At 68.4% G+C, this 57,671-nt stretch carries 45 protein-coding genes (2 of these 45 only partly in view); 10 read left to right on the forward strand and 35 right to left on the reverse strand.

Going from position 1 to position 57,671, the window contains the following annotated elements; all coding sequences use genetic code 11:
• The 6 genes from uvrA to IT361_04235 form a co-directional block, all read right to left on the reverse strand.
• Positions 1 to 2,682: the 5' portion of an excinuclease ABC subunit UvrA gene (gene uvrA / locus IT361_04210; GenBank protein ID MCC6316875.1), read on the reverse strand. The gene continues 267 nt to the left of window position 1, outside the view; 2,682 of the gene's 2,949 nt are visible here — the first part of the coding sequence; its start codon is at positions 2,680 to 2,682; the stop codon falls past the left edge of the window.
• 126 nt (positions 2,683 to 2,808) lie between these two features.
• Entirely contained in the window at positions 2,809 to 3,750 is a 942-nt protein-coding gene (locus IT361_04215; GenBank protein MCC6316876.1) for a hypothetical protein, read from the reverse strand.
• A 12-nt stretch (positions 3,751 to 3,762) separates the two neighbouring features.
• Positions 3,763 to 5,103: a M28 family metallopeptidase gene (locus IT361_04220; protein ID MCC6316877.1), complete on the reverse strand. Its 1,341-nt coding sequence runs from the start codon at positions 5,101 to 5,103 to the stop codon at positions 3,763 to 3,765.
• Positions 5,104 to 5,236: 133 nt separating this feature from the next.
• On the reverse strand, positions 5,237 to 6,430 hold the full coding sequence (locus tag IT361_04225) for a metal-dependent hydrolase (GenBank protein MCC6316878.1): 1,194 nt from the start codon (positions 6,428 to 6,430) through the stop codon (positions 5,237 to 5,239).
• A gap of 141 nt (positions 6,431 to 6,571) precedes the next feature.
• Positions 6,572 to 8,986, reverse strand: a complete 2,415-nt coding sequence (locus IT361_04230) for an ABC transporter permease (GenBank protein MCC6316879.1) — start codon at positions 8,984 to 8,986, stop codon at positions 6,572 to 6,574.
• Between the two features lie 134 nt (positions 8,987 to 9,120).
• Positions 9,121 to 9,432, reverse strand: a complete 312-nt coding sequence (locus IT361_04235; protein MCC6316880.1) for a hypothetical protein — start codon at positions 9,430 to 9,432, stop codon at positions 9,121 to 9,123.
• Positions 9,433 to 9,705: 273 nt separating this feature from the next.
• On the opposite strand from IT361_04235, the gene IT361_04240 reads away from it, so the two are divergent.
• Positions 9,706 to 10,503 carry a carbon-nitrogen hydrolase family protein gene (locus tag IT361_04240; GenBank protein MCC6316881.1) on the forward strand — a complete coding sequence of 266 codons (798 nt, stop codon included), beginning with the start codon at positions 9,706 to 9,708 and terminating at the stop codon, positions 10,501 to 10,503.
• 139 nt (positions 10,504 to 10,642) lie between these two features.
• Entirely contained in the window at positions 10,643 to 10,885 is a 243-nt protein-coding gene (locus IT361_04245) for a hypothetical protein (GenBank protein MCC6316882.1), read from the forward strand.
• A 252-nt stretch (positions 10,886 to 11,137) separates the two neighbouring features.
• Here IT361_04245 and IT361_04250 read toward each other — a convergent pair whose 3' ends face one another.
• The 9 genes from IT361_04250 to IT361_04290 form a co-directional block, all read right to left on the reverse strand.
• A complete protein-coding gene (locus tag IT361_04250; protein MCC6316883.1) occupies positions 11,138 to 12,142 on the reverse strand; it encodes a HAMP domain-containing histidine kinase in 1,005 nt (334 codons plus the stop codon).
• A complete protein-coding gene (locus IT361_04255) occupies positions 12,139 to 13,311 on the reverse strand; it encodes a universal stress protein (protein MCC6316884.1) in 1,173 nt (390 codons plus the stop codon). Before IT361_04255 ends, IT361_04250 begins: the two co-directional genes overlap by 4 nt.
• A 5-nt stretch (positions 13,312 to 13,316) precedes the next feature.
• Positions 13,317 to 14,303 carry a porin gene (locus tag IT361_04260; GenBank protein MCC6316885.1) on the reverse strand — a complete coding sequence of 329 codons (987 nt, stop codon included), beginning with the start codon at positions 14,301 to 14,303 and terminating at the stop codon, positions 13,317 to 13,319.
• A 65-nt stretch (positions 14,304 to 14,368) separates the two neighbouring features.
• Complete coding sequence (kdpC, locus tag IT361_04265) at positions 14,369 to 14,962, reverse strand: potassium-transporting ATPase subunit KdpC (GenBank protein MCC6316886.1); 594 nt, start codon at positions 14,960 to 14,962, stop codon at positions 14,369 to 14,371.
• The gene (gene kdpB, locus IT361_04270; GenBank protein ID MCC6316887.1) at positions 14,962 to 17,040 is read right to left on the reverse strand and encodes a potassium-transporting ATPase subunit KdpB; all 2,079 of its coding nucleotides are present in this window, start codon (positions 17,038 to 17,040) and stop codon (positions 14,962 to 14,964) included. Before kdpB ends, kdpC begins: the two co-directional genes overlap by 1 nt.
• A gap of 2 nt (positions 17,041 to 17,042) precedes the next feature.
• Positions 17,043 to 18,785: a potassium-transporting ATPase subunit KdpA gene (kdpA, locus tag IT361_04275; protein MCC6316888.1), complete on the reverse strand. Its 1,743-nt coding sequence runs from the start codon at positions 18,783 to 18,785 to the stop codon at positions 17,043 to 17,045.
• On the reverse strand, positions 18,785 to 18,874 hold the full coding sequence (kdpF, locus tag IT361_04280; GenBank protein ID MCC6316889.1) for a K(+)-transporting ATPase subunit F: 90 nt from the start codon (positions 18,872 to 18,874) through the stop codon (positions 18,785 to 18,787). The genes kdpA and kdpF overlap by 1 nt, the downstream gene beginning before the upstream one ends.
• A 283-nt stretch (positions 18,875 to 19,157) precedes the next feature.
• Entirely contained in the window at positions 19,158 to 20,663 is a 1,506-nt protein-coding gene (locus IT361_04285; protein ID MCC6316890.1) for a DUF4118 domain-containing protein, read from the reverse strand.
• 13 nt (positions 20,664 to 20,676) lie between these two features.
• Positions 20,677 to 21,372, reverse strand: coding sequence for a response regulator transcription factor (locus IT361_04290; protein MCC6316891.1), 696 nt, complete (start codon positions 21,370 to 21,372; stop codon positions 20,677 to 20,679).
• A 564-nt stretch (positions 21,373 to 21,936) separates the two neighbouring features.
• Here IT361_04290 and IT361_04295 point away from each other — a divergent pair.
• On the forward strand, positions 21,937 to 23,055 hold the full coding sequence (locus IT361_04295; protein ID MCC6316892.1) for a glycosyltransferase: 1,119 nt from the start codon (positions 21,937 to 21,939) through the stop codon (positions 23,053 to 23,055).
• A gap of 182 nt (positions 23,056 to 23,237) precedes the next feature.
• On the forward strand, positions 23,238 to 23,774 hold the full coding sequence (locus IT361_04300; protein MCC6316893.1) for a pyridoxamine 5'-phosphate oxidase family protein: 537 nt from the start codon (positions 23,238 to 23,240) through the stop codon (positions 23,772 to 23,774).
• A 64-nt stretch (positions 23,775 to 23,838) separates the two neighbouring features.
• On the opposite strand, the gene IT361_04305 is transcribed toward IT361_04300, so the two are convergent.
• Positions 23,839 to 25,230 carry a tryptophanase gene (locus IT361_04305; protein ID MCC6316894.1) on the reverse strand — a complete coding sequence of 464 codons (1,392 nt, stop codon included), beginning with the start codon at positions 25,228 to 25,230 and terminating at the stop codon, positions 23,839 to 23,841.
• Complete coding sequence (locus IT361_04310) at positions 25,227 to 26,669, reverse strand: tyrosine phenol-lyase (GenBank protein MCC6316895.1); 1,443 nt, start codon at positions 26,667 to 26,669, stop codon at positions 25,227 to 25,229. Before IT361_04310 ends, IT361_04305 begins: the two co-directional genes overlap by 4 nt.
• Positions 26,670 to 26,869: 200 nt before the next feature.
• On the opposite strand from IT361_04310, the gene IT361_04315 reads away from it, so the two are divergent.
• From IT361_04315 to IT361_04330, 4 genes are all read left to right on the forward strand, one after another.
• The gene (locus tag IT361_04315) at positions 26,870 to 28,249 is read left to right on the forward strand and encodes a nitronate monooxygenase (GenBank protein MCC6316896.1); all 1,380 of its coding nucleotides are present in this window, start codon (positions 26,870 to 26,872) and stop codon (positions 28,247 to 28,249) included.
• A 216-nt stretch (positions 28,250 to 28,465) separates the two neighbouring features.
• Positions 28,466 to 29,335 (forward strand): hypothetical protein, encoded by an 870-nt coding sequence (locus IT361_04320; protein ID MCC6316897.1) that lies wholly within the window; start codon positions 28,466 to 28,468, stop codon positions 29,333 to 29,335.
• A 120-nt stretch (positions 29,336 to 29,455) separates the two neighbouring features.
• Positions 29,456 to 30,415, forward strand: coding sequence for a hypothetical protein (locus IT361_04325; protein ID MCC6316898.1), 960 nt, complete (start codon positions 29,456 to 29,458; stop codon positions 30,413 to 30,415).
• Positions 30,416 to 30,471: 56 nt separating this feature from the next.
• The gene (locus IT361_04330) at positions 30,472 to 30,852 is read left to right on the forward strand and encodes a nuclear transport factor 2 family protein (protein MCC6316899.1); all 381 of its coding nucleotides are present in this window, start codon (positions 30,472 to 30,474) and stop codon (positions 30,850 to 30,852) included.
• Between the two features lie 35 nt (positions 30,853 to 30,887).
• Here the strand turns inward: IT361_04330 and IT361_04335 are convergent, their stop codons facing one another.
• The 8 genes from IT361_04335 to IT361_04370 all read right to left on the reverse strand — a co-directional run bounded on the left by IT361_04335 (position 30,888) and on the right by IT361_04370 (position 37,320).
• Positions 30,888 to 32,018, reverse strand: coding sequence for a hypothetical protein (locus tag IT361_04335; GenBank protein ID MCC6316900.1), 1,131 nt, complete (start codon positions 32,016 to 32,018; stop codon positions 30,888 to 30,890).
• A 13-nt stretch (positions 32,019 to 32,031) separates the two neighbouring features.
• Complete coding sequence (locus IT361_04340; GenBank protein ID MCC6316901.1) at positions 32,032 to 32,799, reverse strand: hypothetical protein; 768 nt, start codon at positions 32,797 to 32,799, stop codon at positions 32,032 to 32,034.
• Between the two features lie 290 nt (positions 32,800 to 33,089).
• Positions 33,090 to 33,617: a hypothetical protein gene (locus tag IT361_04345; GenBank protein ID MCC6316902.1), complete on the reverse strand. Its 528-nt coding sequence runs from the start codon at positions 33,615 to 33,617 to the stop codon at positions 33,090 to 33,092.
• 339 nt (positions 33,618 to 33,956) lie between these two features.
• Positions 33,957 to 34,265: a TraR/DksA C4-type zinc finger protein gene (locus IT361_04350; GenBank protein ID MCC6316903.1), complete on the reverse strand. Its 309-nt coding sequence runs from the start codon at positions 34,263 to 34,265 to the stop codon at positions 33,957 to 33,959.
• The gene (locus IT361_04355) at positions 34,258 to 35,556 is read right to left on the reverse strand and encodes a Glu/Leu/Phe/Val dehydrogenase (GenBank protein MCC6316904.1); all 1,299 of its coding nucleotides are present in this window, start codon (positions 35,554 to 35,556) and stop codon (positions 34,258 to 34,260) included. The genes IT361_04350 and IT361_04355 overlap by 8 nt, the downstream gene beginning before the upstream one ends.
• Positions 35,553 to 35,903: a hypothetical protein gene (locus IT361_04360; protein MCC6316905.1), complete on the reverse strand. Its 351-nt coding sequence runs from the start codon at positions 35,901 to 35,903 to the stop codon at positions 35,553 to 35,555. Before IT361_04360 ends, IT361_04355 begins: the two co-directional genes overlap by 4 nt.
• Positions 35,904 to 36,415: 512 nt before the next feature.
• A complete protein-coding gene (locus IT361_04365) occupies positions 36,416 to 36,907 on the reverse strand; it encodes a hypothetical protein (GenBank protein MCC6316906.1) in 492 nt (163 codons plus the stop codon).
• Positions 36,904 to 37,320, reverse strand: coding sequence for a hypothetical protein (locus tag IT361_04370; GenBank protein MCC6316907.1), 417 nt, complete (start codon positions 37,318 to 37,320; stop codon positions 36,904 to 36,906). Before IT361_04370 ends, IT361_04365 begins: the two co-directional genes overlap by 4 nt.
• A 297-nt stretch (positions 37,321 to 37,617) precedes the next feature.
• On the opposite strand from IT361_04370, the gene IT361_04375 reads away from it, so the two are divergent.
• Positions 37,618 to 40,107, forward strand: coding sequence for a response regulator (locus tag IT361_04375; protein ID MCC6316908.1), 2,490 nt, complete (start codon positions 37,618 to 37,620; stop codon positions 40,105 to 40,107).
• A gap of 119 nt (positions 40,108 to 40,226) precedes the next feature.
• Here IT361_04375 and IT361_04380 read toward each other — a convergent pair whose 3' ends face one another.
• From IT361_04380 to IT361_04425, 10 genes are all read right to left on the reverse strand, one after another.
• On the reverse strand, positions 40,227 to 42,620 hold the full coding sequence (locus IT361_04380) for a CHAT domain-containing protein (GenBank protein ID MCC6316909.1): 2,394 nt from the start codon (positions 42,618 to 42,620) through the stop codon (positions 40,227 to 40,229).
• 49 nt (positions 42,621 to 42,669) lie between these two features.
• Positions 42,670 to 45,495: a hypothetical protein gene (locus IT361_04385; protein ID MCC6316910.1), complete on the reverse strand. Its 2,826-nt coding sequence runs from the start codon at positions 45,493 to 45,495 to the stop codon at positions 42,670 to 42,672.
• Positions 45,492 to 45,740, reverse strand: a complete 249-nt coding sequence (locus IT361_04390; protein MCC6316911.1) for a hypothetical protein — start codon at positions 45,738 to 45,740, stop codon at positions 45,492 to 45,494. The genes IT361_04385 and IT361_04390 overlap by 4 nt, the downstream gene beginning before the upstream one ends.
• Positions 45,740 to 46,666: a hypothetical protein gene (locus tag IT361_04395; protein ID MCC6316912.1), complete on the reverse strand. Its 927-nt coding sequence runs from the start codon at positions 46,664 to 46,666 to the stop codon at positions 45,740 to 45,742. The genes IT361_04390 and IT361_04395 overlap by 1 nt, the downstream gene beginning before the upstream one ends.
• On the reverse strand, positions 46,663 to 47,493 hold the full coding sequence (locus IT361_04400) for a hypothetical protein (protein MCC6316913.1): 831 nt from the start codon (positions 47,491 to 47,493) through the stop codon (positions 46,663 to 46,665). The genes IT361_04395 and IT361_04400 overlap by 4 nt, the downstream gene beginning before the upstream one ends.
• On the reverse strand, positions 47,494 to 48,417 hold the full coding sequence (locus tag IT361_04405) for a hypothetical protein (GenBank protein MCC6316914.1): 924 nt from the start codon (positions 48,415 to 48,417) through the stop codon (positions 47,494 to 47,496). It abuts the gene before it with no gap.
• Positions 48,418 to 48,449: 32 nt separating this feature from the next.
• Positions 48,450 to 50,753 carry a hypothetical protein gene (locus IT361_04410; GenBank protein MCC6316915.1) on the reverse strand — a complete coding sequence of 768 codons (2,304 nt, stop codon included), beginning with the start codon at positions 50,751 to 50,753 and terminating at the stop codon, positions 48,450 to 48,452.
• Complete coding sequence (locus tag IT361_04415) at positions 50,753 to 54,028, reverse strand: hypothetical protein (GenBank protein ID MCC6316916.1); 3,276 nt, start codon at positions 54,026 to 54,028, stop codon at positions 50,753 to 50,755. The genes IT361_04410 and IT361_04415 overlap by 1 nt, the downstream gene beginning before the upstream one ends.
• Before the next feature lie 112 nt (positions 54,029 to 54,140).
• Positions 54,141 to 55,781, reverse strand: coding sequence for a hypothetical protein (locus tag IT361_04420; protein ID MCC6316917.1), 1,641 nt, complete (start codon positions 55,779 to 55,781; stop codon positions 54,141 to 54,143).
• Positions 55,781 to 56,905 carry a cytochrome c gene (locus IT361_04425; protein MCC6316918.1) on the reverse strand — a complete coding sequence of 375 codons (1,125 nt, stop codon included), beginning with the start codon at positions 56,903 to 56,905 and terminating at the stop codon, positions 55,781 to 55,783. The genes IT361_04420 and IT361_04425 overlap by 1 nt, the downstream gene beginning before the upstream one ends.
• Before the next feature lie 191 nt (positions 56,906 to 57,096).
• On the opposite strand from IT361_04425, the gene IT361_04430 reads away from it, so the two are divergent.
• Positions 57,097 to 57,671 carry the 5' portion of a metallophosphoesterase gene (locus tag IT361_04430; GenBank protein ID MCC6316919.1) on the forward strand. It continues 376 nt past the right edge of the window, so 575 of the gene's 951 nt are visible here — the first part of the coding sequence; the start codon lies at positions 57,097 to 57,099; the stop codon falls past the right edge of the window.

Below are 57,671 nucleotides of genomic sequence, written 5' to 3' on the forward strand. Positions count from 1 at the left end.
GAGATGCAAACCGGTCGTAGGCTCGTCGAGGATGTACACGGTGTGCTTCGCACGCTGCAACTTGCTCAGCTCGGTCGCGATCTTCACCCGCTGGGCCTCGCCCCCGGACAACGTGGTCGACGACTGCCCAAGCGTGATGTAGCCAAGTCCGAGCGTGTGCAGCACCTCGACCTTCTTCGCGATCGCGGGGTCGGCAGCAAAGAACGTCACCGCCTCCTCGACGGACATGTCGAGGATGTCGGCGATCGTCTTGCCGCGCACGGAGACGTCGAGCGTCTCGGGGTTGAATCGCGCGCCCTTGCAGGCCCCGCAGGTGACCTCGACGTCGGGCATGAAGTAGAGTTGCGTGGTGATCACGCCTTCGCCCTGGCACTCCTCGCATCGCCCGCCCTTCACATTGAACGAGAACCGGCCGGCCCTGTACTCACGTTCCACGGCAAGCGGCGCCGTCGTGAAGAGGTCGCGGATGGTGTCGTAGAAACCGATGTAGGTCGCGGGATTGGAGCGGCTGTTCCGACCGATGGGCGACTGGTCGATATTCACGACCTTGTGCACGTGCTCCATGCCGTCGATGCGGTCGTGGGCGCCGGGCAGGGTGCGCGTGTCCTCGAGGCGTTTCCAGAGCGCCTTGTAGAGCACGTCGTTGATGAGCGTGCTCTTCCCCGAACCCGACGCACCGGTGATCGCCACGATGACGCCGAGCGGGATCGTCACGTCCACGGACTTGAGGTTGTTCTCGCGAGCGCCGCGGATGACGAGCGAGTGCCCGTTGCCGGTGCGACGGCGAGCGGGCAGCGCGATCGCGCGTCGGCCGGAGAGGAACTGTCCGGTGGGTGATGTCTTGCAGGCGATCAGGTCGTCGATCGTTCCCTGTGCGACGACGGTGCCACCATGCACCCCGGGCCCCGGGCCCATCTCCACGACGTGGTCCGCGGCGCGCACGGTGTCCTCGTCATGCTCCACCACGATGACGGTGTTGCCCACGTCGCGCAGGCTCTCGAGCGTCGCGATCATCTTCGCGTTGTCCCTGGGGTGCAGGCCGATGCTGGGCTCGTCGAGCACATAGAGCATTCCCATGAGCCCCGATCCGATCTGCGTGGAGAGCCGGATGCGCTGCGACTCGCCACCCGAAAGCGTGCCGGCGCGTCGATCCAGGTTCAGGTAGTCGAGGCCGATGCCGAGGAGCAGGTCGAGCCGCGCCCGCACTTCGTGAAGCACCTGGCGACCGGCCGCGGCGCCGCGCCCCACCGGGCGGAGCGTCCCGAGGAACCGGTGCAGTTCGTCGAAGTTGAGCAGCCCCACCTCGCGGGTGGTCTTTCCCCCAACCGTGAACAGCAGGCGCGTTGCCCGCAAGCGGGCGCCCTGGCAGTCGGGACAGGTGTGCTCGACCATCACCTTGTCCAGCCAGGCCTCCATGCGCGAGTCCGCCTCGCCACGCTGGCGATAGCGACGGTAGTGTCGCTCGATCCGCCGCGCGATGCCGCCAAAGCCGACCTCGTGGCGATCCCAGTCCTCGCGCTTCACGGCGGCCTCGGGCGGCGCTTCGGTCCGGAAGCGCTTCTCCGCGCCGTACAGCACAGCGTTCCGCGCCGAGTCGCTCAACTCCACCCACGGCGTGTCGAGCGAGAAGCCGAGCTGCCGGGACAGCGTGTACATGATGCGGCCGTCCCAGGTCTCGGGGTTGTAGCGGAAGGCCTCCCTCACGAAGCAGCCCGCGCGAATGCTGCGCTGGGGATCGGGGATCAGCAGTTCGGGATGCGTGAGCTTGTCGATGCCGAGTCCACCGCAGGTGCGGCATGCCGACTCGGGGTTGTTGAACTGGAAGTAGTCGGGCTGGATGTCGACATAGACAAACCGGTGGGTGCGACTCACGTGAGCAGCGAGCACCCTGGCGACCTCCGCCTTTTTCGATCCGGTGATCGCGGTGAGCTGCACGAGCCCATCGCCCACCAGGAGCGCGGCGGCGATGGCCGCCTTGATCGCCTTTTCGCTCGATCGCCGCACGATGAACCGGTCGACCACCGCATCCATCTCGCGCACCACGCTGTCGTCGACCGTGAACTGGTTCGCGAGGTCGTGCGTCGTGCCGTCGATGACGATGCGGCGGATCCCCTTCTTGCGCACTTCCTGGAACACGACATCGAGGTCCTCGCCGTACACCCTGGAGACCGGCGCTCGCAGTTCGAGTTCGGTGCCGGCCGGGAGCGACAGGATGGCCTCGAGGACCTGACTGGCCGAGCGCGATGGCACGGCCTCACCCGTGCGCGGGCAGTGTGGATCGCCGATGGTCGCGAAGAGCAGGTTGAGGTAGCTCGCGATGTCGGTCATCGTGCCGACGGTCGACCGCGGGTTGGCGGCGATCGTTTTCTGCTCGATCGAGATCACCGGAGAAAGCCCGAAGACGTAGTCGACGTCCGGTTTGGTCACCTGTGAAACGAAACGCCGCGCGTAGCTGGACAACGACTCCATGTATCGCCGCTGGCCCTCGGCGTAGATCGTGTCGAAGGCCAGGCTCGATTTACCGGAGCCCGAGAGGCCCGTGAACACGACGAGGCTGTCGCGCGGAATCTCGACGGAGATGTTGCGGAGGTTGTGGACCCTCGCGCCCTGCACCGCGACCGTCGTGCGCGGCGCGGTGGTAGCGGCTGAGCGAGCGGGTCGCGCGTTGTTCGTGCGTCGAATCGACACGGCGGGCGGGTCACGGGAACGATACGAATTCTGCCGCGTCGAGCCGGCTCTGCCAGTGGGGTAAGGCGAGTCCCGCGACCGCTCACCCGGCGCGCCGGGGGGCGAAGGAGAGGCGGCGCCCTATCGATCCCCGGGAGGGGGCGACAGCGCGTAGAACGCCAGCTCCTGCACGTCCGCCGTGCTCTTCTTCGTCAGGCGCGCGGCGATCGAGGCCTTGCCGATGATGCCCTGATCCGCGAGGTACTCGCAGGTTCCGCTCACCTGCCCGATGCCCGTGGTGCGCGCGAAGTGTGCATCGAGCTCGGTCGCCGAACGCGCCTCGCCTGCACCGATGAGGTAGGCGATGACCGGCGTCGCAAAGCCCGGGATCCTGGCGGCGACATACGCATCCATCGCTTCCAGCGTCGCCTGCACGTTTGCGCGCGTCTTGGGTTCGTTCAGCAGCCTGGTGTACGCGAGGTCGAAGAACACCGGGTTGAGCGTGAGGGCCTGCGGGAGGACCTCGCGATCGGCGAGAAGGCCGTGGCCGATCACCTCGATGCGGGCGAGCGGTTCGGCCGCGTGGAGCATCCAGAGCGCGGTGTAGTCCAGGTCGGCGCGCGTGATGAACCACTTGTGCGCCTTGTACAGGCAGGAGAGGGCGCCGGTCGCGGCGCCCAGCAGGAGGACCTGCGCGTCGCGATCACCGAGTTCCCCGAGGCGCGCGACGATGGCGGTGATCGACTCGTCGTGCGAATACAGCAATCGCCCCTTGGCGAGCAGCGAGTGCATGAACGAGTTGCGAATCGCGCCTTCGGCGAGTCGGCGGAACGTCGCGCGCGGATAGAGGATCGCGTGCACGTTGATGCCGTCCGCATCGATGGCCATCCCCGTGCTCTCGACCCTGGGGTCGTCGATGGTGATGAGCACGAGGTCGATGTCGCTGCGCGCCCACACGGTGTCGTGCGCCAGACTGCCGCACAGGATCGCCGCGAGGACGGCGCGGTCCGCCCTGATGCGGTCGACCAGGGCGTCGAGTGCCCGGGTGAAGCGCTCTCGCTCGTCAGGAGCCCTGGGCGTCATGCACTCAGGGGGTTACCGGACCACCTTGACCTCGGTCATCCGCCGCGTCGGCGATACGTACGCGCTCACGAGGCTCTCCGAGCCATCGGCCCCGATCGCCGCGACGCCAAAGACCCAGTCGTCGATAGACAGGCCGGGGAAGGTGAAGCGCGTCACGTTCCCGACACCCTGCGATCGCTCCCATGAATTGCTCCACGTGTCGCGCCAGTAGACGCGATACGCGATCGCGCCCGGCGAAGCCTGCCACTGGAGCGTGGCGTCGTAGCCACTCGGGTTGCGCGACACGAGCGCCTGACCGCGATCGCCGGTGACGGCGGGCGCCGGCGGTGCGAGGGCCAGCGAGGCCGCGGCGGCCGCGTTGACTCGCGCGTTCTGCGCCAGGTATGCGAAGTCGACGCCCCCGAGGGTGTCGTTCGCCGTGTGCTGTCGCGAGTAGTTCTCGTTGGCTTCGCGGAATACGACGGCAGGAAAGTTGAACGCCGTGAATGACGAGTGATCGCTCCCTCGCCCAAAGCGGTCCTCTCTCGCCATGAGGCGGACGTGATGCGCGGGCACGTAGAGAGCGGCAACACGCTGGACGTAGCGGGCCAGCGCGCGGTTCATCGAATCCTCGGGACCCAGGGAGTAGACGCGCACGCTCTCGCCGTCCACCAGGCCACCACCCCCGTGGATGTTGCCCACGATGTCGTTGTTGAAGTTTGCCTCGACGACGATGCGATCGGCCGCGAGCTGCTGGGCGTGCACGCTCGAGCCGATCAGTCCCTGCTCCTCCCCAGCCCACGTCATGAACACCAGCGTGGCGTCGAACGTGATGCCGCTCTCGGCGAACACGCGGGCCAGCTCCATGGTCAGCACGGTTCCGCTGCCGTCGTCGTTGGCGCCGGGCGCATCGACGTCGTGGTTGAAGTCGCGGTTGGCCTGCGGGTTGGCCCCGGCCGCGTTGAGTGCGAGCTGACCGCCGCCGCCGAGGTTCACCGTGTCGTAGTGCCCCGTGATGTAGATCCGCCGCGGCGAGCGCCCAGGGAGCACGGCCATGACGTTGCGCAGCTCAACGTCCCGCGTGATGCGCCCTTGCTGTGCAATGCGATGCGTGTCGAAGGAGACCTGCAACCTCGGACTCGATCGCCGGAGTTCGTCGTGGATCCATTGCCGGGCGGCGCCGATCCCCCGCGTCGCCGAGGTGGCGTCGGAAAGCGTCGATCGCGTGTGGAAGGAGACGAGCTTTGCCGTGAGATCATGAAGGCGCTGTTCGGACACCGACGCCACGAGCCTGGCGATCCGGGAGTCCACGTCGGCAGCCGGCGATTGCGCCGACAGCGGGAGCGCCAGGGCGAGAAGCAGGAGGACACGCATGCAGAGTGGGGTTGGCTGAACCCTGAAGGTACTGCGAGCTACTCACTCACGGAGCGGGAGCGTGCATTGCGGTGCGACACACGCCGGCGTCGTCGGTCGAACGCCCCGGAAAGCCCGGGCCGACTGAGTGGCGCTAGGCACCCATGCGTCCGATCCAGCCCGGTCGCCACCCGGGGCATGCGCCCGGCCGGAGCGGCGTCACGATCGATGCGAATCCCCCGGCGCCGAACCGGAGGTCGTAGAACTCCACCCGGTCGTTGCCCAAACGGCGCCACGCAGGGACGCGCATGAATTCGAGGGCCGCGTCGATGGCGCAGTTGGACTCGGCGAACGTCCGCAGCTCCTCGGTCGTCGCCGACCACGCAGTTCCCCATCGAATCCCGGCGGTGTCGGCGCGGCGTGATGGCACACCATCGACCAGCCCACGCACGGCGGGCCCGCATCGCCCGACGGGCACGAGGCCGGGAACGGCGGCGACGACAGCACTCGTCGCCTCGTAGGTGCTCGCGGCATCGGTGACGACGATCGCCGAAAGACAGAAGGGGTTTCCCGGGCCCGGCGTGATTACGACGTCGCGCAGGCCCACCGCAACGGCACCTTCGACCGACCGCCTGGCGAGGCCCGAGGTGGCGAACGACAGGGCTTCGAACGCCATCCATGCCGTGAGCCCCATCGCGACCCGCCGACCTGGAGGCGCCCACCACACCAGCGCCGCCCACGCGGCCATCGCCACCGTCAGGGTGATGGCGAGTGCCGGCCCCACCAGCTCAACGCGCCACACGGCCGCCAGGATCGCCCCGGCGACGAGGAGGCACAGAGTTCGTGCCCCCACACTTCGGGCCACGAAGAACAACGGCGGGATCGCGGCAACAAAGAGCCAGGGCTCGATGATGAACACCGCGTCCCCGTAGAACCAGCGATTGTCGATCGGCCACCACGGGTGCACGCCGTAGCTGTTCGTGAAGTCGAGGGCGATGTGGGACAGGCTGCCGACGAGCGCGAGGCAGAGGAGAGGGCGTGCGTACGCAGGCTCGCGCAGCCCGCGGCGCCAGGCGAGGGCGATGCCCCACACAAGAAATGCTGCCAGCACGGCGAACACCACGGTATGGGTGTGGCCCCGGTGGTGCAGCATGTAGCCCAGCGTCCCGATGCCGAGCCGATCGCCCGCGTACACCAGGTCCGCGTCAGGCAGCTCGGCGGTGACGATGCCGATCGCATACGCCGCGCGACGCAGCCCGATGGCGGGTTCGCCGTGGTGACGCCTGACGATTTCGATGGTCGCGGCGCCAAGGAGCGCGCCGGCGAGAGCGTGGGTGATGTTGTCCAAGCGAGCCGACGAATGGGTGAGCGGGGACGACGCTGGCGACGGGGAGGCTATCGTGCGCGCGGGCGGCGCGAAACCGGGGTGCGCGTACGGCACCCCGGTGTCTCGTCCCGACAACGGCGAGCCCGAGCCACCGGCCCCGCGCTACTCCGCCCGCAGCGCCACGATCGGGTCGACGGCCGTGGCGCGCCGGGCGGGGATCCAGCTGGCGACGACGGCCACGACCGCGAGGAACAGAGGCACGGCCACAAAGGTGATCGGGTCGGTCGGGCTCACCGTCAGGATCGAACGCAGGGCGCGCGTCACGCCCAGGGCGCCCGCGAGACCGATCGCGATGCCGATGGCGGCGAGGGTCACACCGTGCCGCACCACCATCTCCATGACGCCGCGCCGTTGCGCGCCGAGTGCCAGTCGGACCCCGAACTCCCTGGTGCGTTGCGACACGCCGTACGCAATCACCCCATAGACGCCGACCGCCGCGAGGATGAGCGCCACCACGCCAAACACGCCGAACATCGCGCCGAAGAGTCCGTATTCCCAGAAACCCAGCCGTCGCACCTCCTCCATGGACAGGGCGGCGAACACGGGCAGGGCGGCGTCCGACGCACGAACCTGATCGCGAATCGTCGCGGTGAACGACGCCGGATCGCCGGCCACGCGGACCATCAGGGCGATCGTGCGCGGCACATGGTACGCGAACGGCACGAACACCGATGGCGGGTCTTCATCGCGGTCGCCCAGTTCGCCCTGACGGTAGTGTTTCACGACGCCAACGACCGTGAACCACGGCAGGGTGCTGTCCCCGGCCACGCGGAACTGCCTGCCTAACGCATCTTCGCCGGGCCAATGGACCGCCGCCATGCGTTCGTCGATCACGGCCACCGGCGTCCTCCCCTGCCGCTCGGCGGCCGTCAGGTCGCGACCGGCGACGAACTGCAGGCCAAGCACCTGAGCCCACTGCCCTGTGACGCCGCTCCACCACATGAGCGGCGCCTCGTCAGCGCGCACGTCACGGCCCGACACCTCCACCCGGTCCATGCGACCGCCGCCATCGAGCGGGACCATGCTCGATGCCGTGACAGACTGCACGCCGGGGAGCGCCTGCACGCGGCGCACGATGTCCTCGACCCTCTGCACGCGGGGCGTGATGGAGTCGTAGACCGTACCCCCGAGGTAGGTCCGCATGGTCATGATCCCCGCCGTTTCGAAGCCCACGCCCTCTCCTTCCATCACCGCAAACGAGCGAACGAACAACGACGCGCCGACGAGCAGCACGAGGGCGAGGGCGACCTCGGTCACCACCAGCACCGCCCGCGTTCGGTTCTTTGCTCTGCCGGAGCCGCTGCCCCTGCCGCCCTCCTTGAGGGCACCGTAGATGCCGCCACTCGTCGCCTGAAGGGCGGGGAGCAGCCCGAAGGCCAGCGCCGCGAGCAGCGAGACCAGCCCCGTGTACAGCGCCACGCGCCCGTCGATGCGCCACTGGATGTAGTACGGAACGGCATCGCCCGGCGGAATCCCGCGATCGATGAGGGCAAGACCGAGTGTTGCGAGGGGGAACGACAGCGCACCGGCGACCAGAGCCATGATCGCGGCCTCAGAGAGCAGCTGCCGGACAATGGCCCAGCGCCCGGCACCCAACGCCGCGCGCACGGCGATCTCGCGTTCGCGAGCGGTGGCGCGCGCGAGCATCAGGTTCGCAACGTTCGCGCACGCGATGAGGAGCACGAACGTCACCGCGCCCATCATCGCCGTCACGACCACGCGAATGTCGTCGGGAATGAACGCGTCGCGCAGCGACACGATCTCGCCCTGCCAACCCTGGGCGGCGAGGCCGTGCGCCTGTTCGATGCGCCGGATCGTCGCGTCGTATTCGGCGCTCGCCTGCGTCAGCGTCACGCCGGTGGCCAGGCGCGCGTAGGTCTCGACGTACCGTTGGTCCCGCGTATCGAGCCGGCCGAACTCGCCGATCGGGATCCACAGCTCGTGGTTCTCCGGGAAGCGGAAACCGATCGGCATGACGCCGACGACTTCGTACGGCTCGCCGTTCACCTGGATCGCACGCCCGACGATCGATGGGTCGGCCGCATAGCGACGGCGCCAGAGCGCGTCCGAAAGAACTGCGACGCGTGCCCCGGCACCGGCGTCTTCGTCGTCGCGGAAGGTGCGGCCGAACTGTGGGCGAATACCCAGAGTGCGAAAGAGGGAGCTGCTGATCATCGCGCCCTCGAGCCGCTCCGGTTCCTGGCCGTCGGTGATGGTCAGGCTCCGACCGATGCTGCCCCCGACATCGGCAAACGCTCGCGTCTCGCGCTGGAGATCCCGAAACGTGCCGACTGCGAGTCCCGCCTCGAAGCCCCGCTGGACGACGCGAGTACGCAGCGACACCAGTCGTTCGGGCTGAGGAAAGTCGTACGGACGCCAGAGCACGGCGTCGAACACCGCGAAGAGGGTGGTGTTCACCGCGATGCCGATGGTGAGACAGGCGATGACGACCGCGGAGAAGGCGGGGCGCGAGGCGAGTGCCCGCCAGGCGAATCGCAGGGGAGAAGGGAAGCTCACGATGGGTCCGGGCAGAGAGTCGGCGGTCTCTTCGACTCCTGCGCCTACGGCGCGCCGCCGTTCCCGGTGTCAGCCGTCGAGTGCTTCACAAACGCACGACGGGGCCGTGAGGCCCCGTGGCGATCGTTAGAGGGTCAGGCCGGAGGCGGTGCTGCCGGCTTGTCGTCGTTGGAGATCCGGTCGCGGAGCTTTTGGTATCCCTGTCGGATCTCGCCGAGCCAATCCCCTGCCTTCTCCCTGGCGTCATCCAGCAGATCCTCGGCTTCGTCTTCGGCCTTGTCGGCCCAGGTGGCGGCCCGTGCCTTGAGCACGTCGAGCTTGGTATCCAGCTCGGCCAGCTCCTCGCGCAGCTCGGCCTTGCCGAGCGCCATCTTCACGCGCAGCTCGTCACGTTCCTGCTGCAGTTCCTTCATCATGCCGTCGATCTTCTCGCGCCAGGTGGCCATTGGGACTCCTCGGGGTGGGTATTCGGACCTTAGCGGGCGGCCGCGTTGCGGGGAAGGCGCCAAGGGGACCGTTGGCGGCCGGGACGGATGGACCGACGATGGACGGATGGACGGATCGAGGGATCGGATCGGATCGGCTCGGCGGGCGGACGGCTGAGCGTGTGCGAACGGTGGACCGGTGGATGGGGGCACCGGGCTCACACCGGTAGATTGGGCGGGTGACCCGCAGCGCCGCGCCTCGACCTGGCGCGCGGCGCGCCTAACGACCCGACGATGCGAATCGCGCTCGCTTCACCTCCGCTTCCGGCGTCCATCGACGAGGCCCTGGAGCACGTCCGCACCTTCATCAGCGACGCCGCCTCGCAGGGGGCGCGCGTCGTCTGCTTCCCCGAAGCGTATGTGCCAGGGCTCCGTGGACAGGATTTCCCCGTGCCCGCGTTCGACTCCGATGATGAAGCGCGAGTCGTGGGCCAGGTGAGTGACTGGTCACGCGCGTATCGCATCACGACGATCCTCGGTATCGAACACCGCACACCCGAAGGTCGACAGGTCGCTGCACTCGTGGTGGATCGCGATGGTCGCGTGCGTGGCATGCAGACCAAGAATCAGCTGGACCCCAGCGAGGAGGCTTACTACGTCCCGGGCACGACGCGTCAACTCTTCGAGTCCGACGGCCTGCGCTTCGGTATCGCGATCTGTCACGAAGGCTGGCGGTACCCGGAGACCGTGCGATGGGCGGCAGGACGTGGGGCACAGATCGTTTTCCACCCGCAGATTACCGGGAGCGATCGTGAGGGTCCGGCGCTGACGTCGTTCGGCGCGCCGGGCAATCCGTACTACGAGCAGGCGATGCGCATGCGGAGCCGGGAAAACACGGTCTACTTCGCGAGCGTCAACGTCGGATTGCGCTACCAGGAATCGGCCACGGCGCTGATCGCGCCTTCGGGCGAATGTCAGGCACACCTTCCATACGGAAGGCCGGGGTTGCTCGTGGCCGAGCTCGACCTGGCCGCGGCCACCGGGTACCTGGCGCGACGGTTTGCCCCCGAGCGGTTGGTGGAGGCGCAATAGCCCCGCGCCGAGCGCGGAGGCGGGCCGTGGCACGCAAGCGCCAAGGTCAGGTCGAGGTTCCCGCAACCAGGGCTTGGTGGCGTCAGTGAGCACTGGTCGCGCCATGTGACAGTACTCGACATGCGTGCAAATTTTGCACATGTCCAGGATGATTCGGATTGGTCATGTCCCCGATCGCCTTCACCGGCAGCTTGAGGCCCGGGCGGCTGCCAGGGGCCTTTCGCTCTCCGATTTTCTGCGCGGCGAGCTCGAACGGGTGGCACAGCAGCTCACGCCGGATGAACTGCGCGCGGCGCTCGCGCGGCTCGAACCCGTGGTCACGACCGAGACGGCCGCCGAGGCGGTACGGGCGGAGCGCGGCGCACTGACGCCAACGCGTTGAGCAGCCGCAATCCTGGGAGCAGCTCGATGCCGTCGCCGGCCGAAGGGGCGATCGTCGTGCCATGTCTGTAGGGCGGCCCGCATTCTGCGCGCTCACGCCGCGGGGCGCCGGCGGCTCTGAACGAACCTCACGGCCCTGCGAGGCGGCAATTCTTCCCTTGTCATGGCGACGGGGGCGACCCGCGTCACCTGCGATGTCGCGTTGGTCGGGCTTGGCCCAGACGCGCAGCTGAGCGTCGTGCGGTGAGTTGGGCTAGGGTGCGCCGCTCCCCGTCAGGACGAGTCGCAGCCCGGCTGGCGCATCGGCCCACTCCAGACTCCCCCCGTGCGCGGCCACCACGCGTCGCACCAGGGCTCCGAGACCCGCACCCGGCATGGCCGTCGCTCCGGTCACCGTCATGACCACCGATCCGCCCGAGCGATCGACGTCGACGCACACACGCCCGGTCGCGCGGTGCACGGTGTCGAGCAGCAGGGCCTGCAGCGCCTCATGCAGGCGTCCGCGATCGCCGGGCAAAGTCGGCAGCGCGGGCGCGACATGGACCTCCAGCGGGATGCCTCGACGCGCCGCTTCTGCCTCGAGCCCCGGCACGATCGTCGCCAGCAGATCGGCCAGATGCACGGCATCGCGCCGCAGCGGCAAGTTGCCCAGGTCGAAGGCGGCCAGGTCCCGGAGCCGCAGGGCCGCGTGGTCGGCCTGCTCTGCGGCGCCGCGTGCAGCGCCCAGCATCTCCTCCTGGTTCTCGTTGAGGTCACCGAAGTGGTTCTCGAGCAGAATGTGCAGGGGCAAGCGCACCTGTTCCAGCTGCTGCACGACCTCGCCCGAGGTCTCCTGTACCAGTCGCGACCACTCTTCGCGGGTCGCTTCCAGCTGCGTTGCAAGCCGTGTGTTGTCGACCGACGTTCGTTCGTAGGCCTCCACGAGGCGATCGACGATGCGCTCGATGGTTTCGAGTTCGTCCCGCGATCGGTTCGGGCGGGAGGGCGCCACGTCGTCGCCGAGGGCCAGGGCCGCGCGCCTGAGGGCACCGTCACCATCGCGCCGCCAGTCGGCGAGTCGCTCCAGGCGTCGCGCGACGTGACGAGTGACCGCCCACGCCAGAACACTCGACGCCACCGCAGAGATCAGCGCCACGATCACGAACCACTCCGGCGGCCGGCGCTCGTGTTCACCGTAGTAGGCCAGACCCACGGTGATCGCGAGCCCGATCATCGCCGGCATCAGCGAGAGCGTGAGACGGCGGCCCACGGACATCATGGACGCGCCTCGTCATCGGCCGACGCCACCAGCACGTCGATCCCGTCCGCGTTCTGCACCAGCCTCCCCACGATCGAGGTCCCCATCAGGCGAGACCACCATCGGGTGTGACCCTGGCCGACGACCACCAGCGTCACGCCGCGCGCGCGCGCCTCACGAAGGATGGCGGCCGCGACGTCGGGCGCGTGCACCTTCACGAACTCGCCGCCAAGCGTCTGCGCGAACTGGATCGCGTCGACGAGCTTGCGCTGTCGGGTGGCGTCGATGCGGTCGGGGGACTCGCCTGGAGTCTCGACCCACAGGCAGTACCAGTCGCTGTTGAGTCGACCGGCAATGCGACTGCCCTTGCGAAGGAGCACGCGACTCCGCTCGGGATCGGACGACATGGCGACGAGCAGCCGATCGACCGCGCGCGGCTCGCGAGCGCCCTCTTCGCGGCGCACGATCTCCTCACGCGTGCGATCCACGGAGCTGGCGACTTCACGCAGGGCCAGCTCGCGCAGTGTCGCGAGGTTCTCGTCCGTGAAGAAGTTGGCCAGCGCTGCGGGAACCTTCTCGGCCGGGTAGATGCGGCCGTCCATCAGCCGTTGCCGCAGATCTTCAGCGGAAATGTCCAGGTTCACCACCTGATCGGCGGCGTCGACGACCCAGTCAGGCACGGTCTCGCGCACGGTGACACCGAGGGTGCGCTGCAACACATCGTTGAGCGACTCGAGGTGCTGCACGTTGACCGCCGAGATCACGGTGATGCCTTCATCGAGCAGCGACAGCACGTCCTGCCACCGCTTGCGATGGCCGGAACCGGGCACGTTGGTGTGCGCCAGTTCATCGACCAGCGCCACCTGGGGGCGTCGTCGGATCACGCCGTCGAGGTCCAGTTCCTCGAGTACCACGCCGCGATATTCGATGGAGCGCCTCGGGACCACCTCGAGGTTGCCGATCTGCGCCTCGGTCTCGGCGCGGCCATGGGTCTCGATGAACCCGACGACCACGTCGATCCCCCGGCGCATCAGTTCGTGCGCCTCCTGCAGCATCCGGTATGTCTTTCCGGTCCCGGCTGCCGAGCCGATGTAGACCTTGAGCCGGCCGCGCTCACGACGACGCAGGATCTCGACGAACGACGTCGTCGAACCTCCGGCGTCGGGTTCACGAGGCGGCTCGATCGACATCGCGGTCAGAAGGTGGCGGCGAGTGACGTCACGACGACGGCATTCATGCGCGACGCGCCCCCTCGATCGGGAAACACCTCGCGTGTCGCGCCGAGCGCGCGGACCTCCGAGCGCCACCGCACGCGCGCGGACGCGGCGACGTCGACGCCAATGGAACCCCCGCTCGCCCGGAACGGATCCGACGTCCCGGTCTGCACGATCACCTGTTGCGGATCGTCGTAGCGCTCGATGCGCCCGACCAGGGCGACGGCGGCGGTCGGCTGCCAGCGCGTGAGCAGCGCGGTTCCGTACCAGGAGGCCGAACCCTGCACGCCGACATCGAACGTCCCGACGATCGTCAGACGCTCGCTCGGGGCGAGCTTCACACTCGCGCCGTGGAACACGCGGAGCTGCGACGCCGCGGAGTCCGGACGTTCGTTGCCGATGAAGTTGTACAGCGAGACCGTCGCGCGGCCCGATGGCGCCCAGTCGACGCGGGCGCCCGCGGCCTTGTCGCCATTGGTCTCGGAGATGTTCTGCCACCCATTCACGATGTTGACCTGCGCGGTGATCGTTGGTGACGGCTGCCAGGTGACCTTGGCGCCCGACTGATAGTACGGCGAATACTCGGCCTTGAGCGAGCGCGTATAGGTGAGGTTGTCCCGGGAGATCCACGACTCGCCGCCGATGTGCGAGAAGTAGATCCCGGCGTCGACCCACACGGTGCCACCCACGTGCATGCCAACCACCGCCTCCTGGATATGCCGCGCCAGGTCCGGTCCGCTGACACTCCCGTTGCGCGGCTCGCCGGCGTAGTTCGACTGAACGCTCGTGCCCGCCTGCAGGGCGATGCGTCCGCGCAAGCGCGGTCCGCTGAGTACGCCCTCGACGAAGGCAAGATTTACATTGAACTCGTTGTGACGCGCAGGCTGCGTGGTGAAGGCGCGATCGCGGACCGCTGGCCGGTTGGCGTCCCACGCGTGGTAGACGTCGGCGAAGCCTGCGAACCTCACGGTGCTGGTGTCCTGGGCGTTCGCTGCTGCGGCTGCGAGGCTGCTTGCTACGATGAGACGGCGGATCATTGCGAGCGCCCTCCCGCCGGGAACGTGCTGTCGATGGCCAGGTTGAGCCTGAGGACGTTCACCCGCGGCTCGCCGAAGACGCCGAACTGCCTTCCTTCGGTTGTGCGATCGACGACCGCTCGCACGGCGGCACTGTCCACACCGCGAGCGGTCGCCACCCGCGCGACCTGCATCTGCGCGTTGGCCGGCGAGATGTGTGGATCCAGGCCCGACGCCGAGTGCGTGGCGCGATCGGCGGGCACCTGGCCCCTGATGGCTCCATCGCGTGCCACTGCCTCATCGATGGCGGCGACCACGAGCGTGTCGGCGAGCTTGCGGTCGGTGGGTCCCTTGTTCGTTCCCGCCGACGCGGTCGCGTCGTAGCCGGCGCCGGCGGCCGAGGGGCGGGGATGGAAGTAACCTGGCCGCGCGAAGGACTGCCCGATGAGCGCGCTGCCGACATTGCGTCCGTCGACCACGATCAACGAACCATTGGCCTGGTAGGGAAAGAGCAGCTGGGCGAGCGCCGTGACGACGCCGGGATACAGAAGCCCGGTGATGGCACAGAGCACGAGCGTGAGCACGAGGGCTGGTCGAAGATGTGAGCGCATCAGATGACTCCGAGGGCGACGAGAAGGAGATCGAGGGCCTTGATTCCGATGAAGGGGACGACGAGCCCGCCGACCCCGTAGATGACGAGGTTGCGCCGGAGGATGACCGAGGCCCTGGCCGGGCGGTAGCGAACGCCGCGGAGGGCGAGCGGGATCAGCGCGACGATGATCAGCGCGTTGAAGATCACGCTGGCGAGGATCGCCGAACGCGCGGAATGCAGCTGCATGACGTTGATGGCCTGGAGCGTCGGGAACGCAGCGATGAACATGGCCGGGATGATCGCGAAGTACTTGGCGACGTCGTTGGCGATCGAGAACGTGGTCAGCGCGCCGCGGGTCATGAGCAGCTGCTTCCCGATCTCCACCACTTCGATGAGTTTCGTGGGATCCGAGTCGAGGTCGATCATGTTCCCGGCTTCCTTGGCGGCTTGCGTGCCGGTGTTCATCGCGAGTCCGACATCGGCCTGGGCGAGCGCCGGCGCATCGTTGGTGCCGTCACCGGTCATCGCCACCAGGCGGCCGCCGGCCTGCTCGCGACGGATCAGCGCCATCTTGTCCTCGGGCCGCGCCTCGGCGAGGAAGTCATCGACGCCGGCCTCCAGCGCGATGGCGGCGGCCGTGAGCGGGTTGTCACCGGTGATCATCACGGTGCGGATGCCCATCGCGCGAAAGCGATCGAACCGCTCACGCATGCCGGCCTTCACAATGTCCTTGAGATGGACGACGCCGAGGACGCGCGCGGTGGCCCCTGGGGTGCGCGCGCGTTCGGCGACGACGAGCGGGGTGCCGCCCTCGCGCGCGATCCGCTCGACGATCGCTGGCAAGGCGGGCGCGACCCGGCCTCCATTCGCCGTGACCCACTGCGCCACCGCATCGCCGGCGCCTTTTCGCAATTCGGTGTCGCGCGTGTCGACGCCGCTCATGCGCGTCGTCGCGCTGAAAGGGATGAAGCGGTGTTCGGCTTCCAACGGCGCCGCATGGGTCACCTGCGCGGCGCTCCCTGTCGCCCCGCGCGCGAGGCTCACGATGCTGCGGCCTTCCGGCGTCTCGTCCGCCATCGACGCGAGCTCGGCGGCACGGGCGAGGTGGGCGTGGGTCACGTCGGCGACCGGAATGAAATCGGTCGCCTGCCGATTGCCCAGCGTGATGGTGCCGGTCTTGTCGAGCAGGAGCGTGTTCACGTCGCCGGCCGCCTCGACGGCACGCCCGCTCATCGCCATCACGTTCTGCTGGATCATGCGGTCCATGCCGGCGATGCCGATCGCGGACAGCAGGCCACCGATGGTCGTCGGAATGAGGCAAACGAGCAGAGCAACCAGCACCGGCGTCGTGACGCTCGTGCCCGAGTAGTGCGCGAGCGGCCGCAGGGTCACCACGGCCAGCAGGAACACGATGGTGAGTCCGGAGAGCAGGATGGTGAGCGCCACCTCGTTGGGCGTCTTCTGGCGCGAGGCACCCTCGACGAGCGCGATCATGCGATCGAGGAACGTGGCGCCGGGGTCGGCCGTGATGCGCACGAGGATCCAGTCGGAGAGCACCCTGGTGCCGCCGGTCACCGCCGAGCGGTCGCCGCCCGACTCGCGGATCACGGGCGCGGATTCGCCGGTGATCGCCGACTCGTCGACCGAGGCAACGCCCTCGATGACTTCGCCGTCGCCGGGGATGATGTCGCCTGGCTCGCACAGCACGATCGCGCCGCGCTCGAGTTCGGAGGCCGAGACCCAGTAGTAGTGCTGCCGGTCGTTGGGGTCATCGACCCGCTTTGCGCGGGTCTGGGTCCGTGCCGCGCGCAGCGTGTCCGCCTGGGCCTTGCCGCGGCCCTCGGCCATGGCTTCGGCAAAGTTGGCGAAGAGCACCGTGAACCACAGCCAAGCGGCGAGCTGGCCGGTGAAGGCGAGGTCGGGCGCGCCGGTGGCCGCGTCGCGCACGAAGACGAGCGTCGTCAATACACTGCCGACTTCGACGACGAACATCACCGGGTTCCGCACCATCGTGCGCGGGTGGAGCTTGACGAATGCGTCTCGCATGGCGCGCCACACGATGGCGCGCTCGAAGAGGGGGCGAGCAGACGTGGTCATGATCAGAAGAGCTGCCCGGCCGACATCGCGAGGTGCTCGACGATCGGCCCGAGCGCGAGCGCGGGAAAGAAGGTGAGGGCGCCGACGATGAGGATCACGGCGACCAGGAGCACCACGAACAGCGGGGTGGTGACGGGGAAAGTCCCGGGGCCCTCCGGCGCCGGTGCCTGCGCGGCCAGGTGGCCAGCCAGCGCGAGCATCGGCACGATGAGCGCAAACCGACCGACGAGCATGGCCAGCCCAAGCAGCGTGTTGTAGTACGTCGTCGAACCGGTGAGCCCGGCAAACGCACTTCCGTTGTTGCCTGCCGCCGACGAGAAGGCGTACAGCACCTCGCTCAACCCGTGCGGCCCCTGGTTGCTGAGGCCTGCCAGCCCCGGCGCAACGACGACGGAAAGCGCGGTGAGGATCAGGATCGTCGCGGGAAACGCAAGGATGTAGAGCATCGCCATCTGCACCTCACGGGCCCGGATCTTCTTGCCCAGGTATTCGGGTGTCCGCCCGACCATGAGTCCGGCGAGAAAGACCGTGAGCACCACCATGATGAGCATGCCGTAGAGCCCCGAGCCCACGCCGCCGAAGATCAGCTCGCCCAGCTGCATGTTCACCATCGGCGCGAGCCCGCCGATCGGGGTGAACGAGTCATGCATCGCGTTGACGGCGCCGCACGACGCGTCGGTGGTCACCGTGGCAAACAGCGCCGAGGCGGCGACGCCGAAGCGGACCTCCTTGCCCTCCATGTTGCCGCCCGGGTTCGATGCCGTGGCGACGACGTCGATGCCCCGGGCCGCGTGGATGGGATTCCCGCGCGCCTCGGCCCACCACGTCGTGGTCACGCCGGCCATGAACAGGGCGAACATTGCCGCCCACAACGCCCAGCCGTGGGCCTGCCGGCGCACCATGCGACCGAGCATCCACGTCATGGCCGACGGAATGGCAAAGATCGCCAGCATCTGCCAATAGTTGGACCAGGGTGTTGGGTTTTCGAACGGGTGCGCAGAATTGGCGTTGAAGAACCCGCCGCCGTTGGTGCCCAGCAACTTGATCGACTCCTGCGATGCCACCGGTCCCATGGGGAGGACCTGGCGGGCACCTTCGAGCGTCGTGAGGTCGAGGTACCCGGCGAAGTTCTGAAGCGCACCCTGCTGCACGAAGACGAGCGCGAGGACGAGCGACAGCGGCAACAGCACGTACAGCGTGCCGCGCACGGTGTCGACCCAGAAGTTGCCAATGGTGGGTCGAGCCGCGGAGGCCTGGACGGCCGCGCGCGGGTTGCCCGCGATGGCGCGCACGAATGCGACCGCTGCCGCCATGCCAACGGCCGCCGAGACGAAGTTGTGAAAGGCGAGCTGCGTCATCTGCGACCAGTACGACATGGTCGACTCACCGGCGTACGACTGCCAGTTGGTGTTGGTCGTGAACGACGCCGCCGTTTCGAACGCCTGGCGAGGAGGTAGCGCCGGAAACCCCTGGGGGTTGAGCGGCATCCAGTGCTGCCACCGGAGCATCACATAGGTGAGCAGCATCGATGCGGCGCTGAACACCAGGAGCGATGCCGCGTACCGCGTCCAGTGCTGCCGCTCGTCGGGGTCGATCCCGGCAACGCGATAGATCACGCGCTCGACGGGCGCGAGCCAGCGCGTCGTGCCGTCGTAGACGCGCACGAGATACCACCCCAGGGGCTTCGTGAGCGCGAGGAGTGCGACGGCGAAAAGGGCGATTTGCGCCCAGCCATTGGCGGTCATCAGAATCGCTCCGGTCGCAGCAGCGAGTAGACCAGGTACGCCATGAGGGCTATCGCGATGGCGATGCCCGTGGCCGATTCGGCGTTCATGCTCCGCGCTCCTCCCGCGGCGGCGTGTCGCCGCCAGACGTCTGGCAGGCACGCGCATACGCGAGCATGAGGGCGAAGAAGCCGACCGTTCCTGCGAGGTAGGCGAGGTCCAGCATATCCATCCGTGAGGGTGACGGACGGAGAGTGCACGCGCGGCGGCCAGGGCCGCACAAAGGACGCGTGAAGGCGCGTTAAGAAGTCGTAAAGACGGCTCGCCTCGCGCCCGTCGGGCCCCGCAAGGATCGGCTCGTCCTGGGCATCGCTCCGCGGCGCCCGACGCGACCTACAGACCAGCGACGGGCAACGTCACCTCGAACACGCTGCCGCCCGCATCGCGCGGCCGATAGCGAACCGACCCGCCCTGCGCTTCGGCAAAGCCGCGCGCGATCGCGAGGCCAAGGCCCGCACTGCCGGCATCCGGTCGCGAACCTGCGGGACGATAGAGCGGCGCGAAAATGCGATCCACCTCGTCGGGCGGAATGCCCGGACCGCGATCACCGACCTCGATCACCACGTACCCGTCATCGCGCCGCGCGACCAGGTCGATCAGTGTCCCGGTCGGCGCGTATTTGTGCGCGTTTTCGAGCAGGTTGACGATGATGCGCACCGATTGCACGGGATCGAACCTGCCGAGCAACAGCGGATCACCGGCCTCCATCCGAACCTGAATGCGACGATCGGCGAACGCGCCTTCGACCTGCTGCAGCGCAGCTGCCAGGAGATCTTCCACCGGGACCACCTCGGGATGCACGCGCACACCACCGGCCGTGAGGCGCGAGACGTCGAGCAGGTCGCTCACGAATCGATTGAGCCGCGCGGCCTCCTGGGCGATGATCTCCGATCGCTCATCGCCCAGCGTACCAAGGTCGTGTGCGAGCGCGCTGATGGTGGTGAGCGGGGTCCGAAGATCGTGCGAGACGGACGCGAGCACCGCGTTCTTGAGCCGATCCGCCTCACGAAGCGCCTCGACATGCTCCGACGCACCTTCGAGCCGCCATCGATCGGCGCCGAGTGCGATGTAGTAATGGAGCGCACCCAGCACGCGGCGCAGCTCCGGCGTGACGATCCGGGGCGTCGGCAGGTCGAACGTTACCGAGCCGATCCCGCGCTCGTGCGAGGAGAGCGGCAGCGCGATCCTGACGATCGTGCATCCGTCGAGGGGATGTCCGGCATCGGCCAGTGCGAGCGGAAAGAGTCGCGAGGCATCGTCCGGGAGTGTGGCGACACCCGTGCCGCGATCAGCGGCCATCGTCAGGGGCTCGGCAGAGCCGCTGCCTCCAACGACGCGCAGCGCCGGCGCGCCCGCATCGATTCCGTTGACGACGACGGTGCAGCGATCCGCCTCCAGGATGACGCGCGCGCCTTCGGCGAGTGACTGCAACGCGCCCTCGGCGCGCGGCGCCCGCATCGCCTCCGTGCCGACGGTGGCCAGCGACGACACCTCGCGCGTGCGCGCACGAGCTTCTTCCGCTTCACGCTGCACCCGGTGAAAGAGGTGAGACGCCACGATGCTCGTGACGAGAAAGCTCGCCAGCACGAACCAGTCGAGCGGCTCGGCGATGATCAGCGTGCCGTACGGCGGAAGGAAGAACCAGTTGAACGTCAGGAACGCGAGCGAAGCCGACAGCAGTCCGATACGCCGACCTCCATCGGCTGACGCGATGAGCACCGCGAGCAGGTAGGCCAGCGTCACATGCGCCTTGTCGAGCCGCTCGCGCAGGGGAAGCATGAGCAGCGTCACACCAACGATGACGGCCGCGTGCAGGGCCATGCGGGAGCGGATCTGCATGGGCGGTGTGCGCTCAGGGGACGAAGCGGTAGCCAACGCCCAGCTCCGTGACCAGGTGACGCGGGCGCACGGGATCCTCCTCGAGCTTGCGACGAAGGTGCGCCAGGTGTACGCGCAGGTGCGCCTGCGCGTCGCCGAACTCCCGGCCCTTCCATACGGTCGCAAACAGGTGCTGGTGCGTGAACACACGGCCCGCGTGCGTCGCCAGGACGACGAGCAGCTCCCACTCGGTGGGCGTGAGGTGCACGGCCGTCCCGTTGCGCGTGACGGTGCGGGCACCAACGTCGATGGTGAGAGCGCCGGCCGTCACGACGGCCGAAGCGGCCGGATTGCCCTGGCGTGTGCGCCGGAGGAGCGCGCGCGCGCGGGCAAGCAGTTCGGGCGGACGGAACGGCTTGGTCACGTAGTCGTCGGCGCCGGCGTCGAGCGCCTCGACGGTCGACTCTTCCTGGTGCCGCGCGGTCAGGACGAGCACGGGCACGTCGCTCCACGCTCGAATGCGGCGACACACCTCGACGCCGTCCATGTCTGGCAGCCCCAGGTCGAGGACGACCAGCGCCGGCGCCACCGCCGCGGCGAGGTCGATCGCCTCGGCGCCGGTTGCCGCCTCGAGCGTCGTGTCTGTGATCGAGGCGAGCGCGCGCCCGACGGCCCGGCGGATCTGCGGCTCATCGTCGACGATGAGCAGGGGAGGCGCGTGTGATTTCACCGTGCGGTCCTGACCTGCCGAATGACATGGTGGTCCTGAAGCTGCGGTGTGATGGTCGAGCGGAGGTCCATGATTCGGGTTGGGCGTCAGAACAAGGTGCGCGCGGCACAAAGGTGATGCCCGCGTGAACCGTACGCGAGCCGTGTCATGACGCGGCCACCCTGCCTTGGGTGAGCACGGGCCGTGAAGGATGACCCTCCCAACGGCACCCACGCCGCTGCTCGCAGGAGGTCGTGGTCGCGCTCCTCGTGCACGGCATCTCGGACGGATCGCACGCGCGAGCGTCCTGTCGTTGCCGGCGCAGCATCGAGCCCGCGGAGGGCGCAGATGCCTGCAACCCCGTCATTGCGCCTGAGAACCCTCTCATCACGAGTGCCTGGCCCGCACGTCAAACTGCCTGCTGCTGGACAACGGTTGCTCCTGTCCGCAGTTTGACGCCGTGGGCCGCGGCCACCCGGTCAGCGGCACGGACGGTATCCGAGAGGAGGCGAGGGCGGGCAATGGTGATGGTGGCTCGATGGGCAGTGGCAGCGAGCGTGTGTACGGCGATCCCTGGCTGATCGCATGTCGCGTATCCTCCACGTGTTGAACGACCTGGACGTCGGCGGCGTCCAGACCTGGCTGCGGCAGGCCCTGCCGCTCGCGCACCAGCGCGGCTGGCAGCTCGACGTCGCGGTGACCATGCGTGGGCGCGGCGACCTGGCGCCGGAGTTCGCGCGAGAAGGCGCCCGGATCTTCGAGTGCCCCGGTCCGTCGCGACCGTTCGAGTTCCTGCACACGCTCACTGACGTCCTGCGCCGCGAAGGCCCGTTCGAGGTCGTCCACAGCCACTTCGATCCGGTGGCGCTGCCGCTGATCGCCGCGCGCCGAGCCGACGTGCCGGTTCGCGTCGCGCACAGCCATCGCGGCTGCCGCGAACTGCGCACGATGCCCGGCCCCGTCCGCCGCCTCGCCGCACCGTTCCTGCAGCGGCTCATCGACCGACACGCCACCCTCAAGGTGGCGTGCAGCGATACTGCGGCCGTGGCGGTATTCGGGAAGGACGCCGAAGCCTCCGGCCAGGTGCATCGCTTCAGGCTTGGGCTGGACCTCGACCGCCTGTCAGACTCCGGCAGCCGCTACCCGGCCGGCATGACGACGGGCTCGCCAACCATCCTCCATGTCGGGCGGCTGAGCCACGAGAAGAACCACCGATTCCTGCTGCGCATCTTTGGTGAAATCCGCGCACGCTGGCCGGGTGCGCGCCTGTGGATCGTTGGCGACGGCCCGATGGCGGGCCTGCTGCAGGCGACCGTCGATTCCATGGGCCTGGCCGGCGCGGTCGAGTTCCTGGGCGTGCGCCAGGACCTCGGCGTGATCTATCGCGCGGCCGACGTGTTCGTGATGCCCTCGCGCGTGGAAGGCCTGCCACTGGCCGCGATCGAAGCCCAGGCGACCGGACTGCCCTGTGTGTTCTCGTCCACCATCACGCGCGAAGTGACGATCTGCCGCGACCTCGTGCGCTGGCTCGACCTCGAGACGCCCGCGGACGCGTGGGCCGATGCGGTGCTCGGCATGTTGGGTCGCCCCCGCCGCGATCGCCGAGCGCAGGTGGTGGAGGCCGGGTTTGGTATGGTGAGCAGCATGGCGGCGCTCGCGCGGATCTATCGGACCGCGGCAGGACGCGGTCGCGCATCCGCGTAGCCCGCCACGCGCGCGCCGGCCGCTCCGCGCGCGTGTCGGGGAATCGCCTTCACGCTCGTGGGGCCTGCCCCGCACGCACGGCAAGCGACCCGGTGCCAGTTTTCAGGTGCCGCAGGCGTCGTGACGGCTCAGGCGACACGCGGCGATCACTCCCCCGCTCGGCGACTGCCCAGGAGGCCCGGATGACGGCGCGCAAGCGACGAACGAACGACACGACGCCAACGGACGACACGCTCGTCATCGAATCGATGAACCGCCAGGAGTGCCTGCAACTCCTGTCTCGTCACCACGTGGGCCGGCTCGCATTCGCATTCCGCAATCGCGTCGACATCAGGCCAATCAGTTACATCCACCAACGGGGGTGGATCTACGGACGGACGTCGGCAGGTACAAAGTTCCGCCTGATCGCGCACAGCCCCTGGGTGGCCTTCGAAGTCGATGAGATCAAGGGCATGCTCTCGTGGGAGAGCGTGGTCGTCCACGGCGGCTTCTACGTGCTCAACCCGAACGGGAGCGACCTGGATCGCCAGACGTGGCGAAGGGCCCGCGCGGCCGTGCGCCGACTGTTCCCGGCGTCATGGACTCCGGACGACCCGGTCCCGTCGCGCACCATCCTGTTCCGAATTCACATCGACGAGATCAGCGGACGGCGGGCACGCGCAGCGTCGACGAAGTCCGCGACGAGAGCGCCCACTCGGAAACGGAAGCGCACCACCTGATGCGCTCCCGGCGCTTCCAACAGGTGATTTCAGTTGCTGCCTGGCGACGTCGGAGTGCCTGTGTTCACTCCGTCAGCAGCTGACCGTGTGCTGGTGCCATGCGCGCAGTGAAGTGACGCAACACGGGAGGCGCCTCCACGATGCGCACCCCGCGAATGCGTGGTGCCAATGCCGCCACGTGGCGCACGACCTCGGCGACGTAGTCCACGTGACTCTGGGTGTAGACGCGGCGCGGAAACGCCAGGCGCACGAGCTCCTGTGGCGCGAAGCGCTCCTGCCCGTCAGGCTGCGCGCCAAACATGACAGACCCGATCTCCGCCGCGCGGATGCCACCCTCGACGTAAAGCACGAGCGACAAGGCCCACGCGGGAAACTCGCGTTGCGGCACGTGCGGCAGCAGTCGCGCCGCGTCGAGGTAGAGCGCGTGGCCGCCCGGAGGGCGCACGATCGGCACGCCGGCGGCTGACAGGTTCTCACCCAGGTACTCGATCGAACGGATGCGATACCGCAGGTAGTCCTCGTCGAGCGCTTCGTAGAGGCCGACCGCGATCGCCTCCAGATCATAGCCCGCCAGCCCGCCATAAGTCGGGAATCCCTCGGTGAGCACCAGCCGGCTCCGGCACCGAAAGGCCAACTCGGGGTCGTTCATCGCCAGGAAACCGCCGATGTTCACCATGCCGTCCTTCTTTGCGCTCATGGTGCAACCGTCGGCCAGCGAGAACATCTCCTCGGCGATGGCGAGCGGAGTGCGATCGCCCTGCCCGGGCTCGCGCGTCTTGATGAACCACGCGTTCTCGGCAAAGCGGCAGGCGTCGATGAACAGCGGGATGCCGTGCCGCCGGCAGACCTCGCTCACCGCCCGCACGTTCTCGAGGCTGACCGGCTGACCGCCCTCGGCGTTGTTCGTGACCGTGATCATCACGAGCGGCACGTTGCCCTGGTTCGCGCGGAGCGCCGCTTCGAGTGCGGCGACGTCCATGTTGCCCTTGAACGGGTGCAGCGATGAAGGGTCGTGCGCCTCGGGTATGGGCAGATCGAGCGCGACGCCGCCACAGTCCTGCACGTTGGCACGCGTGGTATCAAAGTGCGTGTTGTTCGGCACCACGGCGCCGGGGCGCACCGTGGTCGAAAACAGGATGTGCTCTGCAGCGCGACCCTGGTGGGTGGGGATCACCTGCGAGTAGCCCGTGATGCCGCGCACCGATCGTTCGAACGCTGCGAAGGAGCGCGCACCGGCGTAGGACTCGTCGCCGCGCATCATGCCCGACCACTGGTACACCGACATCGCCCCGGTCCCGGAGTCGGTGAGCAGGTCGATGAGGACGTCTTCGGCCTTCAGCAGGAAGACGTTGTAGTCCGCCGCGGTGATCGCGGCCACGCGCTCGCTGCGGGTCGTTTGGCGAATGGGCTCGACCGTCTTGATGCGGAACGGCTCGATGATCGTGCGGAACGTCATGACGCGCTCCGGGCCTCGAGGCCGGCCGCCGCGTCCGCGCCGCGGCTCGCCGTCACCAGTGCGCCCACGGGCTCGAACCTCGCCTGGAAGAAGCGGAGCAGCTCGGGTTCGTACGTGAAACGCAGGCCCTGCACCTGGTCGCGCATCTCATGCACGGCCACGACCGCCTCGGCGGTGACGTCCATGTGGGCCTGCGTATACACGCGCCGCGGTATGGTGAGGCGCACGAGTTCCAGTCGCGGGTATCGGTTCTCGCCCGTCGTGGCATCGCGTCCCGCCGAGACCGCGCCGCGTTCCATGCTCCGGATGCCCGACTCCACGTAGAGCGCCGCGGCCAGGGCCTGCGCGGGGAGCTGCTCGCGCGGCACGTGGGGCAACATGGCCGCCGCATCCAGGAAGATGGCGTGGCCGCCGAACGGCCTGACGATCGGGATCCCGGCGTCGGCGAGGAGGTCACCGAGGTAGTGCACCTGTCCGATGCGGCTCCGGATGTGCTCCTCGTCCACCGACTCCTCGATGCCGATGGCCATCGCTTCCATGTCCCGCCCGGCCAGTCCGCCGTAGCTGTGGAGTCCTTCGTACACGACGACGAGGTTGCGCGCCTGCTCGGCCAGGTGGTCGTCGCGAAGGCCGAGCCATCCGCCGATGTTCACGAGGCTGTCCTTCTTGCCCGACATGGTGGCGCCGTCGGACAGCGCGCACAGGTCGAGCAGGATATCGGCGATCGATCGCGCCCGCTGGCCGGCTTCGTTCTGCTGAATGAACCAGGCGTTCTCCACGGCGCGCGTGGCGTCGAGGATCACGCGGATACCGTGTTCGCGCGTGTAGTCGCGCACCGCGCGAAGGTTGGCGAGGCTGATCGGCTGCCCGCCGGCCAGGTTCACGGTGGCCGCAATCGTGATGTAGGGGATGCGGGCCGCGCCGACGTCCTGCACCAGGCGGTCGAACTTCGCGAGGTCGATGTTGCCCTTGAACGGGAACTCGGACGCCGGATCGTGGGCCTCGTCGATGATGACGTCGTGAAACGTGCCGCCGGCGAGTTCCTGGTGCGCGCGCGTGGTCGTGAAGTACATGTTCCCGGGCACGTGGTCCCCGGGCTTGATGAGGATCTTCGAGAGGATGTGTTCAGCGCCGCGTCCCTGGTGGGTCGGGATCACGTGCTGATACCCGTAGTACCTCCGCACCGCGCTCTCGAGGCTGAAGAAGTTGCGCGAGCCCGCGTAGGCCTCATCGCCCATCATCATCGCCGACCATTGCCGATCGGACATCGCACTGGTGCCCGAGTCGGTGAGCAGGTCGATGTACACGTCTTCGGATCGGAGAAGGAACGTATTGTATCCGGCCTCCCGGATCGCGCGTTCCCGTTCGGCGCGCGTGGTCATGCGCAAGCGCTCGACGACCTTCACCTTCCAGGGTTCAGCCCAGCTGCGATGTGGCATGTGTGACGTCGTCTCCGATCGGGGGCGTAAGGGTGGGACGTACCGTAGCGCTTGGAGCCGAGGGACTGCCGTCAGGGAGTTGCCGACGACGCGTCGGGGAATCGGCGATGCGTTCGGACTCGCGGGCGAGGTATGATCGACCGATGCGCGATTCCTCAGGCGAGGCTGGCACCACCGTGCCTCGCATCATCCAGGGCGGAATGGGCGTGGGTGTCTCCAGCTGGACGCTTGCCCGCGCCGTCGCCCGGCTCGGCCAGCTCGGGGTCGTATCGGGCACGGCCATCGACACCGTGCTCGTGCGCAGGCTGCAGGACGGCGATCCCGGTGGACACGTCCGCCGCGCGATGGCCGCGTTCCCGATTCCCGGTGTGAGCGAGGGCGTGCTCCGGCGCTACTTCCACCCCGAGGGGCGCGCGCCCGGCACGCCGTACAAGGCGCTGCCGATGTACAAGCAGGTGGTGAGCGCGGCGCGCCAGCAGGTCACCATGCTTGCGAGCTTCGTCGAAGTCTGGCTCGCCAAGGAAGGCCACGCCGGGTCCGTTGGCATCAACCTGCTGACCAAGGTGCAGATGCCCAACCTCGCCTCCCTGTACGGGGCGATGCTGGCGGGGGTCGACTTCGTGCTGATGGGCGCGGGCATCCCGCGGGAGATTCCCGGCGCGCTCGATGCACTCGCCGACCACCGGCCGGCATCCATCCGATTCGACGTCGAAGGTCTTCCGTCTGAAGCGATCGAATGGCTGTCGTTCGATCCGGGCGCGCACTGGACGGACCCGGGCGCGCCGCTGATGCGTCCGCAGTTCGTGGCAATCGTTTCCGCGCATTCGCTCGCGATCACGCTGGCGCGCAAGGCGACCGGTCGCGTCGACGGCTTTGTCGTGGAAGGGCCAACAGCCGGTGGTCACAACGCACCGCCGCGGGGCGAGTTGCGACTCAACGAGCAAGGCGAACCGATCTACGGCGAGCGGGACGTCGTGGATCTCGTGAAGCTCCGCGACCTGGGCGTGCCCTTCTGGATCGCCGGCGGCGCCGGTTCGCCCGATGCCCTGCAACGCGCGCTCCAGGCGGGGGCGGCGGGCATTCAGGTGGGCACGCTGTTTGCCTTTTGCCAGGAGTCTGGGGTGACGCCGGAACTGCGAGCCCGAGTACTCGCCGGCGTGCAGGATGGCAGTGCGCGCGTCCGCACGGATCCGCGCGCGTCACCCACCGGCTATCCGTTCAAGGTCGTCGAGGTGGGCGACGACTCGTGGCATGAAGGTCGGCGCGAACGCGTGTGCGACCTCGGATATCTGCGGACAGCCTACATGTCCGAAGCAGGCAGGATCGGCTACCGCTGCTCCGCCGAGCCGGTGGACGCCTACGTGAAGAAGGGTGGCGATGCGGCCGATACCGTCGGGCGGCGCTGTCTCTGCAACGGCCTGACCGCCACGATCGGTTACGGCCAGCGGCGTGACGCGGGTGACGAAGAGCCACTCGTCACGAGCGGCGACGACCTGCTCGCACTCGGCAGGTTCCTCGGGCCGCGCTCGCAATACTCCGCATCAGACGTCGTCGCCTGGCTGCTCGGCGAACCGGCGTAGCGACGCCAGGAGGGCCGCGCAGCGCCGACACGCGCCCGCTGGCCGGCAGTCTCGGCAGGGATGGCAGCGCGCCGGTGTGCGTGGAGGAGGCGGGTCGCAGCGGCGGAGCGGACCGTTCGATGAAGGGCGCACGTGGCCGAACGCCGTAAGCCGTCGCAGTATTGTGGCGTGGCGCCGGGCGAGCCGGCCGCCGCGCCACCCCATGACCCGTGACGCATGTTGGGCGCAGCCATACAGGTTCGACAGTCCCTGGCGGGGACCTTCTGGTCAAGGGCAGCAACCGATGGCCGCGAGGCGCTGCCGTTCGACGCGCTGACGCGCCTGCGATTCGACAGCGACGCACGCTTCTCGCGTATGGCGTGCCTGGTGTTGCTGCTGCCGACGATCTGGTTCGCGACGGCCGATCCGCTGCTCGCGCGGGGCGATGCTGAGACGTTTGCCATACGCGGCGTTCTGCGCCTCGCGCTGGTCGCGGCACTCATTGCCGGCGCCGTCCTCATTCCACTCAGCCGCACGCGCAGGTCCTACGAGGCGCGCGTGCTCGGCGTAACGCTGGCGTGCGTCACGTGCATCGTGGCCCTCAATGCCCTGCGGCCGCTGGATGCCGGCGTGCCGCTCCGGACGCCGCTGCTCTGGCTCTTTGCGTTGTATGTGGGTTTCCCGACCAGGCCGTCGCGACAGTTCGTCGCGCCGGTCGCGCTCACGGCGGGCCTCGTCGCGATCCCGTCGTTCTGGAGCGCCGGCGCGCAGCACGATTCAGTGGCCGGCAACGTCCTGATCCTGCTGACGCTGAACGTCCTCGGCATGCTGCTGGTGCGGCAGCGCCATCGTCTTGCGGGCCGGGAGGCGGCGTGGGAGGCGGCCAGCCAGCGCCAGGTGCGGGAGGAGCGCGCCCAACGAGATCTGCGCACGCTCAAGGGCATCATTCCCATCTGCGCGTTCTGCAAGATGGTGCACGCCGAGGACGGCGACTGGCAGCAGGTCGAGGTGTACGTTCGCGCGCGCAGCGACGCCGAGTTTTCGCACGGCGTGTGCCCCACGTGTTTTTCGCTTCACTACCCTGGCCACGGGACGCCGCCCGGCTGATCATGCGACGGGCCGGTCGATCCCAGCGCCCCTTCGGAGGGGCGCGAATGGTGATCCGAAGGTAGGGCACACGGCGGCTGACCTGTCTGATACGGTGGATGCCCAACCGGAGGAAGCGAGGTGCGGTACGCAGCGCTTTTCCTGCTTGGCGCCACGGCGTGTCACGTGGCCGCGGAGCCCGTGGACGCGCCGAGCGAGTTGCGACCGGAGATGGTTACCGGTACTGCCGCCGCTCGGCTCGGGGCTGACGGCCGGTTCAGGTTTCCGTCGCCGTTTCTCATCGCAGGCCAAATGACGCTGGCCACGGCCCGCGAGCAAACCCTGCAGTTCGCGAAATACATGACCAACCGCGTCCTCCTGCGCGGCATTCCCGAGGGGCAGCGCGGCCGTTGGATCGACCCGCACCTGCTCGTAAGCTGTGCGGATGCGTGGTTCGTGCATTCCCAGATTCGATTGCTGGAGCTGGACACCTTCCCGGCGCCTGTGGCGACTGTGGTTCGGCAGATGCACGGCCCGCATTGGCTCCTTCCGCTGTGCAATGACAAGGGCATCGCCGAGATGACGGTCGAAGTGGCCATCGACGACAATGACGTCGTGTTCCGCGACAACCGACCTGTACGCACGGACACGTTCGACCTCCTTGCCGCCTATGCGCCGGCCGGCGTACCTGACACGTGGTCTGCTGCGCTGCCGATCAGTGCAGAGCAGGCCGCGCGCTTCGCCTGGGACCGCACCGGCGTACCCGTGGCGGAAGTTCCCGAGCTGTTCGCTCGGGGCGCAGTGGAATTCGAAGGTGGCGCGTTTTCGCATCGGATGCGAACCGGTGCAGCCCGCGGCTGCAATCGGTGGCGCGTGGTACTGGCGCGAGAAGTCCTGTTCGTCGGCAAGGCATCCGGCGCGCGCGTCAGGTCACGGGAGGCATGGGTCGGTACCCGCGAGTGCGCATTCCTCGATCGCGTGCCCGTGCTGCAGGTGGCGCTGCCCCTGCAGCCCGGCGCTAGCTGGATTGCGTATGCAGCGACGCGGGTTCCCATCGCGTTCGTGTCACCGATATTCTTCGAGGAGGCGCTCGAAGAGTAGATGAACAGCAGCGTAGCCATCGGCCCCCCGCAGCGGGTCACAACCAGCGGAACAACATGGACCAGGCATCACCGAGCGCGCTGAAGGCGATCCTCGATGCGTTCAATGCCCACGACCTCGACGCCATCATGGCGTTCTTCGCGGACGACTGCACGTTCGACATGCCGCGGGGGCCCGAGCCACACGGGGCGCGCTCGATCGGCAAGGCGGCCGTGCGCGTCGCGATCGCGTCGCGCCTCGAGGGCATTCCTGACGTGCATTTCGGCGATGACCGCCATTGGGTCGCCGGCAACCAGGGCGTCTCGGAATGGTTGCTGACCGGGACGACGCGCGACGGACGAGCGATCCGCGTGCGGGGCTGCGACCTCTGGGAGTTCCGCAACGGCAAGGTCACGCGCAAGGACTCCTACTGGAAGATCGTGGAGGCGACCGCCTAACGCGGTGCGCCTCCCCCCGCTCCATGTGCTGCGTGCTATGGCCCGGACGGCTTTGGCTTGGCCTTGCGTCCGGTGCTCGAGCCCTTGTCTGAGCCGGAATCACCGCTGCCGGAGCCCGCACGACCGCGCGCGTCGCCCGATCGCTCGCCGCCCGAACGCGATGAGCCGTCGCGCCCCGAGACGTAGCCACGGCCCTTCACCACCTTGCCGTGTTCGTCGTCGTCCGAATCGGCCGGGCGCTGGACCACCACGATCGGGCGATTCCCCACATACCAGCCGTAGCCGCGGCCGTATCCGTACCCATAGGGATCGTAGCCGTATCCGTACCCATAGCCGTCATCGTACCAGTCGGCGCCATTCCCCTCACCACGCACATCGCCGCGCACGTCGGGGGCCGCGTCACCGAGCCGCGTGCGATCGAGGGCAAACTGCGCGGGATAGGAGAGCGCGACCATCACATCGATCACCGACGGAGCCACGCGGGCCTTTTCGAGCGCACGCAGGCCGTTGGCGTCCAGCGTGAACCCCTGCCCACGCTCGGCGAGCCACGTCTGAAGCACCCCTACCTCGAGATAGCGTGCGGCCTCGATCACGTCCGCGGGCTGGAGGCGGCCCGATGCCGCGATTCGCGACCCTGCCGCGAGGGGCGATCGCTGTCGCAGCGCGAGGGCAACGTCGGCAGGCAGCCGGGCCAATGACGGCGCCGGGCGATACCTCGACGCCTTCACGCCGACGTTGGTGCCAAAGGCCACGCCGCGCACGTCAATCCACTCGCCGATCGCCGACATCGCCATCACACTGTTCACGAGGCGACGCTGCCCGCCACACTCCATCGACGTGCGGACGTAGACGCGAACGCCCGTCGCGTGAAGATCTTCGACGCCGGTGCACGCGCCGTCCTGCACGCGCCGACCCGAACCGACCTGGAGCTGCTGACGCCCAGTGACGCTGTCGCCAGCGATGGAGACAAGCTCGACGGCACCCCCGTCGGCTGATGGAACAACACACACGCGTGTGCCATCCGTCGACATCTGTGATGCGCGTGGCACGAGATCCCAGCAGCCGATCCAGGGATCCCACGGCGAAACGCTGTTCTGCGCCGCCACGGGGACCGCGATGGCGAACGCTGTGAGGGCAACGACGCGACGAGCGATGCGGTGCGGCATGGTGTGGTCCTCGTCAAAACCTGAAGAAGAACCCGATCGACGCGTCATACCCCGAAAGGTCGATCTTGTTGAACGTGCTGAAGTCATCTCGCAATGGCGCCCGCGCCCACAGGTAGCGACCTTCGACGGACATCCCGACCCGGGGCGTCAGCGAGATGTCCGTCCCGCCGAACGCGGTTCCGCCAAGCGCCCACCCCTTGGAGATAAACTTGTCCGCGAAAATGTCGAGGGTCTCGGTGTCCACGAATTCGCCTTCCTGACTCCACCGGTACCACACGGGCCCCGCGCCACCGCCAACATATGGGACGAGCCGCGACGGGATCCAGGCAAAGCGGCCCACCGAGTGGCCCGGTGATGTCAGCGAGATCCGCCCCGTTGCCATGAGAGCAGTGCGATGGAGGCTGGTCGTTTGCAGGATCGGAAGGTCGTCTTCGCCCTCGAATCGTCGCGACTCGGAGTCGGCGCTGCGACCGGAGTACGAAACGGCCAGGCCTGCCTCGACACGCGGAGTGACGCGGACCGATGCCGCTGCCGAAAACGCGCCTCCCGCAAAGTCACCGCGCCGCAGGGTCAGTTCGTCGGTGACAAACTCGAACACGTCGCTCCGCGCTCGGGGCTGCGCGAAACCGGCCGTGAACGCCAGCCGCACGCTCGGTACGCGGAAGAGAAAGCCGTCACCAGATCCGAGCTGTGCGCACAGGGTGGCCGGCGCAAGCAACAACACGCCGGCAAGCAGGCGGCCAGCGATCGTCGCGTTCAGCACGGTGGACAGGGAGCGCACCCTCCTGCGTACCCTCGCTGACCGGAAAGGTGCGCCCCATACCCGCTCGAGGTCGTGTAGCGCATCTCTGACGCGCTTCGGCACCGACTTCGTTCAGGTCCTGACCACCTGAGCAGAGACGTTGCACGGCGTTCCATGATCTCCTGGTCGGACAGCGACCGAGTACCGAAGGAAACCCTGCAACGATTCGCCCTCCGGGCCGTCGGGGCACTCGTGCGTGCTGTCACTGAGCCCGCTGATGGATCGATGCGCCCCGTCGCGCGGCTCCGCCCACGATTCGGGCTGCCGATTCAGCCCGGGTCGCTCGCCAGGAGACAGCGCCAGTCGAGCGCTTCCTCGAGACCGTCCACGAGGAACGTCGCCTCGAACGCCCCGTCGGCCACGACATGCAGTGTGTCTGCACCCCGGAGTTGGCGCACGAACGCTGTGGCGTCGTCGGGCTCGACGATCGCGTTCGCTGACCGGACGCGCCACGTGTCGGGCGTCTCCCGGCTCGCGTCGAGCTGCCACCAGACGTTGGCGCGATCGTCCGAGCGCGGTTCGAACGTGCCCGGTGTCGCCACCAGGGCCGCGCTCACCTGTCCGTGGTCGCACCGCACCACGAGATCGACGGGCACCGAAGGCGAGGCCGTCGCGCTTCGCATGGCAGCGTCGATGGAGATCTCGCCGTCCGATCGCGAGATCGCGGCGGTCACACGCCAATGCGGCGGCTCGGCCGGCGGAATGCTCGCCGGCTGGGCCGCACGGGCGTCGACGTCCGCGGGCCGGAGGCAGCCCGACGCCGCGATCACGACCCCCAGCAGTGTCCTGGTCTGCATCTCGCTCCTCGTCAGGCGTTGACACCCCGCTCCGGCTCCCACGGCACCACGTGCGCGCCAACCGATGATCGGCGACGAGCCGTCAATACCTACAACGAAAGTCACACTCGCGGCTGCAACCTGGATCACGTTTGCAGGCCCTTTGCCGTGGTCGAGTTCGTTAGGCGACGCCAATGCACACCCGCCGAACCTGGCGCGGTCCCTCGCGCCCGCCCGACGGACATGGACATGAACGACAAGGGGTGACGGGCCACCAGCCCCGTCACCCCTTGGGTTCGTCTCCCCGCGTACCCTGCCTGACGAGGCGCGCTCAGCACTCCGCGCGGTCAGGCAGTTCGCTCACGCGACCCGACGCTCCTTCGTTGCTGAGGCGCTCGTCGGCCTGCCGAGCTGCGCACACGTGATGCAATGCCGGGTGGCCGGCATCACCTGCAATCGCCCGTACGGGATCGGCGACTCGCAGCGCAGGCAGAGCCCGTATTCACCGACCGCCATGCGCTGCAGTGCCGCGCGCAAGTCGTCGTGTTCCGGCGTCAGGTTCCCCTCCGCCACGGAGCGCTCCGCGCGCGCGAACTCGCGGCGCAGCTCATGGTGCAGGTCGTCGAGCTGGGACCTGGAGAGTCGGGACGTGCTGGCAAGTCTAGGCATAAATCCCCCGTAGCTTCTGCACCGCGGCCACACGCCCGATCCCGAGCATGTACGCTGCCGTGCGCATGGAAACGTTGTGCTGCTTCGCTATGTCCAGAACCTCCGCAAAGCCGCGCTGCATCACTTCTGCGAGCCGTTCGTTCACCACCGCCTCACTCCAGGCATACCCGGCGCGGTTCTGCACCCACTCGAAGTAGCTCACCGTTACGCCACCGGCATTCGCCAGAATGTCAGGAACCACGAACACGCCGTTCCGTTCGAGTACCGCATCAGCGGCCGCCGTGGTGGGCCCGTTGGCGCCCTCGGTCACGATCCGCGCGCGCACGTCCGCCGCATTGCGCGACGTGATCACGCTCTCGAGCGCCGCCGGTACGAGCACGTCCACCTCGAGCGTGAGCAGCTCATCGTTGCTGATCCGATCGCCGGCGGGAAATGCCGTGAGCGTCCCGTGCTGGCGCACCCACTGTTCTGCCGCCGTGATGTCGATGCCGCGTGCATCGTGAATCGCACCGGTGTAGTCGCTGATCGCGACGACGCGCGCGCCCGCTTCGGCGAGCAAGCGGGCCGCCGCCGCACCCACCTTGCCGAAACCCTGCACGGCCACCGTCGCGCCACGCATCGGGATCCCCAGATGTTGCAGAGCCGACTCGGTGGCGAACAGCACCCCACGACCCGTGGCGGCACCGCGACCGAGCGAACCGCCGAGGGCAATCGGCTTGCCGGTGACGACCGCGTTCGCCGTGTGCCCCATGTGCATCGAATACGTGTCGAGGATCCAGGCCATCACCTGCTCGTTGGTGCCCACGTCCGAGGCCGGTACGTCGGACTCGGGGCCGAAGGTCTTGATGAGACTGGCCGTGTAGCGACGCGTGATCCGTTCGAGTTCGCGCGTGGAGAGCGTGCGCGGATCGCAGAGCACGCCGCCCTTGGCTCCACCAAACGGCAAGTCCACGACGGCGCACTTCCAGGTCATCCACGATGCCAGCGCGCGGACCTCATCGGGCGTGACGCCAAGGTCGTATCGGATGCCGCCCTTCCCCGGACCGCGCAGCGTGTTGTGCACCACGCGGTAGCCGGTGAAGACCTCGATGCGACCGTCGTCCATCTCCACGGGCAGCGCCACCGTCACCTCGCGCTCGGGTTGGCGAAGGATGCGGTCGATGCCGGGATCGAGCTCGAGCGCCGCGGCCGCGCGCTCGTATCGCGCGAGCATCGCGTGCATGGGATTGGTCTCGAGGGTGAAATCCGTCGAGGTCGTCGTCTCAGATGGTGTCAGGAGGGTCGAAGTCATGCGGCCGGCTCCGGTGTCTGATGGCGTAGGGCGTGGGTGGTCGTGTGCATGCGTTGCGCAAGCTCGAGCTGCAGGGCGTGCCAGGTGTCAGCGGGCATGTGGTACTCGAACCCGAGGCCGTCGGGCGATGGCTGCGGCGACGTGGGGTGATGCGTGTCGTCCAGGGTGCGTGGACCGGCCCAGTCTCGCGCCACGGCTGCGGCGGCGTTCCTGGCCATCGTCGCCGAGTCGGTGTCCGGGAAACCCGTCAACGAGATCTTGCCGGGGACGATCGTCCCCACCACGCGATCTCCGTCCGAGAGGGTCCAGCCAGTGGGTCTTCGTGGTACGCGGCGCAGGTATGACATGTCCAGCAGCGCTCCGGCCTTGGGATGAGGAAAGCCGGGGGCGGATGAAGAACCGCCCCACGGCACGTTGTGTTGTGTGTGGGGCGGTCTCCGGTGACGTGGAGTCACCGAGGGGACGAGTCAGTCGCTGCTGCTATCCGCCAAGTGACGGGCGTGAGAAGCGACGAATCCCCTGGGAAGACCGCGCCAGGGAGCGCAAGTCAGACACCCTGGACTTGGCGACCGCGACGTGTGGTCTCGACGAGGCCGTGGCCAGGCTCTGTGACGCTCGGCCGGTCCAGTGGCGCGCGCTGGTTTCGGGCACGCGCGAGGGCGCGGTGCCAGGAAACGGCAGAATAGTGCTGAAGCGCCCCAAGCTCGTCATGGGTTCAAATGTAGTCCGAAAACGGCTGAAGTCAACGCGCTGGCGAGCCATGGCCGACTACGGCCTCCCTCTCGCAAGCGGGCTCACCGGTGCCCGTCGAGCGACCCTGGCCGGGCCTCACGCGTTGCGCGTGGGTCACGCAGCCTCTCTACCCAACGAATGCAGGGAGTCCGCCTCGACTCTCCGGTGACTCGTGCGCCCAGCGAATGACCGACATGCAGTCCTCGCGCCCAACGGCGTAGGGACTGAAGCGTTGGGGCGACGCCGAGAGCAGGGCCAGCAAGAGTGTCTCCGTAGACGCGACCTTCCTGGCGGACGCGCGTTTCGGCCAGAGATGGATCGCCTCTTCGTGCGCCGCGCGAAGCCAGGTCTCTCCCTCATGTGTCCACGGACGCACGGCGTCGATGGCCGTCGGGCTCTCGCTGCTCTCGCCCAACTCCTGCTCCATCTCCGCCGCCAGGCCCTGCAGTGGCACGCCGCGAGCCAGCAAGTACTGGGCGGCAAGGCTCCCGCCTTCCCTAAGGAGCGCGAGCAGCAGGTGTGCCGAGGAAATGTCGCGCTGGCCTCGCGCTTCCGCGATCGCATACGCCCCGTCGAAAACCCTGTGAAGCCGCGTCGTTACATGGGATCGGAGGATCATCGCGAGACCCCTCTGCTGGTTGGCGACCAGACGCATGCGAGCTGGATGAATGAAGACCGACACGCCCGGGTCAGGTCGCTGGATCGTACAACGCCAGGAACTCTTCGGCCACCCTGTGGCGACCTGGTCGCATGCTGACGCACGATGTCCGGATTGGCTTCGTCGAACTCCACGACCGTGAAGAGGACCGGTACCCTGATTTCGGGGAGGAATGGCTTGGCATCATCCTCCTTGAGGATGCCGGTGATAGTGAATTCGCTCGGGCCCTGCATGTACCTGTAGATGTCCTGGATCACCGTCGACATCACACTGTCGAGGTCGGCCTGCACCGGAGCACGCCAGACATAGCGGGAATAGAACTCTCCCAGGGCCGCCTGGTAGGCCGGCGTGTGGCGCTCCCGTCGACCGGCCACGTCGGGGACTGACAGTAGATCATCCCCAAGGCACCCCACTGGGCGATCAGCTCAACGCTGGTGCGTTCCGCCGCCCCCTGTGGCGACTTGGCCGACTGGTGCCGGGGATGGCCGGAGCCTACTATTGCGCTGCGCACGACGGGCACCGCACCAGGCCGGTTCGCCCGACACCCCACCGGCTCCAGTTCCGGGCTGCTCCCACAGCTCGAGCAGGAGCCCGCTGCCACCTGCGTCATCAGGACGGATCCGCTGCAGTCTGTTGGTCAGCCTTTCGCGCCACAGAACCACCTCCGCGTCGTGCGGTGGTTGGTATGGGGCTACGTGGCGGCGTACCTGGTGTGGGCCACGGCAATGATTCTGGGATACGTCAGCCGCGGCATCGTCAACGACCTGGTGTTCATGCCGCTCTACGTGGCGCCAGCCGGGGCAGCCTTCGTCGCTGGGTGGCGATCGCGCCATGACGCCCGCCTCACCCGCGGCTGGTGGCTGTTCGGAATCGCGTGGACGGTTTCCGGCCTTGGTACCCTGCTCTGGGTCGTGTACGACGCACTACCGCTCGCGATCATCGAACGCAGCGCATGGGCGATGTACAACCTCTACTTCCCGGCCACAGTCGCCGCGCTCTGGTTTCTCCTCCCGTGGCCCGCGACCTCGGCGGGTCGAGCCAAGCTGCTTCTCAATGGCCTGATGGTCGTCGTGACGACGGCCACGCTCGCGTGGTATTCGGTGATCCGTTACAGCCACCTCGAAGCGTTCCAGGTGGGCATCCTCAGTCGGGTTGGGATCCTGTTTCCCGGTGAACTGGCGGTGGTGTTCGGCGCTGCGATGCTCATGTCCCGACCCACCGGCGGCCTTGCCACATGGCCAGCGCTCCTCGCCTCGGGGACCATCTTTGCGTCCATTGCCGACATCGCCTACGACCACAGCAACCTCGTGGGAACGCCGGGGAGCGGAGCCGTCGGAGACATGCTCCTCGCCCTCGCGGGTGGCCTGGTCGCCGCTGCGGCGCTCGGAGTCCCGGAGACAACGACGCACGAGGGCAGGGGCCGACCGGTCGCCGTCGACACCGGCCTCACGGTTCTGCCCTACGTGGCGACGGCGATCGTTGCCGTGCTGCTCATCGCGGAGTTCTGGCGACAGGACATCCAGGGCCCGATCTCCGGCCTGATCCTCGGCGGGTGCGGGCTCATGATGCTGGTCATCGCGCGACTGCACCTCGCACAACGCGAGTTCCTCGATGAGGCCACCGCGCGCGCCGCGCAGGGCGAACGCTTTCGCTCGCTCGTACAGCGGTCGTCCGACGCCATCCTGGTGATCTGCAACCACGGGATCATCCGCTATGCGAGCCCGGCCTTTACTCGGCTGGTCGGCGCCGCGGACGCCGCGGTGACCGGGCAACCGTTGCAGCAGTTCATCGATCCCGCCTACGTGAAGCAGCTCCTTGCGGGGAGCGGCACGTCACCAGGCAAGGCCGAGCGCTGGCAGGTGACCGCAGGCGCCGGCACACGTGAGGTGGACGCCGTCATGACTGACCTGCGCAGCGACCCGTCGGTCAACGGCGTCGTGGTCAACCTCCGCGACGTCACCGAGAGCGTTCAGCTCGAAGCGCAGTTGCGGCAGTCGCAGAAGCTCGAAGTCGTGGGCAAGCTGTCCAGCAGTATCGCGCACGACTTCAACAACCTGCTGTCGGTCGTGCTCGGAAATGCCAAGCTCGCGCAGCTCCTCGGTCCCGGGGATCGCACGGACGAGTGGGCGGCCGTGAGCCTGGCCGCCGAGCGAGGGGGCGCCCTGGCGCGCCAGCTTCTGGCCCTGAGCCGACCCACGCCCCTCCGCGCGCGCACGCTCGACCTGGTGGCCGAAGTGCGAGCAACGCAGAAGACGCTGCGTGCCGTGCTGCCATCGTCGCTGAGCGTGACGCTCGATGTTCCCGACGCGCCGGTGCTGGTGTCGCTCGACGATGTGCAGCTCGAGCAGGTACTGCTCAACCTTGCCATCAATGCGCGGGATGCGATGGGGGGCGAGGGTGAGCTGGCCATCGCGGTCGGCGTGCATTCGTCCGCGGACTTCGACGACGACGCTCACGCGCACGCACCGGCGGGCACGTGGTCGTTTGTCCGCCTCAGGGACACCGGTCGGGGCATGGATACCTCCACGCTTTCGCGTGCCTTCGAGCCCTTCTTCACCACCAAGGCGTCGGGGCTCGGCACTGGTCTTGGTCTCTCGACCGTGCGCGACATCGTCACGAGCGCCGGTGGCACGGTGACGCTCGCCTCCGAGGTGGAGAAGGGGACGACGGTGACCGTGTACCTGCCGCTCGCCACCATGAGTGATGTGGACGCCTCCTCGAGGCGCGAAGCGGCACCTGCGCGGGGCATGGGCCGCCTGCTCGTTGTGGACGACGAGCCGGCGCTCCGAAAGGTCTTTGCGAAGTACCTCACGCGACTCGGCTACGAAGTCTTTCAGGCAGAAGATGGCGTTGCCGCGCTGGAGCTGCTGGACACGCACCAATGGGCGGTGGACCTGGTGCTCACCGACCTCGTGATGCCGCGCATGGGCGGTGAAGCCCTGGTGGGTCGCATTCAGGACTCGGCGCCGCACCTTCCCGTCCTGTGCATGTCGGGGACTCCGGGAGCGGTGGGCAAGGGCAGCTCGCCCTGGTCCGCGGAGAAGGTCCTCACCAAGCCAGTCGCGCTCGACCTGTTGTCGACCCGCATCCGGGAAGCGCTCGCCGCGGCCCAGCCATCAGACCCCTTCGTGGTGCGCGCGCCTTCGCCCTCGGCGCTCTGAGCGGGGGCACGGTCTCAACCGGACCGAGGGCAACTGACCAGCTGCGACGCTCTCGTGGTGCGCTTGGCATGCGCTTCGGGGCACCGTGGAACGTACAGACCGTGCGCCACAGACCCCCGTTAGGCGCGGCGCACAGTCCGATACCCGGCGAAGGCTGCGACCGCCGCCATCAGGGCCGCCACGGCCACCCAGACGACGTGCGGTGAACGTGGCGCATCCAATGCGATGCGCACGGTGGGATCGCCAACGGCCACGAACGCGGCCCACTCTCGCGGCGGTGCGCCGGATCGCCAGGCACGCACGCGCACGCGGCGCAGCGACTCGGCCACCGGCTGCCCGCCGGCGAGCTCCCGGTAGAACTCCGTCATCAGCGGGAACGTGGAGCGGTCTCCGACGATCCACATTGTCGCGAGCAGAGATCGCGTCCCGGCGGCCACGAACGGCGCGGTGAGCGCCTGCATGCCCTCCCCTCGCACCAGAGGGCCAATGCCGCTGCGACAGGCCGACAGGACGACCAGGTCGGCGCGGACCCCAAGGTCGAGCAGGCTGGTTGCCGTCAACATTCCGTCATCATTGCTGTCCGCGGCAAAGGCGATCGCGCCGCTCCCGACGCCGTATTCGTCGGCTCTCGCATGAGTGGCGATGTGGATGATGGCGCGAGGGTCACGCACGGTCGCGGCGAAGGCGGCGATGGTGGCCCTCGCTCCGCGCAGGAGCGTCGACGCCCGACTCAGCCTCGCGACCATGGCCGCTTCACGCGCCGCGTCAGGCAACGGGGGAAGCGAGTCCCCGACTGCCGACCGGTAGGTGAGGCCACCGACCGCCACGACGCCCTCGCCCACCTGCCGGGCGGACTCGAACATCGCGAGCGCGACCTCCGCGGAAGGCGCGACGCTGGTCGCCAACCGCTCGAAGACATAGCGTCCATCGGCGAGCCGCAGGACGTCGAACGACACGCGATGCAGGGCGCCATCGGGGACGATGACGAGCGTGCTGGTCGTCGGTGGGAGGTGCGCGACGACGGAATCCACCAGTGCGGCGCCTAACGTGGAGGCCACACTCACCGCGTTGCCGCTGCCCTCAAGGGTGGCACGCAGCCTGGCGATTGGCGATTCGAGCGAATCGACGGGCGTGGTGACGAACCCCCGGATGGTGTCGCGGGTCACGAGGAGGATCGACGTCGGCTCTCCACCGCGGCCCACCACATATTCCACGACAGCGACGCCCGACGGCAATCCACGCTGGAGCCGCAGGGCCAGGCCGCTCGCGTCGCGCGCGGCCGTTGGCGCACGCAACCGAGCGATCAGCTCGCGCGCTCGGCTGCGCTCCGTGATCTCCAGCGCTTCGCGCGCGCGGCCGTGCACCACGAGTGCCGCGAGGATCGACGCCACTCCGGCATCGGGATCGGTGTCATCAGGCGAGGCCTCGAAGGCGGTCAGGCGCACGTCGCGATGGGTCAGTGTCGTGCGGTACTGGTCCATGACATCGGCTGCCTGATGCAGACGACGGGCCGCTTCATCGAGGTCGCCCTCGCGCCAGCGCAGCTCGGCCTCCCTGAGCCTGATGAAGTACAGCAGGTTGCCGTCGGCGAGGGCGTCACGCGCGGCAGCGTTCAGTCGAACGTGAGCCTCCCTGAACCGACCGCGTCGCAACGCCACACTCGCCAGCAGGTAGTTGAGCTGGCCGACGTTGCCACCATAGCCGCCACGTGTCAGGGTACGCAGGGCCGCCTCGAGGACAGCCTGTGCCAGGTCCCATTGCTCGAGACGCATGGCCATGGAACCCCGCAGCTCCATGGCGTGGGCCGCCCCCCCGGCGTATCCGGCCTGGAGCGCGAGTCGCGACGAACTGTCGTACAGCGCCGCGGCTTCGACCCACTGCCCCTGATTGGCGAGGATGTCTCCCTCGAGCGACACCGCGACTGCGCGCTCGGCGGCGGCGAGGTGTGGTGCGAGGTCGATCCCCCGCTTCGCCGGCCGGAACGCCGAGACCGGGTCACCGCTCGCGTACAGGAGCTGTGAGAGGTTGAGGGCGGCGTAGAACTCCAGCGTGGTGTCGGCAATGGCGCGTGCGTCCGCCATGCTGCGCGCGAGATCGTCGCGCGCCATCTGGAGACGTCCGGGTGCAATGAGCGCGCCACCACGCATCAGTCGAAGATCCGTCGCGGCGCGCCGCTCGCCAAACTCGTCGAGGGTCCGCAGGAACGCGGAGATGCTGTCGATGAGAAAGGCCACGTCGCCGGCGAGCGCGCGCACGTCAGCTCGGGCAACGAGGCACACGCTGGCCGCGCGCGGCACGCGGGCCCGCGCGGCACGCCGGAGCAGGAGCACGGCCTGACGCTCCCGGTCCGATTCGCGCAGTCCCTCCGCGCCGTAGCGGAGCGCGTCGCAGGCGCGGGCGATCGTGCGCGCGGAGTCGACCTGCCCACCGTCCGTCGGCGCGGCCGGGGACTGGGCGCGCGCCAGCGTCCCTGCGCTCAGTACGATCGCGGCCAGAACCCGGCAGGCAGACATGGCTCGAATCTCCGCCGCCGCTCCCGGACGCAACAGGGGCGGGCGGCTTTCAGCGCTTCTTCTTCCAGTGGTCCCGCACAAAGGACGCCGGGTCCGCGTCCAGGTGTCGCAACGCCGCTTGCAGCAGTTCGGTTGGCGTTTCGGGAAGTTTGTCGCGCTGGATCATGCGCTTGAGGAACCCGCGATCGGTGCTCACGCTCTCGATCACGGACTCCTTCGACAGCTTGCGGCTCGCGATCGCCACCGCGCGCACCGCCACGTCCCTCACCAGTCCCTTGAGCCCGCGTGACACGGCCGCGTCGAGCAACCGGCCAAGAGCCGTGAGTTCGATCCGCAGTTCCGACACCGGCAGGCCGTCGCGTGGGCGCTGGTCGAGGTACGCGTCCAGCTCCGGCATGGTGATCCTCTCGAGCGCGCGATCGGGCAACGGGACGTCGGCCATCAGCAGGTGCAGCAGTCGACGACCCTTGAGCTTGCGCAGCACCTCCTCCTCGACCTCCGTCACCGCGCGTGCCGTTCCGGCCACCCAGCGCCACCCGGGCGCGCCACCCCAGTCGCGACTGCGGATGCGGTTCGTCCAGCGCGCGCGTACATCCGGGTCGTCGAGCACATCCTCGAGAAGCACCTGCAACTGCTCGACGCCGAGTGGCACTGGCTCGGGCGCTCTCCAGAGCTGCACGACGACATCGAGCAGCGTCTCGTCGTGTGCCGCACGCAGCATGGTGCCCGTCGGGAGCTGCAGCGCCTGCGCGATGCGCACCACGGTGCTGCGTTCCTCGGGTTTGAGCATCAGGTCGCGGGTGGGCTCGCCGTGCGCAAAGCGACGGATCGCGTTGGCCACCGGATAGCCGTTGAGCCCTCGGGCAGGTGGCTGCTGGATCCATCGACGCAACAGGTCGACGGCAAGCACCTGCGCGTCGCCCTGATAGCGCCCGAACTGCTGCATCACGAGGTCGGCGTCCCGGGCATCCATGCCTTCCGCGGCGAAGTAGTCCGATGCCGCAGCCCCAAACGGTCCCGTGCACCCTCGTGGCTCGCCGCCAAAGAGCGCCGCCGAATACGGATCTCCGACGACAGCACCCAGGCGCTCGCGCAGGCGTGCCCCTCGCTGGGACTCGCTCACGAACGTGGCTCGCTGCGCGAGCAGGGCCCGCACCATGAGCCCGCCGAGCGGTCGCTCGTCGCGCAACACCTCGGTCACGAGCCGACGCGCCATGTCGGACCGCGCCCCATCACTCGCCGAGAGCGCAGACGACACGCCGTGCTCGAGGGCGCACTCGGCGATGTGAAACGCCATCCAGGGACTGTGCTCCGCCCATCGGTTCACCAGGGCATCCACGGCAGACGCGTCGTCGCGCTCGATATTGGCGAAGAGCGCCGACAGGTCCGGCGCCTCGACACTCGAGCCGCCGGCCAGGCGGCGCGCGACCTGGGCCATCGGCTGGTCGCCAAGCGCGTCGAGGAGGTGCGAGGGTCCGTGGCGGGCCGCTTCGCGCAGCGCAAGCCATGACAGTCGTGCGCTTGCCGCGTCGACCCATTGATCGACCCACGCCGCGCCATCGGCGGACGTGAGCAGCGGAATCCACGCATCGCCGGATGTTGACGCGCCCACCGCCCTCGTCAGGCGGTCAACGACAGATTGACGTGCCGGAGAGGGAACGTCGAACGCCGCAACGTGCGCCAGCTCGCGCGCATCGGTGATCGACTCGACGCCAAGCAGCATGGCCAGCGCCCGCCGAGTGCGCAACACCTCGCCGCCAGACGCGCTCAGGGCGCGTTTCCATGCCTCGGCAAAGGCCGGTGCGGCGGAGTCGACGAGGAGCGGATGGATGGTGCGAGACTCCAGGGCGCGTTCGAGCAGCGCCTCGAGCAGCTCGTCCCGGGATTCCACGAAGTCTTCGGCCGCGGTCGCGCTCGCGGCGGGAGCCGACCCGGACAGGATCGCGCCGATCGCCGACTGCTCGCGCACCGCGCGCGCGACCCGGAGGGACGCCGCACGCCAGTCGAGGTCGTAGGCGATCGCGTCCGGGGCCGTGAGCCGTGGCAGCCGGCGCGCCACGACCGCGGCCACCTGCGCGACCGTCGTGCACTGGCGCACCAGCGGCTCGATCCACTCCACATACGCGATGCCGGGCGTGAGATCGAAGTCCTGCGCGTTCTTCGGGTTTCCTCCGATGACACGCAGGCCTCCCAGCGCCGCCATGCCCGAGGCCATCGCCACCGCGGTATCCATGGTCATGAGCCCCGCGCCTACCGGGATCCGACAGCGGAGCGTCGCCGGCATGGCCGCCAGGCAGGCAGACGCGAGTTGGAGGAATGCCTCGGGCATCGTCTCCCAGTCCTGCACGTTCACCGGCACGCCGGACATCACGCCACGCAACAGGACACGCACGCCGTCGAACCATTCCGGCGCGAGCACTTGCGGGTCGTCGTCCACGACCTGGAGCGGTGCGAGGTCCAGGTCGACCGTGGTGCGCGGCTCCACCAGCAGCACCTTCGCCAGCCCGGCAATGGCATGCGGTGCGAGCTGCGTGGCGTCCGCCGCCGCATAGTGGACCTCGGAGTAGAAGCGTCCGTCGACACCTTCCCCGCCTTCGGATCGTTCCCGCTGTCGCCCACAGATGACCCACGGCGTTCCCTCGAGCATCGCCACACCCGTGACGATGCCGCCCGTCCTTGCCCATGCGCACTGGGCCCAGCGCCGCGGGTCACGATCACCGAGCCCGATCTTCGCCGGGTGACACTCTCCCGCCAGCGCCATCGGAAAGTTTGCGCTGCGACCGGTACAGCCGTGCTCCGACCCCGGAACGATGGGCCCGTCCGGAGCCTGCACGCGCTTGCCATAGACGAAATGCTCCCACGTCGTCGTGGTCACGGTCGACCTCCCAGCCAGCCCTCCAGCGGGCGGACAAGCCACGCGACGAACATCGTGATCAGCACCAGCGGCACCGCGGCCCAGTACAACAGCCACAGCACCACGATCGCGGCGGTCGCCAACGGCACCCCGAGCCAGGGTCGACGCGTGGCCATGCGACCAACGCCGCTGTGCAGCACATGCATCTCCCAGTTCATGGCCGGCAGGAGCCGCATCGCGCGATCGAACATCGTGGGATGGGCCATCAGAAGACCCGCACGACAAGGATGGTACCGAACAGCAGCGCGATGTACGTCGCCGCGGGAAACAGAAGCCGTCGATCGATCAGGGGCACCGAGTCGGGCACAGGAGCAGCGCCCATCGGCAGGTATGGGCGCAGCCGGACATATCGCATCAGGGCGCGCCGTGCGCCACGCAGCGTGAGCGCTCCGCCCAACGCGAGCAGTGCGCCGAGGACGACAGAACCGAGCACCGACATCAGCGCGCCGTGGTCGAGCGGAGCGAGCGCGCGGCGCAACGCCGTCACCACAAACGTCCATGGCTGGATGCCTTCCCGGAACCCACCGACCCATCTGGTAATCGTGAAGTCCCACGCCGCGGTGCCATCGCCGGCGAACCTGAGACCCATCGCCGTGATGAACACGATGTACACCACCACACCCACGAGCCCGACAATGCCGGCCTCGGCGATCGCGACGAGCATGCCGATCGCCAATGCGTAGACCGTCAGCTGCAGCAACACGGAGAGCGTGATCGCGACGACCCACACCGCCCACTCCGCCGTCACGATGCCGGCGGACAACAGCAGTGCCACGCCGTACACGACGAGCATCAGGGCCGGCAGCATGAACATCGCGAGCACGACGAGCTCGGCCAGCTCGGTGTTGGCCGCGACCTCACCGGCCGTGGTCATGCGCCCGCGCGTCCCGAGACCCACCACGGTGCCGATCATCGCACACGTCGTCACGAGCATCCAGTCGATGACGATGCCGCCCTCACCACCGCGCAACGTCACCTCGGTCGCGACCCACGACGTCCCCATGAGGAACGCCACCAGCGCCGCCGCGCGCGTCGGCCTGCCCTGCGCGCGCCGCAGCCCGCGGCCGATCCCGCTACGAAGGCCCGCACCAAGGCGGGCGCGACCATGCCGTATCACCTGGATCACGCTCATGGCCGCTCCCTCCAGCAGACACCTCGCGCAAGAAACTCCAGCGGTTCGAACGCGCGATATGGCAACCAGTCGTCGCGAAAGGGTTGGCCATTGGTGCGCAGCTGCCATCCGGAGGTCGAGGCTTCGCACGCGACCTCCCCCGTCGCGACATCAAAGCCAAGCGCTGAGACCATGGAATACCAGTCGCCACCAGGGGGCACATGCTGCCTGACGAGTGACGGCAGACCCGCGCATGCGGCCGCGACCTCGTGCGCGCTGTCGCGCAGTTCGAGCGTCGCCAGCGCCGCGTGCCCTTGATCAGCAACGAGGAGCTCGGCCATGGTCAGGACGACGGCGATGCGCGTGAACGCAAACGTCTGGCGCTGACGGCGCGTCTTCACAGCAAGGGAGATGATGTGCCGGAGCCGCTCGGTGAAGTCGGCCGGTCGCGCTGCCGGCGCCGCGGGTACCACGACCAGCAGGGCATCGGAGGCAGCCATCGACTGGACCACGAGTGCGTCGACCTCACACCCGGGCGCCGGCATGCACCCGCCGCCGGGTACGTCGACCATCGAGAGTCGCATGGACTCCTTTCCGATGCCGAACAACCTGGATCCCGGCAGGTCGACAAAGAACTCGAGAAGGGAAACAGCGCTCGTGGCCGGCACGCTGCGCCCGCAGAGGAGTGCGGTGGCCGAGTCATCGAGCGCGACGGCGGCGGCGCTGCGCGGATCGGCGCGCACGACCATCGGACGCGAAGCCCGCCGCACGGAGAACGCGGCACGCAGGAGCGCGGCAAGGTACATCGTCTTGCCGGAACCGGTCGGTCCGATCACCGTGACCTGCATTCAGCGTGACGGAGCAAACATGTGCGGCAGCTCGCCGGCAGCGTAGACCTCCAGGTCGCGCGCGGTGCCGGTGGCAAGCCAGAGGAACGGGTCGATGACGCGGAACGGCACCCAGCGCTCGATGAGCGCGTTGGCGCCAGCCGCCGTCAGCTCCCACTGCGCAAGGCGCTGGTTGGCCTCGTCGTAGTTTGGGGATCCGTCCGGCGTGAACCCGTAGACCGACGTCCACCCAAACCCGAACTGCGCGTCGGCGCAGAACGTCGAGAGCACGCGGAAGATCACGCTCGGCAGCAAGGAGCGGCAGCAGGCCTGCGGAGATTCACGTTCAGCTGTGGCGCGCGCTTCCGTGCCCTTGTCCGCAAACCGCGAATCGACCTTGGTCAGGCAGACCGCCACGCGCTTGCATGGCAGCGTGGCGAGCCCGGTGTCGCGCATGATGCCCGGCAGCGCCTCGAACATCTCGAGGGCCCGCGTGTTGTCGGTGGAGTCGAGACACAGCATCAGGCCGCTCGCCCGGGTCAGTGACTCGACGAGCGCATCCCGGAATCGCCGATACTCGACGATGTCGAACGACGCGCCGCCCGCCGTGGGGTTGGGAAAGAGGGCGCCGCCAGGGCCGTCCCAGAGCGAAAACCGCCCCTCGGTCTCCTGCGTTGGCCAGGGGAGGAACGCGACCTTGCGGCGCTGGACGTGCAGCGTGAATTCGTATTCGATCACCTCGTTCGTTGCGCTCATGGGCAACATGCCCTCGCGAATCGTGCCCTGCGCCAGGTCGGCGAGCGCGCTCATGGCGGGGTTCGGGCGCAGGACGCGCACGCTGGTGCCTTCTTCGGTCAGTTCGTAGGACCAGGAGGCCTGCGCGAGTGTCGCCAGGAGGCCGGTCTTTCCGGACTTGGTCGGGCCGATGATGAGGTAGTCGGACACGTCGTTGGACTCGGGGGATCCCTGGGGAAGGCCTAACGTGGCGCCGCGTTCGATCCCGCACAGGGGTCGTGGCGCCGCCACTGCCGGGCCAGCGCGCCGGCCAGCGACGAGCGGGCGAACTGGAGATGAAGGCTTGGCAGCGCCGCGGTCGACACCGCCCCCGTACGTTCCACCCAATCGTCCCGGAACGTCAGGTACACGATAGCCCCGACCCCACAGCGGAGTGGCGCATTCGCCGACGACGAAGCCGGGATACCCGCCACCAGGGCCAGTGCCTTGAGAAACACGCCATCCGGTGCATCGGCCGACGCCGCTTCGTTGAGCGTGCCGGTCTTGCCCATCACGACCATCGAATCAGGAAACCGGCCGATCGCGGCAATGGTATGATCGAGCCCCGACGCCGTGCCCGAACTGGTGACGAGCGCCAGGCCGCCGCGCACCCTGGCGAACGCGCGCGCGGCCTCACGCGGCACACTGCCAAACCGCGCCACGCCCCCCGCGGGCTGCTGGCGCACGGACAGGTGCACCCGGCGATCAGTGGCAATCCGCGCGTAGGCCTCCATCGCCCCGACCAGCGTCCATCGATTCTCCCATCCCCCGATCGCAAACCGGGCCAGCCAGTCCACCGGCACGCCGATGGAGTCGGGATAGATGAACCACGGTCGCGAGACCCACGGCAGGAGGCTCGCGTCGCGCGGTACGACGTCGATCGCGGGATTGGGCACGGTGTCCCGACGCCAGAGGCGCGAGGTGCGGCCCGCACGACGATCAGCAACCACGTCCACGTCATCGAAGAGCCCGAGCAGCCCATCCACCACCGGCGCCTGTGACAGCACCGCGCCCCCGACACGCCCACGACGATCGGTGATGGTCGCCCCTGCCCCATCCTGCAACGAGGCGATGAACAACTCGGCAGCGTACTGATTCGACGAACACTCGAGAAAGTGCTCGAAGTCCACGACCGCCGGACAACCATTCGATGGATTGGCGATCCCGGCGACCAGCGGCAGGCCGCGCACCGTCCCAAAGCGCCCTTCGCTCCTCGTGATCGTGAGGTCGGCGAGTCGCGGCTGCTGCGAGAGGATCGCCGCCGCGAGCAGGGGCTTGCTCATCGAGCCAAGCAGTACCGGCTCCATGGCCAGCAGCGGCTCGTCGCCTGTGGTCGATTCGGCAATGGCCTTGAGCTCGCCACTCGCGAGGTCCATCACCACGACCGAGGCCTGCTCGACGTAGTCACGCCGCTCGGCGATGAAGCGCGCGAGTTCCTCATCGATGTCGCGGGTGAGCGCCGCGTCGATGCTGAGCGTCAGCGTCTGCTCGCCGTCAGGAAGTGCCATGAGCCGGCCCGCGCGCGCAAAGTGGCGCAGCGAACCCGTGCCGGTCGCCTGGAACGTTGAGCGTCCGTTGATCCACTGTGGGCCGCTCAGGCGGTCCGGGTCAATGCGCGAAAACGCCAGCGCGCCCGTTCCCGGAAGGAACACCAGGTCGCCCGTGCGCGCGCGGGCTTCGCGCAGGACGCGGGCGCCGTTCAGCCAGAACGCGGAGCCGTCTTCGCGCGACAACGCGAGTCCGCCCCCGGCGAAATCGGCGCCGTCGCTCTTTACACGAAGATCAAAGCCCTTGCCCACACCAAGTCCGGCTGGCGAAAGACAGGAAAGCAGTCGCTCCCTGGGCGTGATCACTCGTGCGTGGCACGCGGCCGGCGCATCGACGCGCGATGACGTCGTGCGACCGTCGAGCAACTCGTCAGCGAAGCGACGGATCACTCCCGGCCCGGTGCGTGCGCCTGCAGGGCGCACGATCGCTCCTTCGCGCTCGGTGCCTGGCGCCCTGACGGCATGCGGCGACGCGTTCATGCGTTCGCTCACGACCCAGGTCCCCGCATCGGTGCGCGCGAGCCTGAGCAACGAACGCGACACCGCGGGCGGACCGGTCGGTTCGCGTCCGAGCAGCGCCGGCAACCAGGCACGCTTGCTCGCTTCGGCGTTGAACGCATCGATCTGATCCCGCAGATAGCCGCCGCGCCCAAGCGCTGGCAGCTCCGTGGAGTCACCGGTTGCGGTGAGCGAATCAACCACGATGCGTTGCCCCGAAGACGAAAGGCGCACGCGTGCGTGCGACACGAAGTCGCCGCCACGGTTGCGCACCAGAGCGCGCGTCTCGTCGCGTGCTCCGTCGTACGTGAGATCGGCGATGGATCCGGTACTCGCGGTCACCGTCAGCACGATGCTCACACCGAGTGCGGCAAGGGCGAGGAGAAACACCGCGTGCTCGAAGCCGATCGCACCCACGACCTGTCGCAGCGTCCAACCCAACCGCCGAAGGAAGATGCGCATCAGGTCGTTGGTGGGTGCATGGTCTGCGTACGCATGCCGCCGGCGAGCAGCATTCCGACCGCCCCGGCGCACAGGGCCACGTCGCTCCAGGCGTTGAGGCCCAGGAACGGCATGTTCTGGCCGGTGATCGGCACCACGCCGAGGTTGGACAGGGCGACGTAGGCCGCCGGAATCGCGATGAGCAATGCCGCCACCAGAAAGAGGGCGCGACTCGCCCGCAGCCCGACCGTGTCTGCCTGACGCCTGAGGGCGAGCAGGATCGCAACCACAAAGCACGCATACGCCAGCAGCAACGCCACGCCCCCCACCGCGCCATGCTCCTGGAGCACGTACACCGCATAGCTGTTCTCGGCGTATGAGACGGCCTCGGCGATGCCGCCGCGTCCCACCGGCGCGCGACCGAGCCCTCGCCCGAGCAGCCCCGCCGCAGCGTACGCGCGTGTTCCCCAGGTCTGCTCGATCGACGGGATGAGCAGGTCGCGCGCTTCGCCCGGTCGGGCCGCGACCAGCAGGCGCTCCGCCGCGGCCTGGTCGACCGTGGCGACCGCGCGCGCCGCTGCCCGTTCCAGCGAGCGATTGATTGGCCCGATTGGCACCCGGAACCCCAGAACGCCCTGCATGCGTTCGAATGCGGTCGCCTGGTCCACGTACGTGGCGTCGCGCGACCCAATGACGCCGATCGAGGGAAAGAGCACGCGCGAGCCCATGAACCACACGACGGCGATGATGAGCAGGCTCACTGCGATGCGTCCGGCGCGCGCCAGGGCTGTCCAACCGACGGCAAGCAGCGCGGCCGCGCCGATTGGAATCGCCATGACCAGCAGCAGGCCCATGTCGAGCGCCGCGAGCGGCAACAGCAACAGGAGCGGCGCCGCCAGCAGCAGGGTCACCTGCCACCACGGAATCGCCGCGACGCCTGCTCTGGAGGCGAGCGCGAGGTGCGCGGCCAGGCTGCGTCCGATGCGCACGCTCACGAGCGCGACCAGGACAACGAGCAGGAACGCCGCCATCGCCCCGTTTTCGCTCATCCACTTGAGTGCCGCGATCGCCGCGACCGACACCATCACGCCAAACTGCGCGAGGCCGGGCCGCGAGCCAGGTTCCGCCCGACGCACAACAGACACAACCCAGCGCACCACCGCGATGGCGACGCCCAGGGGAGGCATCCATAGCGCGATGGTCCACTGCAGCGGCACCAGCGCCAGCTGTCGATCAGCGGCGGACAGCAGGCGACCGTCCGTGAGCGAGCGCTCGACGTCGACGGCGTGCTCGATGACCTCACACGGCCCACCGTCAAACCGGTGAAACGTTGACCCGGCGAAGGCACTGACCCAGGCCAGCAGAAACCACGTGCCAAGTACGAGAGCGCCGACCAGCAGCCCGTTGAGCGTGGCGCTCCGTGAAGCAATCACGAGGAGCCCAAGCGTGATGACTGCCGCGGCATACCACCGGATGAGCGAACCGCGGCGCGCGCGGCTGCGCACGTTGGCAAACGGCCGCCACGCGCGCACCCGGGTCCAGGCGAGGTTCGATCGATCGTGCAGTCCCACGAGCAGCGGTGGCACCCACCGCGACCAGAGTAGCAGCCCGAGGGCCACGACCGTGATGGCGACCGTCATGCCAATCGCCGTCTCCAGCCCGGCCTCGTTGTACGGCGGAAAGAACGTGACGCGTGCGCCGACCGTGAGCCGAGCGACGAGAAGCGCGAGGAACGCGCTCAGCGCGAGGGCGAGCCCGTGCTCGCTCACGCTCCGATTGCGCGCGACCATTCCGCCACTCATGCGCACGAGTTGCCACACCACGAGCAGCAGCACCGTGAGCGCGCCAGCCACGATCGCGATCCGCGTCAACCCTTCGAGCTGGTTCTCGGCCGCGGCCAGGATCACGAAGTGCGTGGGGTTGGCAGACGCCGCCTCGCGTGACCCGTTGGGGGTGATGTGCGCGCGCGTCGCGGGAACGTAGGTGGCGGCCGCACCTTGAACGTGGAGCACCTGGCGGTCGACCGCGACGTCAAAGCCGTCGGCGGCGGGCCGCAGGCTCGCGAGCAGGGCAAAGCGCGTGGTATCGAGGCCCGCCGACCCGAGCCACACGTACGCGGCCGGGGCCGACAACTGCCGCAGGGACAGCAGCCCGCACGCTTCACCGTCGACGCAACTGGTGCCGCTCGGCAGCGGAGCGTCGAGCGGGCGCGGGTTGCGCACAAACCTGATGGAGAGCCCCGGCGCGGCTGACCGTTCGCGCCGTGTGCTCACCAGGTCGAATCGCCACGTGCCGCCGCCATGACGGACCTCGACGCGCGTGGAATCGGCCAAACGCATTCCACGGGTTGTCTCCGCCATCGCGTCACGGGCAACGAGCGGACTGACCGCGGACAGCAGGAAGCGCCGGTCGCCGGCACGTTCGACCAGCGGGGCGAGGAGACCGGGCCAGTTGCCGTTGACGTCCTGACGCCGCGACAGCTCCTGCACCCGTACGAATCGGTCGAGGGGCAGGTCGACGAGGTTCGCGCGCGGGCCCGCGCGGTCCAGTGCCGCGAGGGACGTCCCGGCGCGGAGCAGGCGCTGATAGCGTGCAGCGAGCCGGGGATTGGCGGGAGCGAGGAGAAAGTCACCCATCGTCTGCGATCGAAGCACCACGGCGCCATCTCGCCACGCAAGCGCAAACGTCTCCAGCGGCCGACCGCGGGCGTCATGCACGACTGCGCGACTCGCCGTATCCGCGAGGAGCGCGCCGAGCACCGCACTCGACGATGATTCGCGCAGGCGCACCAGGCTCGCGACCCGTCGCGTGAGTGATGGCTGTGGCGCCGACGCGTCGGGAGACACACGGGCGTGTTCGACCTCGTCAGGCGGAACGAGGAACCAGGCCCCGGCGCGCCGCACGACGGTGAGTCGCCACGGCGTCTCCTGCTCGGGTGCAAACGGAAACAGCACATCCGCGCCCTGCAGGCCCGCCCCGATCGTGACCGAATCCGTCTCGACGTGGACGCCACGGTAGCGCAGGTGCGTGGAGCTGACCTGCCGACGCGCCGCGAGCTGGGTCGTGAGGAGGCTCGATGGAATCAGCACGCCGTGCAGGAGGACGATCTGAGCCGCCCGCGCCGGCAGGCCGACGCTCCCCCCCGAGAACGACAGATAGATGCCAAAGGCGACGGCGCAGGCCAGCCACCACGCGAGGAGGGGGGCATTCGGCCAGAGCCATGCAGCCGCCCACCCGCCGCCGATGCCAAGCGCGGCGATCACCACGAACAGATTCGCGCGACGAGCGTGCCCCATGAACTCCCATACGGCTGATGGTGGGCTCTCGTGCCACCGGCCGACGGCGAATCTGCGGGTGCTGCGACGAGTGCGGCCCGAATCGGCGCCGGGAGGGCCGGCGCCGCAAGGGCTACCGGACGGTCGCGGACACCTCGTGAATCATGATCGAGGACACGTGCGCCATCGAGCCGTATTGCGCCGCGAACCGCTGCACTTCCGCCGCACCCGGGTGTCGCTCGAGGTTGCGCGCCCACCGGAACGCGATCGGCTGGAAGCGGAGCGCCGCAGTGAACGTGTACGGGCCCGCTCCGCGCGGGACCGGCACCACGTAGGTCACACGATCGCCGCCGCCCACGAAGTCCGGGTCACCCAGGGCCTCACCTTGCACCGCGATGTCGGCGTGGGCGGTGGCCTTGTCGAACCCGTCAGGGAGGAGGCGGTTGTCCTTGAGGTAGCGCACCGCCGACAGCAGGCCCGTGGTCACCCTGCCCGCGGTGTCGGCCAGCACCGACTCGTAGATCTGGACCTGGCCCGGCTGCGAGATCTCGCGGTAGTGCGGCTCGAACACCGCGCGGTCGAGATCGTTGTCGTTGCCGGCGATGGAGCCATCGGGGGCCACCGCACCGCTCTCGAAGACCGCGTGCCCATCCCGGTCGCGCACCGTGACGTGCAGCCAGGCCCGCCGCGAGGGGTACGCTGTTGGCAGTTTGTGACCGGAGAGGTTCTTCACCTCCACCACCGCCTCGATGCGATCGCCGTTCAGCTGCGACCGATCGATCGTCACGCGCGCAGTGGACTCCCGGAGATAGTCGATCGTCTTGCGCACGCTCGTGGCCATCTCCTGCGGCTGCGCCACCACGCCCAGCTCATCGCGATACCGATTGAGCAGATTGAGCATGAAGAAGTTGCCGCCGCGGAAGTCGTGGCGACCGAGCTGTTCCCGTGGCTGGCCGAGCACGCTGGCGATCGGCATCGGCTGCTCCACGGGCGGCATGTGACACGACTGGCAACTCACCCTGGTCTGGTATCCGCTGTGTTTCCACTCCTGGTACGGCACCTGCTCGGGCAGCCGGCCAACCACCTTGCCCGCTGCGTCGTGGACCTGCGTGTACAGCGTGTGACACGTCGCGCAGAGTTCGGACGCACGCACGTGCGTACCCTTGGCGGGAATGAACTGTGACGACGAGTGCATCACGCCGCGCCGGCCCTCGTCGATGTCATAGGGGCCATACACAGGCCGACGTCCGGCGCGAAGACTCTGGTCCACAGTGAAGCGGCCCGAAAAGCTCTCCGGTTGACCGAACTGCGTGTCGAGGATCTGGTGGCAGACGGTGCATCCCACGCCATCCGCCGCCAGCGCGGATGGTCCTTCGGCGCCCGCGTCGATCGGGAGGTGTGCGAACACCTCCGCCTGTTCGCCGTTGGCGTGCGCCTGGTAGCGCATCATCGGCATGTGGCAGACGGCGCATTCGTCCTGGATCGCCGCACCCAGCTCGGGATGATCGAGCGTTTCGGCGCGCACCGATGCCTGCCAATACGGATCGCGCGCCGAGTTCGCCATCATGGTGGCGCGCCACGACGTGCCGATCGAAACGTCTTCGCCGTCGGCGGTCGTCAGCCCGTTGTGGCAGGCCATGCAGCGCTCGGACGTCTCGAACAACGGAGGGGACTTGGCCGCACCCGCAGCGAGCTGCGTTCCTCCGGCCCCACATCCCGGCAACACCGCGGCCAGCCCCAGCGCAATCATCGCGCGCATCATCGAACCCCGCATCACCAACCTCCCAGCAGCGGACCGTCGAACCAGTCCCAGATGATGTAGGCGACGAGCGATCGGCTGCGCGACGCGCGGTTCGTGATCGGGATGCGATAGCCGACGCTTCCAAGGATATGCTGACGACGACTCAGGCTCACCTGCATCTGCGGGATCCAGTCGACGTTCGACCTCGCACCCGCCGCCGTCGTCTTCCAGAACAGCCCCTCGGCGATTGGGCTGAACGCGCGGCCACCAATGAAGACGGTCGTGCCCACAGCGCCACGGAAGAAGCGCTCGGTACTCGCGGTGTTCCTGAAGGGAATCTCCACGCCCCCGTGCACCTGTGCAAAGAAGTTGGCAGGGAACGCGAGCGCGCCAAGGAAGAACGGCTCGTACTTGAGCGAACCGTCGCCGAAGCCGCGCGTCCGATCGCCGGTCGGGAAGGTGAGTTCGCTCCCCAGGCTGAGGATGCCGGACTCGTTATGCAGCACCGCGCGCTTGAGCGCCAGCGACACGTCGCCCATCTGGACCCCGGTCCAATGGACCGGCGCGCCGGACGGCATCTCGCGCACCGACACTGGCAGTTGCAGCTCCCACTGCGTCCGCGAGCCCACGCGCTTCTCGACGATCAACGTACTCGTCCCAACGCGGGCGCCCTCCCGGCCCACCCACTCGCCGTTGAGCACCACCTCGTCCTCGGGGAACGCCTTTTCCGTGAACGTCGCGCGCGGGAGGTTCATCTCGCCGCGCGGCCAGCTCGATTCGGTGCAGAAGCGGCGCACGTAATCGACCACGCGCGCAATTTCGTCGGGCGTAAGCGCACCGGCAAACGCGGGCATGCGCTGCGAGAACCGACGCGAGGGCCCCCCACGGCCGACCACTGTCTCCCAGTCCTGCGCCGCTTCACGCGAGGCGTACGAACAGTCGGTGAAGTCCGGAATCGCGTCGCCAAACCCGACGTGCGCCTGCGGCATCCCGCGCCCATCGGGCGCATGGCAGCTTTGGCAGGCCGCGGCATAGAGCTGCTGCCCCGTCAGGGGCGGGGCTTGCGACGACGCGGCGGCCGGAAGGCCTGCGACGACCAGGGGCAGGATGACCGACAGCAAACGCCAGGTGTCTTGCGGAACAGACTCAGCCAGCATGGGATAGGATTCAGGCCGACGCGACCACACGCCCGGCGCGCGCAAGACAGTGGCGAGGAAGCGTCGCCGCGTCAACGTTATTCCGGCAAGTGCCGGGCGCAGCGACACGCAGCGTGGACCAGATGAATCTGCTGGCTACACCGGGGCGGACCGTGCGAAGTTCCGGTACCTGAACACTCAACCGGCGACCCATGCGCTACCGGGCAGTCCTGCTGATCGCCGCTTCATGGGGCTCGGCGTGCGCCCCACCCGTCCGGTCAACCCCGCCCGCCACCGCACTCACCGAGGAGGCGGCCTTGCCGGGCGCTTCGATCCTCATCGGCGCTGGCGATATCGCCACGTGCAGTTCGACTGGCGATGAGGCCACCGCAGCATTGGTCGACAGCGTGTTGCGCGCCGACAGCGTCGCCGGGATTGCCGACGCCGTGTTCGCCGCCGGAGACCTGGCGTATCCGTCAGGTCGCGCGCGCGACTTCGAGCGTTGCTGGGCGCCGTCGTGGGGCGACCCATCGCGACGCATCATGAACAAGATCCGGCCCGTACCCGGCAACCATGAGTATGAGACCGAGGGTGCGTCTGGGTACTTCGCGTACTTCGGTGGGCGCACTGGCCTCACGGGAAAGGGCTACTATGCGTACGACCTCGGCACATGGCGCATATACGCGCTCAACAGCGAGATCGCCGTGAACTCGCGGTTCAGCGCCAGTGATCGACGGGCACAGGTCGAGTGGTTGCGCAGGGATCTCGTGGACAACCCGCGCGCGTG

The sequence above is a fragment of the Gemmatimonadaceae bacterium genome, from assembly GCA_020846935.1.
In the GTDB taxonomy this organism is placed as follows: domain Bacteria; phylum Gemmatimonadota; class Gemmatimonadetes; order Gemmatimonadales; family Gemmatimonadaceae; genus RBC101.

Excerpts from the sequence above, each read along its gene's own strand:
- IT361_04380 (MCC6316909.1), bottom strand. The coding sequence starts at position 42,620 with ATGTCTGCCTGCCGGGTTCTGGCCGCGATCGTACTGAGCGCAGGGACG.
- IT361_04400 (MCC6316913.1), bottom strand. The coding sequence starts at position 47,493 with ATGCAGGTCACGGTGATCGGACCGACCGGTTCCGGCAAGACGATGTAC.
- IT361_04365 (MCC6316906.1), bottom strand. The coding sequence starts at position 36,907 with ATGATCCTCCGATCCCATGTAACGACGCGGCTTCACAGGGTTTTCGAC.
- IT361_04240 (MCC6316881.1), top strand. The coding sequence starts at position 9,706 with ATGCGAATCGCGCTCGCTTCACCTCCGCTTCCGGCGTCCATCGACGAG.
- kdpB (MCC6316887.1), bottom strand. The coding sequence starts at position 17,040 with ATGACCACGTCTGCTCGCCCCCTCTTCGAGCGCGCCATCGTGTGGCGC.
- IT361_04425 (MCC6316918.1), bottom strand. The coding sequence starts at position 56,905 with ATGCTGGCTGAGTCTGTTCCGCAAGACACCTGGCGTTTGCTGTCGGTC.
- IT361_04235 (MCC6316880.1), bottom strand. The coding sequence starts at position 9,432 with ATGGCCACCTGGCGCGAGAAGATCGACGGCATGATGAAGGAACTGCAG.
- kdpC (MCC6316886.1), bottom strand. The coding sequence starts at position 14,962 with ATGCGCTCACATCTTCGACCAGCCCTCGTGCTCACGCTCGTGCTCTGT.
- kdpA (MCC6316888.1), bottom strand. The coding sequence starts at position 18,785 with ATGACCGCCAATGGCTGGGCGCAAATCGCCCTTTTCGCCGTCGCACTC.
- IT361_04300 (MCC6316893.1), top strand. The coding sequence starts at position 23,238 with ATGACGGCGCGCAAGCGACGAACGAACGACACGACGCCAACGGACGAC.
- IT361_04220 (MCC6316877.1), bottom strand. The coding sequence starts at position 5,103 with ATGCGTGTCCTCCTGCTTCTCGCCCTGGCGCTCCCGCTGTCGGCGCAA.
- IT361_04330 (MCC6316899.1), top strand. The coding sequence starts at position 30,472 with ATGGACCAGGCATCACCGAGCGCGCTGAAGGCGATCCTCGATGCGTTC.
- IT361_04415 (MCC6316916.1), bottom strand. The coding sequence starts at position 54,028 with ATGGGGCACGCTCGTCGCGCGAATCTGTTCGTGGTGATCGCCGCGCTT.
- IT361_04255 (MCC6316884.1), bottom strand. The coding sequence starts at position 13,311 with ATGTCGATCGAGCCGCCTCGTGAACCCGACGCCGGAGGTTCGACGACG.
- kdpF (MCC6316889.1), bottom strand. The coding sequence starts at position 18,874 with ATGAACGCCGAATCGGCCACGGGCATCGCCATCGCGATAGCCCTCATG.
- IT361_04250 (MCC6316883.1), bottom strand. The coding sequence starts at position 12,142 with ATGATGTCCGTGGGCCGCCGTCTCACGCTCTCGCTGATGCCGGCGATG.
- IT361_04305 (MCC6316894.1), bottom strand. The coding sequence starts at position 25,230 with ATGACGTTCCGCACGATCATCGAGCCGTTCCGCATCAAGACGGTCGAG.
- IT361_04360 (MCC6316905.1), bottom strand. The coding sequence starts at position 35,903 with ATGTCATACCTGCGCCGCGTACCACGAAGACCCACTGGCTGGACCCTC.
- IT361_04420 (MCC6316917.1), bottom strand. The coding sequence starts at position 55,781 with ATGCGGGGTTCGATGATGCGCGCGATGATTGCGCTGGGGCTGGCCGCG.
- IT361_04410 (MCC6316915.1), bottom strand. The coding sequence starts at position 50,753 with ATGCGCATCTTCCTTCGGCGGTTGGGTTGGACGCTGCGACAGGTCGTG.
- IT361_04215 (MCC6316876.1), bottom strand. The coding sequence starts at position 3,750 with ATGACGCCCAGGGCTCCTGACGAGCGAGAGCGCTTCACCCGGGCACTC.
- IT361_04245 (MCC6316882.1), top strand. The coding sequence starts at position 10,643 with ATGTCCAGGATGATTCGGATTGGTCATGTCCCCGATCGCCTTCACCGG.
- IT361_04315 (MCC6316896.1), top strand. The coding sequence starts at position 26,870 with ATGGGCGTGGGTGTCTCCAGCTGGACGCTTGCCCGCGCCGTCGCCCGG.
- IT361_04285 (MCC6316890.1), bottom strand. The coding sequence starts at position 20,663 with ATGCAGATCCGCTCCCGCATGGCCCTGCACGCGGCCGTCATCGTTGGT.
- IT361_04345 (MCC6316902.1), bottom strand. The coding sequence starts at position 33,617 with ATGCAGACCAGGACACTGCTGGGGGTCGTGATCGCGGCGTCGGGCTGC.
- IT361_04355 (MCC6316904.1), bottom strand. The coding sequence starts at position 35,556 with ATGACTTCGACCCTCCTGACACCATCTGAGACGACGACCTCGACGGAT.
- IT361_04350 (MCC6316903.1), bottom strand. The coding sequence starts at position 34,265 with ATGCCTAGACTTGCCAGCACGTCCCGACTCTCCAGGTCCCAGCTCGAC.
- IT361_04335 (MCC6316900.1), bottom strand. The coding sequence starts at position 32,018 with ATGCCGCACCGCATCGCTCGTCGCGTCGTTGCCCTCACAGCGTTCGCC.
- IT361_04390 (MCC6316911.1), bottom strand. The coding sequence starts at position 45,740 with ATGGCCCATCCCACGATGTTCGATCGCGCGATGCGGCTCCTGCCGGCC.
- IT361_04320 (MCC6316897.1), top strand. The coding sequence starts at position 28,466 with ATGTTGGGCGCAGCCATACAGGTTCGACAGTCCCTGGCGGGGACCTTC.
- IT361_04310 (MCC6316895.1), bottom strand. The coding sequence starts at position 26,669 with ATGCCACATCGCAGCTGGGCTGAACCCTGGAAGGTGAAGGTCGTCGAG.
- IT361_04395 (MCC6316912.1), bottom strand. The coding sequence starts at position 46,666 with ATGAGCGTGATCCAGGTGATACGGCATGGTCGCGCCCGCCTTGGTGCG.
- IT361_04295 (MCC6316892.1), top strand. The coding sequence starts at position 21,937 with ATGTCGCGTATCCTCCACGTGTTGAACGACCTGGACGTCGGCGGCGTC.